The 57,671-nt window shown below is 45.3% G+C and carries 54 protein-coding genes, 16 tRNA genes and 2 rRNA genes (2 of these 72 only partly in view); 5 read left to right on the plus strand and 67 right to left on the minus strand.

The features are described from left to right. The 7 genes from MKY92_RS25320 to MKY92_RS25350 form a co-directional block, all read right to left on the minus strand. Positions 1–574, minus strand: partial view of a type I restriction endonuclease subunit R gene (locus tag MKY92_RS25320; RefSeq protein ID WP_339298081.1) — the 5' portion only. The gene continues 2,519 nt to the left of window position 1, outside the view; the window shows 574 of its 3,093 coding nt (coding positions 1–574); it begins with the start codon at positions 572–574; the stop codon falls past the left edge of the window. Positions 575–617: 43 nt separating this feature from the next. Next, positions 618–1,943 (minus strand): restriction endonuclease subunit S, encoded by a 1,326-nt coding sequence (locus MKY92_RS25325; RefSeq protein ID WP_339298082.1) that lies wholly within the window; start codon positions 1,941–1,943, stop codon positions 618–620. A 5-nt stretch (positions 1,944–1,948) separates the two neighbouring features. Then, entirely contained in the window at positions 1,949–3,478 is a 1,530-nt protein-coding gene (locus MKY92_RS25330) for a type I restriction-modification system subunit M (RefSeq protein ID WP_339298083.1), read from the minus strand. A 111-nt stretch (positions 3,479–3,589) separates the two neighbouring features. Continuing rightward, a complete protein-coding gene (locus MKY92_RS25335; RefSeq protein ID WP_339298084.1) occupies positions 3,590–5,566 on the minus strand; it encodes an N-6 DNA methylase in 1,977 nt (658 codons plus the stop codon). 245 nt (positions 5,567–5,811) lie between these two features. Next, positions 5,812–5,934 (minus strand): hypothetical protein, encoded by a 123-nt coding sequence (locus MKY92_RS25340; protein WP_339298085.1) that lies wholly within the window; start codon positions 5,932–5,934, stop codon positions 5,812–5,814. An 899-nt stretch (positions 5,935–6,833) separates the two neighbouring features. Beyond that, the gene (locus MKY92_RS25345) at positions 6,834–7,187 is read right to left on the minus strand and encodes a hypothetical protein (protein ID WP_339298086.1); all 354 of its coding nucleotides are present in this window, start codon (positions 7,185–7,187) and stop codon (positions 6,834–6,836) included. A 93-nt stretch (positions 7,188–7,280) separates the two neighbouring features. Further along, positions 7,281–7,919 carry a Fic family protein gene (locus MKY92_RS25350; RefSeq protein ID WP_339298087.1) on the minus strand — a complete coding sequence of 213 codons (639 nt, stop codon included), beginning with the start codon at positions 7,917–7,919 and terminating at the stop codon, positions 7,281–7,283. Between the two features lie 234 nt (positions 7,920–8,153). On the opposite strand from MKY92_RS25350, the gene MKY92_RS25355 reads away from it, so the two are divergent. After that, entirely contained in the window at positions 8,154–8,474 is a 321-nt protein-coding gene (locus MKY92_RS25355) for a hypothetical protein (RefSeq protein WP_339298088.1), read from the plus strand. A 639-nt stretch (positions 8,475–9,113) separates the two neighbouring features. On the opposite strand, the gene MKY92_RS25360 is transcribed toward MKY92_RS25355, so the two are convergent. From MKY92_RS25360 to MKY92_RS25390, 7 genes are all read right to left on the minus strand, one after another. Continuing rightward, the gene (locus MKY92_RS25360) at positions 9,114–9,689 is read right to left on the minus strand and encodes an NUDIX domain-containing protein (protein WP_339298089.1); all 576 of its coding nucleotides are present in this window, start codon (positions 9,687–9,689) and stop codon (positions 9,114–9,116) included. A gap of 196 nt (positions 9,690–9,885) precedes the next feature. Continuing rightward, positions 9,886–10,353 (minus strand): abortive infection family protein, encoded by a 468-nt coding sequence (locus MKY92_RS25365; RefSeq protein WP_339298090.1) that lies wholly within the window; start codon positions 10,351–10,353, stop codon positions 9,886–9,888. Positions 10,354–10,400: 47 nt separating this feature from the next. Beyond that, positions 10,401–10,706: a hypothetical protein gene (locus tag MKY92_RS25370; protein WP_339298091.1), complete on the minus strand. Its 306-nt coding sequence runs from the start codon at positions 10,704–10,706 to the stop codon at positions 10,401–10,403. 28 nt (positions 10,707–10,734) lie between these two features. Next, positions 10,735–11,037 carry a GIY-YIG nuclease family protein gene (locus tag MKY92_RS25375; protein WP_339298092.1) on the minus strand — a complete coding sequence of 101 codons (303 nt, stop codon included), beginning with the start codon at positions 11,035–11,037 and terminating at the stop codon, positions 10,735–10,737. 42 nt (positions 11,038–11,079) lie between these two features. After that, on the minus strand, positions 11,080–11,565 hold the full coding sequence (locus MKY92_RS25380) for a hypothetical protein (RefSeq protein ID WP_339298093.1): 486 nt from the start codon (positions 11,563–11,565) through the stop codon (positions 11,080–11,082). A gap of 672 nt (positions 11,566–12,237) precedes the next feature. Continuing rightward, positions 12,238–13,032, minus strand: a complete 795-nt coding sequence (locus MKY92_RS25385; RefSeq protein ID WP_339298094.1) for an RNA methyltransferase — start codon at positions 13,030–13,032, stop codon at positions 12,238–12,240. Positions 13,033–13,058: 26 nt separating this feature from the next. Next, positions 13,059–13,760, minus strand: a complete 702-nt coding sequence (locus MKY92_RS25390; RefSeq protein ID WP_339301908.1) for a TrkA family potassium uptake protein — start codon at positions 13,758–13,760, stop codon at positions 13,059–13,061. A gap of 128 nt (positions 13,761–13,888) precedes the next feature. Here MKY92_RS25390 and sspI point away from each other — a divergent pair, with 128 nt between their 5' ends. Further along, on the plus strand, positions 13,889–14,122 hold the full coding sequence (gene sspI, locus MKY92_RS25395; protein ID WP_036673259.1) for a small acid-soluble spore protein SspI: 234 nt from the start codon (positions 13,889–13,891) through the stop codon (positions 14,120–14,122). 228 nt (positions 14,123–14,350) lie between these two features. Here sspI and MKY92_RS25400 read toward each other — a convergent pair whose 3' ends face one another. The 12 genes from MKY92_RS25400 to MKY92_RS25455 all read right to left on the minus strand — a co-directional run bounded on the left by MKY92_RS25400 (position 14,351) and on the right by MKY92_RS25455 (position 25,053). Further along, complete coding sequence (locus MKY92_RS25400) at positions 14,351–15,934, minus strand: peptide chain release factor 3 (RefSeq protein ID WP_339298095.1); 1,584 nt, start codon at positions 15,932–15,934, stop codon at positions 14,351–14,353. 351 nt (positions 15,935–16,285) lie between these two features. Next, the gene (locus MKY92_RS25405; protein WP_145325283.1) at positions 16,286–16,684 is read right to left on the minus strand and encodes a DoxX family protein; all 399 of its coding nucleotides are present in this window, start codon (positions 16,682–16,684) and stop codon (positions 16,286–16,288) included. Positions 16,685–17,042: 358 nt separating this feature from the next. Further along, positions 17,043–18,593 carry a glucose-6-phosphate dehydrogenase gene (zwf, locus tag MKY92_RS25410; protein WP_339298096.1) on the minus strand — a complete coding sequence of 517 codons (1,551 nt, stop codon included), beginning with the start codon at positions 18,591–18,593 and terminating at the stop codon, positions 17,043–17,045. A gap of 215 nt (positions 18,594–18,808) precedes the next feature. Further along, entirely contained in the window at positions 18,809–19,558 is a 750-nt protein-coding gene (locus MKY92_RS25415) for a YwmB family TATA-box binding protein (protein WP_339298097.1), read from the minus strand. A 450-nt stretch (positions 19,559–20,008) separates the two neighbouring features. After that, positions 20,009–20,677, minus strand: a complete 669-nt coding sequence (locus MKY92_RS25420; protein ID WP_091020933.1) for a response regulator transcription factor — start codon at positions 20,675–20,677, stop codon at positions 20,009–20,011. Then, on the minus strand, positions 20,619–21,734 hold the full coding sequence (locus MKY92_RS25425; protein ID WP_339298098.1) for a sensor histidine kinase: 1,116 nt from the start codon (positions 21,732–21,734) through the stop codon (positions 20,619–20,621). Before MKY92_RS25425 ends, MKY92_RS25420 begins: the two co-directional genes overlap by 59 nt. Positions 21,735–21,765: 31 nt before the next feature. Further along, positions 21,766–22,413, minus strand: a complete 648-nt coding sequence (gene liaF / locus MKY92_RS25430; RefSeq protein ID WP_091020935.1) for a cell wall-active antibiotics response protein LiaF — start codon at positions 22,411–22,413, stop codon at positions 21,766–21,768. 150 nt (positions 22,414–22,563) lie between these two features. Then, complete coding sequence (locus MKY92_RS25435; RefSeq protein ID WP_017692315.1) at positions 22,564–23,271, minus strand: PspA/IM30 family protein; 708 nt, start codon at positions 23,269–23,271, stop codon at positions 22,564–22,566. Between the two features lies 1 nt (position 23,272). Beyond that, complete coding sequence (locus MKY92_RS25440; RefSeq protein ID WP_339298099.1) at positions 23,273–23,782, minus strand: PspC domain-containing protein; 510 nt, start codon at positions 23,780–23,782, stop codon at positions 23,273–23,275. 17 nt (positions 23,783–23,799) lie between these two features. Then, a complete protein-coding gene (locus tag MKY92_RS25445; RefSeq protein ID WP_339298100.1) occupies positions 23,800–24,033 on the minus strand; it encodes a PspC domain-containing protein in 234 nt (77 codons plus the stop codon). A 4-nt stretch (positions 24,034–24,037) separates the two neighbouring features. Beyond that, a complete protein-coding gene (locus tag MKY92_RS25450) occupies positions 24,038–24,709 on the minus strand; it encodes a PspA/IM30 family protein (protein WP_091037978.1) in 672 nt (223 codons plus the stop codon). 35 nt (positions 24,710–24,744) lie between these two features. Continuing rightward, entirely contained in the window at positions 24,745–25,053 is a 309-nt protein-coding gene (locus MKY92_RS25455) for a hypothetical protein (RefSeq protein WP_017692311.1), read from the minus strand. A 556-nt stretch (positions 25,054–25,609) separates the two neighbouring features. Here MKY92_RS25455 and MKY92_RS25460 point away from each other — a divergent pair. Further along, positions 25,610–28,003, plus strand: coding sequence for a helix-turn-helix domain-containing protein (locus tag MKY92_RS25460; RefSeq protein WP_339298101.1), 2,394 nt, complete (start codon positions 25,610–25,612; stop codon positions 28,001–28,003). Between the two features lie 54 nt (positions 28,004–28,057). On the opposite strand, the gene MKY92_RS25465 is transcribed toward MKY92_RS25460, so the two are convergent. The 20 genes from MKY92_RS25465 to MKY92_RS25560 form a co-directional block, all read right to left on the minus strand. Next, positions 28,058–28,133 (minus strand) — tRNA-Asn (locus MKY92_RS25465). Between the two features lie 354 nt (positions 28,134–28,487). Then, complete coding sequence (locus MKY92_RS25470; RefSeq protein ID WP_339298102.1) at positions 28,488–29,414, minus strand: methyltransferase domain-containing protein; 927 nt, start codon at positions 29,412–29,414, stop codon at positions 28,488–28,490. A 183-nt stretch (positions 29,415–29,597) separates the two neighbouring features. Next, positions 29,598–29,676 (minus strand) — tRNA-Leu (locus tag MKY92_RS25475). Positions 29,677–29,682: 6 nt separating this feature from the next. Next, a tRNA-Cys gene (locus MKY92_RS25480) sits at positions 29,683–29,756 on the minus strand. 6 nt (positions 29,757–29,762) lie between these two features. Further along, positions 29,763–29,837, minus strand: a tRNA-Gly gene (locus MKY92_RS25485). A 4-nt stretch (positions 29,838–29,841) separates the two neighbouring features. Continuing rightward, a tRNA-Gln gene (locus MKY92_RS25490) sits at positions 29,842–29,916 on the minus strand. Positions 29,917–29,938: 22 nt separating this feature from the next. Next, a tRNA-His gene (locus MKY92_RS25495) sits at positions 29,939–30,011 on the minus strand. Between the two features lie 29 nt (positions 30,012–30,040). Then, positions 30,041–30,114, minus strand: a tRNA-Trp gene (locus tag MKY92_RS25500). A 6-nt stretch (positions 30,115–30,120) separates the two neighbouring features. After that, positions 30,121–30,206, minus strand: a tRNA-Tyr gene (locus tag MKY92_RS25505). A 9-nt stretch (positions 30,207–30,215) separates the two neighbouring features. Next, positions 30,216–30,291: transfer RNA gene (locus tag MKY92_RS25510), tRNA-Thr, on the minus strand. 19 nt (positions 30,292–30,310) lie between these two features. Beyond that, positions 30,311–30,386: transfer RNA gene (locus tag MKY92_RS25515), tRNA-Phe, on the minus strand. A gap of 95 nt (positions 30,387–30,481) precedes the next feature. Further along, positions 30,482–30,559 (minus strand) — tRNA-Asp (locus MKY92_RS25520). Positions 30,560–30,586: 27 nt separating this feature from the next. Further along, positions 30,587–30,660, minus strand: a tRNA-Met gene (locus MKY92_RS25525). A gap of 17 nt (positions 30,661–30,677) precedes the next feature. Beyond that, a tRNA-Val gene (locus MKY92_RS25530) sits at positions 30,678–30,753 on the minus strand. 66 nt (positions 30,754–30,819) lie between these two features. Continuing rightward, positions 30,820–30,891, minus strand: a tRNA-Glu gene (locus MKY92_RS25535). Between the two features lie 9 nt (positions 30,892–30,900). Then, a tRNA-Ser gene (locus tag MKY92_RS25540) sits at positions 30,901–30,992 on the minus strand. A gap of 3 nt (positions 30,993–30,995) precedes the next feature. Next, positions 30,996–31,071, minus strand: a tRNA-Asn gene (locus tag MKY92_RS25545). Positions 31,072–31,137: 66 nt separating this feature from the next. Further along, positions 31,138–34,065, minus strand: a 23S ribosomal RNA gene (locus MKY92_RS25550). Positions 34,066–34,430: 365 nt separating this feature from the next. Next, positions 34,431–35,983, minus strand: a 16S ribosomal RNA gene (locus MKY92_RS25555). The 16S and 23S rRNA genes sit together here with 15 tRNA genes alongside, the layout of an rRNA operon. Before the next feature lie 444 nt (positions 35,984–36,427). Beyond that, positions 36,428–37,306: a nucleotidyltransferase-like protein gene (locus MKY92_RS25560; protein ID WP_339298103.1), complete on the minus strand. Its 879-nt coding sequence runs from the start codon at positions 37,304–37,306 to the stop codon at positions 36,428–36,430. Between the two features lie 122 nt (positions 37,307–37,428). On the opposite strand from MKY92_RS25560, the gene MKY92_RS25565 reads away from it, so the two are divergent. Then, positions 37,429–37,809 carry a DUF2614 family zinc ribbon-containing protein gene (locus tag MKY92_RS25565; RefSeq protein ID WP_221820841.1) on the plus strand — a complete coding sequence of 127 codons (381 nt, stop codon included), beginning with the start codon at positions 37,429–37,431 and terminating at the stop codon, positions 37,807–37,809. 269 nt (positions 37,810–38,078) lie between these two features. On the opposite strand, the gene MKY92_RS25570 is transcribed toward MKY92_RS25565, so the two are convergent. The 17 genes from MKY92_RS25570 to MKY92_RS25650 form a co-directional block, all read right to left on the minus strand. Next, positions 38,079–39,809, minus strand: a complete 1,731-nt coding sequence (locus MKY92_RS25570) for a glycosyl hydrolase family 18 protein (protein ID WP_339298104.1) — start codon at positions 39,807–39,809, stop codon at positions 38,079–38,081. Positions 39,810–39,948: 139 nt separating this feature from the next. Next, positions 39,949–40,371, minus strand: coding sequence for a peroxide-responsive transcriptional repressor PerR (gene perR, locus MKY92_RS25575; RefSeq protein WP_026081471.1), 423 nt, complete (start codon positions 40,369–40,371; stop codon positions 39,949–39,951). Positions 40,372–40,538: 167 nt separating this feature from the next. Further along, positions 40,539–41,948 carry a DUF4097 family beta strand repeat-containing protein gene (locus MKY92_RS25580; protein ID WP_339298105.1) on the minus strand — a complete coding sequence of 470 codons (1,410 nt, stop codon included), beginning with the start codon at positions 41,946–41,948 and terminating at the stop codon, positions 40,539–40,541. 26 nt (positions 41,949–41,974) lie between these two features. Further along, positions 41,975–42,568, minus strand: coding sequence for a hypothetical protein (locus MKY92_RS25585; RefSeq protein ID WP_339298106.1), 594 nt, complete (start codon positions 42,566–42,568; stop codon positions 41,975–41,977). Between the two features lie 147 nt (positions 42,569–42,715). After that, the gene (locus tag MKY92_RS25590; RefSeq protein ID WP_211084372.1) at positions 42,716–43,426 is read right to left on the minus strand and encodes an MgtC/SapB family protein; all 711 of its coding nucleotides are present in this window, start codon (positions 43,424–43,426) and stop codon (positions 42,716–42,718) included. A gap of 32 nt (positions 43,427–43,458) precedes the next feature. Then, positions 43,459–43,920 carry a GNAT family N-acetyltransferase gene (locus tag MKY92_RS25595; RefSeq protein WP_339298107.1) on the minus strand — a complete coding sequence of 154 codons (462 nt, stop codon included), beginning with the start codon at positions 43,918–43,920 and terminating at the stop codon, positions 43,459–43,461. Positions 43,921–44,015: 95 nt separating this feature from the next. Next, positions 44,016–45,455, minus strand: coding sequence for an Asp-tRNA(Asn)/Glu-tRNA(Gln) amidotransferase subunit GatB (gene gatB / locus MKY92_RS25600; protein ID WP_336764717.1), 1,440 nt, complete (start codon positions 45,453–45,455; stop codon positions 44,016–44,018). 26 nt (positions 45,456–45,481) lie between these two features. Further along, entirely contained in the window at positions 45,482–46,939 is a 1,458-nt protein-coding gene (gene gatA / locus MKY92_RS25605; RefSeq protein WP_036667997.1) for an Asp-tRNA(Asn)/Glu-tRNA(Gln) amidotransferase subunit GatA, read from the minus strand. Positions 46,940–46,966: 27 nt separating this feature from the next. Further along, positions 46,967–47,254 (minus strand): Asp-tRNA(Asn)/Glu-tRNA(Gln) amidotransferase subunit GatC, encoded by a 288-nt coding sequence (gatC, locus tag MKY92_RS25610; protein WP_036607033.1) that lies wholly within the window; start codon positions 47,252–47,254, stop codon positions 46,967–46,969. Between the two features lie 205 nt (positions 47,255–47,459). Continuing rightward, positions 47,460–47,843 carry a hypothetical protein gene (locus MKY92_RS25615; protein WP_017692297.1) on the minus strand — a complete coding sequence of 128 codons (384 nt, stop codon included), beginning with the start codon at positions 47,841–47,843 and terminating at the stop codon, positions 47,460–47,462. A gap of 130 nt (positions 47,844–47,973) precedes the next feature. Next, a complete protein-coding gene (locus tag MKY92_RS25620; protein ID WP_339298108.1) occupies positions 47,974–48,204 on the minus strand; it encodes a sigmaY antisigma factor component in 231 nt (76 codons plus the stop codon). Then, entirely contained in the window at positions 48,197–48,532 is a 336-nt protein-coding gene (locus MKY92_RS25625; protein WP_339298109.1) for a YxlC family protein, read from the minus strand. The genes MKY92_RS25620 and MKY92_RS25625 overlap by 8 nt, the downstream gene beginning before the upstream one ends. A 2-nt stretch (positions 48,533–48,534) precedes the next feature. Next, positions 48,535–49,065 carry an RNA polymerase sigma factor SigY gene (sigY, locus tag MKY92_RS25630; protein WP_339298110.1) on the minus strand — a complete coding sequence of 177 codons (531 nt, stop codon included), beginning with the start codon at positions 49,063–49,065 and terminating at the stop codon, positions 48,535–48,537. Between the two features lie 101 nt (positions 49,066–49,166). Further along, entirely contained in the window at positions 49,167–49,433 is a 267-nt protein-coding gene (locus tag MKY92_RS25635) for a hypothetical protein (protein WP_339298111.1), read from the minus strand. Between the two features lie 586 nt (positions 49,434–50,019). Next, positions 50,020–50,652 (minus strand): MBL fold metallo-hydrolase, encoded by a 633-nt coding sequence (locus MKY92_RS25640; protein ID WP_036607016.1) that lies wholly within the window; start codon positions 50,650–50,652, stop codon positions 50,020–50,022. A gap of 6 nt (positions 50,653–50,658) precedes the next feature. Further along, on the minus strand, positions 50,659–51,228 hold the full coding sequence (locus MKY92_RS25645; RefSeq protein WP_339298112.1) for a thioredoxin family protein: 570 nt from the start codon (positions 51,226–51,228) through the stop codon (positions 50,659–50,661). Between the two features lie 2 nt (positions 51,229–51,230). Next, positions 51,231–51,845, minus strand: a complete 615-nt coding sequence (locus MKY92_RS25650) for a DedA family protein (protein WP_100529811.1) — start codon at positions 51,843–51,845, stop codon at positions 51,231–51,233. Between the two features lie 160 nt (positions 51,846–52,005). Between MKY92_RS25650 and MKY92_RS25655 the strand changes: the two genes are divergently transcribed. Next, the gene (locus MKY92_RS25655) at positions 52,006–52,353 is read left to right on the plus strand and encodes a dehydrogenase (protein ID WP_074096436.1); all 348 of its coding nucleotides are present in this window, start codon (positions 52,006–52,008) and stop codon (positions 52,351–52,353) included. A 59-nt stretch (positions 52,354–52,412) separates the two neighbouring features. On the opposite strand, the gene MKY92_RS25660 is transcribed toward MKY92_RS25655, so the two are convergent. The 4 genes from MKY92_RS25660 to MKY92_RS25675 form a co-directional block, all read right to left on the minus strand. Next, positions 52,413–54,887: an O-antigen ligase family protein gene (locus tag MKY92_RS25660; protein WP_339298113.1), complete on the minus strand. Its 2,475-nt coding sequence runs from the start codon at positions 54,885–54,887 to the stop codon at positions 52,413–52,415. Between the two features lie 187 nt (positions 54,888–55,074). Continuing rightward, complete coding sequence (locus MKY92_RS25665; protein WP_339298114.1) at positions 55,075–56,322, minus strand: SAM-dependent methyltransferase; 1,248 nt, start codon at positions 56,320–56,322, stop codon at positions 55,075–55,077. A 95-nt stretch (positions 56,323–56,417) separates the two neighbouring features. Then, on the minus strand, positions 56,418–57,122 hold the full coding sequence (locus MKY92_RS25670; protein WP_339298115.1) for a DUF6483 family protein: 705 nt from the start codon (positions 57,120–57,122) through the stop codon (positions 56,418–56,420). Positions 57,123–57,393: 271 nt separating this feature from the next. Further along, positions 57,394–57,671 carry the 3' end of an alpha/beta hydrolase gene (locus tag MKY92_RS25675; protein ID WP_339298116.1) on the minus strand. 514 nt of this gene lie beyond the right edge of the window, so only the last 278 of its 792 coding nucleotides appear in the window; the start codon falls outside the window, past its right edge — the gene reads right to left on this strand; it ends in the stop codon at positions 57,394–57,396.

Here is a 57,671-nt window from a genome sequence, read left to right on the forward strand (position 1 = left end):
GAGCATAGTCCTTCCCCTGGTTGCGAATCATTTGACTAATGCCTTGTTCCATCGAGATTGATGCCTTCTTACATTCAATAACAGCAAACGGGATCCCATTCACGAACAACACAACATCGGGACGTATAGTACCACGCCCATCCATACGTTCTACTGTAAATTCTTCAATCACATGAAAAACATTATTCTCGAAGTTATCCCAATCAATGTAATGAATCGTGAATGACTTCTTTGAGCCGTCGGGTAAGAACTCCGTGTAGCTTCGCCCCAACATCAGTGTCTCGAAGATCTTCTCATTCGTTTTCACGAGTCCGTCTGTTAATGGCTCATCAAGATCCCGAATGGCTTGCTGAATATTGGTCTGGCTGAATTTATAGGTAACTCCCTTGTATTCATACGAGTTAAAATCTTTCAATTTTTCTTCCAATACCGTTTTCAACAAAACGTCATAGAGACTACCACGTATTGATTCCGCTTGCTCTGGTGTTAGGATTCTATATTGTAATCCCTTTAGAATATCAAGCGCTGGCTGTTGGCTGATATTACGCTCGTCATTGTTATTTTCTCGTTCCACTTTTACACCTCCGAAAGTAGGGATTAGAAGAAAAGGGCAAAGGTTAGACCTTTACCCGCACTTTTCCTGTTAGTAAGAGTTGCATTAATCCTTTTTTCTGTTTTTTCAAAGAATCTACTTCTCTTTCAAGGCATTGTATTTCCTCTACTGCTAACGATAATACCTCGGCGATTTTTCTTTGCTCATTTTTAGGCGGACAAGCAACTGGGATATCGAAAAAGTCATTAACATCTAAATTTAATAATCCATCGTTTCTAACACCTGTATTTATCACACGAGTCAAATGTCTATTCAATTTTCCTGATATAAAATAATGTTTATAGAACTCAGTGTCACCCTCAATGATTTGAAAACTATAATAAACATTTGGTATGACAGCCTCATCATAGTCTTCCAGCCTAAAAATACAACCACATGGATACGTTTTAGAATTGCCTTTGTTATAGGCAAATTCATTTTTCTTAATCAGAATATATTTTGATAGATTCTCACCCGCAATAACTTTACTAAACCTATCACTTTGATTAAGAAAACCGCTTAATGAAGAAATTGTTAAAACAGGGTACTCCTCTTTCCCCTCATTTTTCCGTAGCATCCTTTTTGATATCTTCTTTAACTTTGCTACCATCCATTCTTCAGGAAGTATTCCTACCTTTGTATCCTTATAACCTACAGGAACCTCTCCTCCCTTAATCATTTCAAGACGTTCTTGTATTTCTCCTTCCGTATACTTTTCCCTGTCATTCCATCTGATTTGCCCCATCAACAATTTCTGCATCAACCCCTTTTTCCGCTCTTTTTTCTGCTCGATTAGCTTTTCTTTTAGTTCAATAGCTTTATCCCAGATAGAGAGGATTGAGGCGATCTTTTGTTGTTCTTCTGGCGGTGGAATTGGAATTTCAAAAGCAAACAGGTCTTCTAAAGTTATGCTTGCTTGGTTCGCATTACCCCTGGCACTGCTTTCTATATGGTAAACGTACCTTCTTGTAGTTAGGTTGTTATATAAAAATAGTTGATCAACATTTGATTTTGCTCTAAGTCTTACAGCATTTTGATTAAGTAGAGATCCCTCTATACTGCGAGGTACTGTTATTACCTTACCAACCATTGAATCGTATAGGGGAGGTCTTGAACCTACTGTTGTAACGATTATATCTCCATCTAACAGTTCATATTCTTTGTATACATCTTTTGTTTCAGAAGATAGGTAGATCGGATCTTCATCTCTAATTGAGTTGTAGGTTGTATCGGAGACTCGGATTACTCTAATTCCCTCACTACGATAATCTATAGACTTAAACGCATATCCTTTTTTATAATCAACTAAATCACCCAGATTCGATAATTCCCAATTCGTGTTCTGCATCATCTCACCTACAATCCAAGTTCTTTAAGGTATTTGTCCATCTGTGCTTCTGCCTCTTGAATCTCCTGCTTAATACTTGTAATATTCACTTTCACTTGCTCCATATTAACTTGATCTTCTTCCTCAAACGTATCCACATACCTTGGAATGTTGAGGTTAAAGTCGTTCTCTTTAATCTCATCAACTGTAGCTACATATGAGTATTTATCAATGGATTCGTACTTTTCATACGTTTCCATGATTATTTGAAGATCTTCTTCTCTTAACTTGTTTTGATTCTTACCTTTTTCATAGTTACCTTCACTTGATCCATCTATGAACAGCACATCTTTACGCTTACGATCTTTCTTGAAAACCATAATACACGCTGGAATATTTGTACCAAAGAATAGTCCTTCTGGAAGTCCTATTACAGCATCTAATAGATTCATTTCAATAATCTGTTGACGGATCTTCCCTTCGCTTCCTCCACGGAATAAAGCCCCATGTGGCAGAATCGTTGCCATGCGACCGTTCTCAGCTAATGAATACAACATGTGTTGTACGAAGGCATAGTCTCCCTTGGATGTTGGTGGTACGCCCCATTCAAATCTTCTATGTTGATCAAGGCTCGCTTCCATTTTGAACTTCTCATCAGTATTTCCTTCACCTGCAAACCCCATCGCCCACTTGTCCAAAGAAAAAGGTGGATTAGCAACGATCGCCTGGAACCGCATCAACTTTCCATCTTCCAAGTGCAATGGATTCGATAACGTGTCGCCCCATTCAATCTTTGCATCATCAATGCCATGCAAGTACATGTTCATGAGAGCCAATGAATGTGTTTGCCCATTCCTTTCTTGCCCATAGATAGCAACCTTCTTACTCGGCACTTGATTAGCTACCTTAATCAGCAAGGAGCCTGAGCCACATGTTGGGTCATATATACGGTCATTTTCTTTTGGCTTCACCAATCGAGCAAGAAGTTCTGATACCATGGAAGGTGTAAAGAACTCTCCGCCCTTCTTACCAGCATCTGAGGCAAATCGTTCAATCATAAATTGATATGCATCGCCAATGACATCTTCACTGCCTACAACAGAAGGCTTCAAAGTCAGCTTATTGAAGTCCTCCAACAATGCACGAAGCATCGCATTTCTTTCCTTCGCTTTACCAAGTGTTGCTTCGCTGTTAAAGTCGATATTACGGAATACACCACGCAGTTTCCCTGTATTCTCGTTCTCCAACCGTTCCAAAGCTTTGTTGATGATTTCACCGATCTCCGTATCCGTACGTTTGCTATATAAATAAGCGAAAGTGGAGAGTTCATCTAAAACGAACCGTTCCCTGGATAATGCACGTTGAATCCGTCGCTCATCCCCATCATAGCGTTTCGTATATTCTTCGACATGCTCTTTATACGCATCACTTAAATACTTGATAAACAGCATCGTCAGGATGTAATCCTTATATGTACTGGAATCAATTTTTCCTCGAAATGTATCCGCCGCTTGCCATAAAACTGCATTTATTTGTTGTGATGTGACTTGCTCAATCATCTTTCTTCCCCCTAAATTCTACTTCCCTATTATTGTTCAAGTAGCCTTTATTACAATAATACATGATAGGAAGGAGAGTGAGTATCTCTCCCTCTTTAACAATTATCGGTATTAATCAATCATCACATAAGAATCAGAGATTCCCATAATATGATAGCTCTCACTATAGTTGTGCTCCTGCCTCTTTCTCGCTTGCTCCATCACTGCTTGATACTCTTCGTCAGATCCAAGTAACAATTGTGCGATATCACGTTGCTTATCAATCGCAAGCTTTGGCAACTTAATCGACGCAACATCCTTATGACTCAATACAGTGACGGTTGTTCCACGCTGATAGGCTTGTAGGTAATATTGTCCAATGGGACTCTCCAGAAACGCCTTAATAAAATTCGGGTCGTATTGCATTGGGTCCAATACACGAATTCGAAGAAAATTCTGAGAAAATACCAACGGCTTCTCTTTGACATCTTCTTGAGTCACCACAGTCATTTTAAGCGTAGTACCACGACTGGACAGTAATAAGTCACCTGGCTCCAACTCATACTCTCGTGCTCTTTTTGGACTCAATGTAATCCCCTTCAGTCCATCTGGTATGATCTTTCCTTCTTGCACATCAACAAGATTCACCAAGTAATGGGTTGGCTCTGCATCATCGGAATCATCCTTTGTAGGATTAAGCCCCCTATCGACCTCTGCAATTTCACCCAGTGCTATTTTCGGGAGATCAGACTGCTCATAGTGCTTACGGTTAATGTTTGCTCGCCCGATCTTAGTGTCTACCTCTGCCTTTTCGAAGTACCTCAAAGGGAGCAGACTCCAATCATTAGATGAGATCTCGCTGACTGGCACGCTTCTGCTGTACCCATCGATTTGAGAGTAATTACGATATGCCATAACAATGTCTTCAATGTCAGACTCACGCAGTTCATTCTGATTTCGCATCGCCTTCTTGAAGCCATCTTCGGCATTGATGAACAATATTCGGTCACTCATCGTAGTAGGTTTGTTCTTATTAATAATCAGTACAGCCACAGGTATTCCAGTACCGATGAATAGGTTGGATGGCAAGCCAATGACGGCTTCAATCAACCCTTCCTGGATCAAGTTTGCACGAATTTTCGCTTCGGAAGCACCCCTTTGAAGTACACCATGAGGAACCACAATAACCGCCTTACCGTCTTTCTTGAGGGAAGCAATACTGTGAAGGACAAAAGCCATATCCCCATAAGCCCGACTCGGAAGACCGTATCTGAAACGTCCGTATACATCTTTCTCAGCTTCATCATAGCCCCAATTACTCACTGCGAACGGTGGCGAATTAAGGATCCCATCAAACTTCATTAAGTGTCCATCTTCATCCTTCAACTGAGGTGAGGTGATGGTATTACCCAGCTTAACATCAGTTATTTCGGGATATAACCCATGTATGATTAGATTCATTATCCCTAAAGCACGAGTCTGAGGATTGATCTCTTGACCAAATAGCTTAACCTCCTCATGGTTCAACTGTGCGTACTTATAAGCCTCGATTAAAAAACCATTTAATCCTGAAGCATGGTCACATATCATTCCACTTGTCTTATCGAGAAGGCGTGGAAGAAGTGTGCTAATGCTTTTTGGACTATTTCCCTCCCCGCCCTGAGTACCTTCCCTTGAAATGAAAGCCTCCAGTAAATTGTCTAAGTATCGTGTAACTGTTCCAGTTAATGGATTTGAATCCTCGTATAAGTCACGATTGTAAGAATGGCGATTTAAAATATTTTCGACAACCTTATATAGACTCAGATCATTATGATATCGGCTGTAATCATTTAAAGTAAAGACATCCTTTAAGGAATGATTCAATCTCTCCAGCTCTCGAAAAGCTATGGATAGCCTTTTTCCTAAATCTAATCCATTCGATGTAACCACCTCCCAGGACTGGTTATTCGGGATATTGAATCCATGATCGGTGTTTTCACATAAGAGCTTATAAGTCAGCATCGGTTGCAAAGTAAGCCTCATCTCGCTGTTTTGCATCTCGCTTCTCCAATTATCCCCAATAACCCATGCATCTTTCTCAGCCTCATTAAGAACTGCGTTTCTCATTCTAAACAACCTCCTCGTTTTTGCGATTACATTAAATATGTATTGACAATACACATTAAAACCAGTTGTGTACGTGCTGTATTTCCTTGTTTTCTATAATAACTAATCCACGCCATTTTGTAAAGAGTATTGTTAATATTCTTTTTTAGTATTAGTCTGTTACTTTTATTGGTTTGACGACACATTTAATCTACATGTACTCTCACTATAAAAAAAACGCAAATAAATGCGGTTCATCGACTTGCTCAATACAATTTGGGTACCATTGCCACGAGCATCTCATCAAGAATGTAAGCCAGCTTTCTTATCGTACCGTCCAGGTCATCTTCTGGTTTAAAACTAACTCCTATCTTCCGATTCTTCGCCATAAATGCAGGGTGAACTGTTCAAAGTTCAGTAACTTTCTCTTGAATCAAGGTGTATAGTATTTCCTGACATGACTCTAAGTGTAGATATATCGAGGCGAGTCAATATTTATTTCGAGTACTCACTCTAAAGTTAACGCCACTTCGACCTCCGCCAATCGAGATCTGACAATCATAACTGTTATGCTTCTTAGCTTTCTACACATTGGTTAAATAGGGTACGTAATCTCTTAGCTTTACAAGTATATATTGCTTAACGTCTTCAACTCGCTCATAATTATAATCTGTGACAGCAATTGCTCGTCCAGTATGAGTTGACGGAACTTGTAAATAAACGTCAAATAGCTCCAGCGGCGGACACACGGAATCCCCTATTCATTGTAACTGTCCCATACATCAAGCTTGTACAATTATTTAAGCTCCTCTACCTTAACGACGGCTTCTTCATCTACACTCAAGGCATAAAAATCGATGTACTTATTTTTTGGCTTCTCATGTATGTTTTTAATTGTTCAAGATGACCCTCATGGAATCCTGAAACAATCCAAATAATAGTTCCTTTCGATATTGCATTTAATATTTCAAGCACTTTCTCTAAGTAGTGTTTATCAGATTGATTGATCTGTGTTTTAACAAAAATTGGTAATCTCCGAGACGAATTAATCGCATACATATCCACTTTCCTAAATGAAAAAAGCCGAGGTAAACCAGATAAATGCCTGATTTCTTGGCTTCTTGCAACTCAGAATGCTATGGAGTGTTATAGTAAGACTATATTCTTGAATTATAAATGTTAATTACTCATTCCCAAATCAACTGCCACTTTAATTATTAAACAATTTTATCGTTCTCAAGGTTTATCGCTAAATACGTTCTTCTCAGATATAACTTTCAATCCTTACTCACTTTTTATAATACATCGAAAATACATCCAAAATCTGCTCCAGTCCATCCAGCGCCTCTTGAGCCAGCACAGTTCTTTCTGTTTGAGCGGGTGGTGATGGAAACAAATTGGGCTTGGGTGTTACTTTCAAGAGATCATTCTCCGCGAAATTAAATCTCCGATTGATTTGCAATATATAAGCGTTATATGTCGATGTATCAATATTTCCCCCACCTTGCAGTAATAATTGATCAATCGACGGTCTGGGTATATTCGTTAATTTTGCAAACGTTGATCTTGAATACCCTTTTTGCCGCATGAATCCAATTATGGACTCTTTAACGGTTTGCTGATGATTATAATAGTTAACCATAGATTCCGCTCCTCCCCCATTTTCAATGTCCTAATTTGTCCTACCACAATGGCTATAAATTCTTTACACGCCTGCTCGTGCCATCTCCCTTGATTACTCCTTAGGAAGTGAATTCAGAAATGCTTTATATCGCTGTTTCTCTTTCTCTATGGTTGAAACAGCATAAACCGCAAATCCTTCTGCATTTTGCTCTTCAAGAAATTGAAAATATTCGAGCTTATTTTTCTTTTGAATTACAAGAGGCACAACTTGATTTTGTAACAACAGAAACATCATAAGCAATCGACCTGTTCGTCCATTACCATCGGAATACGGATGGATTCGCTCGAACGCAATGTGACTGGAGCAGATTGAAAGAATGATATCATCAGATGACTTCGCTTTTTGAATACGATTGTTCAGATTTAGAAGCCACTGATCCATAAGTGAAGGCGTTTCTTTGGGAGAAGCTGTAGAGAATGTCGCTCCTACAATTACATTCTCGTGAGACTTGAAATGCCCCTTCTCATGATCAAGTCTATCCATCAGAAGAGAATGAACATCATGAATGAAAGATATCGTAAGTTCCTGATCGATATTCTCAATAATATAGTTGAAAGCTAACTGATGATTTTCTAATTCGTAGAATTCGCGTACAGATACTTTGCCTGGAATCATTCGATAAAGTAGGATGGAAACAGCTTCGCTAAGCGTGATCGTGTTATTCTCAATGGCACAAGAATGATGTGTCATACGCACTAAGAGGTCGTCGAAATAATCTTTCGGAAGATGCATCATTTATCACCTATCCTTAAATCTTGAAGATTTGCTTGATATGAAGATACACAAGCATATTGATTCCGTCAATAAAAACTGGATGGTGTTACAATTGTAACCACATTGAAAATAAATCCAACCTCCATCTTGTTTTTTGGTCAAAATAGGATTATACATAATCTAACCGATCAGACAGGGGGATTGAAACAGTTGGATAAGTTGACCGATCTTGAAAGCTTAACAAAGGAATTTATATTTGCCATAAAGTTAGTGAAAAATACAGACAAGTCAGGAGAGCCGAGTTCGAAGGAGATTCAGAGGGCAACGATTATTTTTATCGACGATACCATGCTATATGTTACTGAACATCTCAAAAAGGGTTATTGGTATGATTGGGTTTCCAAAGATGGGAAGTCGCTGTTTCATCACGATCCTGAAAGTACAGCTCAAAACTTCTATCATCGGGATTTGTATTCGATAGTAAGGGGAATTGTTACGTTTCACCTCTTGATAGGTGAAAACCATGAGTAGTGATTCAAATCAGTCTTGGTTACCTTTGGTCAATTGTGCTGGTAGCCACTCATTGAAGAGTGTATAAAAGTCTTTTCGCAAACGCTTTTTATTGAACCCTATACGCTGGAATCAGCGTTTCTTTAGGTTCTAATTGCAGAATACTTATCAGATGAACGCCTTGAACAACCCTATAGTTGCTTGCAATGTAACCATAGCGTAGGCTCTTTTCAAAATTAGAATGAGTTCACCATACCAATATAGATGGTCGCAATCTTATAATGAATAAGCCACTTTCTTCCGAAGATAGCATGCGTAAGACCGATAGATGGACTTTTTATTCCTATATATAGGACTATGTATTCCGAAAGTTGTTTTGCCTCATATATGATAACTTTCACCTCGTCTTTTAAAATCCCAACGATATCGATATTCGTCTGAAATACCATTTCAAAAATAAGCTAACCAAATAAAAAGAAGCCTTGGGATTACCCTCAACCTCTTCGGTATTACTTATTCTCTTTTAATATATTGACCTCTTCAATTGGAAGCCCAGTGATCTCAGCAATTTTATCTGGAGCAAGGTCATTCAGCATTTTTTTGGCAAACTCATAAGCCTGTTCTTTTTAGGCTTGCTCTTTTTCCTCTTGGCAGATCTTCTCAAACTTTGTCATTTTCATCCGCTCCCTTACATTCTTCAAATATCCCTCTCCCATATAGGTTCGCTAATACTTCAACGGCTTTTTCAAGAATAGCCTTTTCCCGTACAATCATAAATTGGGTTGAATAATCATCGCAAATTATTTCCGAGCTGTTCATTGCTTCTATTGCTTTTTTAAATGTCATCCATTCAACTATCATTCCAAGCTCTGCTTCACTTTCAGTAAGCATCGCGTTACTTACGCGGTTTTGCGCTTTTGCTACAAAACAGTAGGAATGTTGCATAAAATTATTTTTGTTCTTATGCTCCTCGATGTAACCCAATTCATGTATAATCTCAGCTTCATAGCCCGTCTCTTCCTTTATTTCACGTAGAAACGCATCTCTGATCTCTTCACCTTCATCAATTCCCCCGCCAGGCAACTTGTAAAGGTTAATTTTTGACATGTACATCATAGCAACGTTAAGCCTATCATCAACTAATAAACCTCTTGAGGCATAACGTGTTGTTGTTTCCATGAACTCAGGAGCACCACCAATAAAATCACTGTCAGTTATTCTTCTTAACAATTGCATGAACTCACTCCTGTCACTTGCTCCGTAATCCTAAGACTTTTGAATAAATTAAACTTTAAAGGCTATTTGCCGAAATTGAAGGTGTATCACTCCATCCAGCAATTCAACGATAGAGATAGGGAAACTGCCTTTACTGGCTGTTAGGTTTATTGAATAATTAAACAACCCACCTGTGACATAGTATGTTTGACTAATATTAAGTCGCTACCTTCTGGTCTACGTATTGAAGAATGCTACGAAATAAGTTAATTACAAATTTGGCTTCAGGTTCATTTATAATTTCTTCATTCGGATGAGAAAAAGACCTGTTGTTTCGGATTTCATTTAAATTCTCAAGCATTTTGGCTATTGCATTAACAATCTGATTAATTGGTAAATGACTCTGGCTGTGTTCAATTAGAAATAAAGGATGTTCTTGTTTTAGTTTACTCCAATAATCTTGTATTTTGGGATTACTCAAATTAATTTGTAGGTCTGCTTTTTTGCATGTTTCCTTCAAGTAACCATGTAACGCAGTATGTGCTCGATCAATAGCGCTCCTACAATTATGTTGGGATATAAGTGTTTGACACTGATCAAGCGTCTCTTGAACAAACTCAAAATTATAAACCAACTCATTGATTTCAACTAAACCTTGTCCATTTATTTGATGAATCCAACTCATTATGCTATCTAAAACTCGTTTTTTGTTCTCATACTCGGATATGTTTATCATTTCATTTTCCAAATGATTTCAAAATAAGTTAATGGATATTTATCCACTATCCCTTGTAATATCTTCGCTTGAGATAATGGAATTGCTTCGCTAAGGATCTTCATAAATTTTTGTCTCGTTGTTCCCTCGTACTTATACGGATCAATATCCAATCCACAAAACATTGGATAAAATTGTGAATGACTGGCATATGTAAAATCACCTAAACGGCCACTTGCCCCACCTATGTATGAAAGTACAGTATTGATTTCCTTGCCAGAGAGCTTGAACATATATCCTCCTATTTTTCCAAAAGTTTTCACTTTTCTGAATTAATACATCACAACATAGTCAATTCCCATTCAAACCAAATGCCCGTGACCCCAGCTTTTGCTTGTATTTCTGTTCGAAACCGACAACCTCAGTTTGAGTTAATGATTTAGGAAGTGTTCGCAAAATCGAGTATTGAAAATTCTTGTAACGCTCTGGCTCTACCTGTAATAATGCCATCAATCTGATATTTCCTCCGTGTCGCGTTTCAGCATAGCTTCTCCAGCGCCCCATAATACCGAGTTTCCCTGATGCTGATCCTACATACTGACTTCCATTGGTCATATCAGTTATTAAATACACACCAGCAACAGAGGAAAGCATGGTGTGCCATATTCTATTTGGATCAGGACTATTAACAATCGTTTAAAGCTCATCAAAAGTTAAGATTACATCTTCAAAACCAGGGAATTCCTTAACATATCCAGCAGGAAGTATTTCAACCACTCGCTTCGGATTGTCTTTTTTTAGCCACTGAAAACAAGCCCTCGTCGATGATCCCCAATCAATAACAAGCCGATCAACCAGATCATTTAGTAGATCAGTCTTCTCGATTTCATAATGAAATAATGGTTGCTCAAATACCTCCATATATGGGTAATCAGGAGGAACATTCGCCAATGATTTATTGAAAGTTGACTTTCCAATTACTTTGTATGCCCCAATGTAGATTGCTTTTGACTGCTCATACCCCAAAAACGAAATGAGATACTCACAATTCCCAAACACATCCTTACTTTGAATGCTTTGATAAAAATCAAGCATGCCACGCTTATAAAGATATTTGGTATCATAATTCGGATCTTGATGCCGAACCAACTTTATCGATTTAGAAATATCCAGATCTCTCATTGAAAGCAATTCACTTAGAAGCACCAATCTCACCTTACCTTGTCTTTAGCATCGTTTGATTATCAATCTAACTACCGCTTGCGATTTCCACTTTTTCAGATAAACGAGGTTCACAAAAGTTTTTCCAATGATACATAGGGCAAGTCAGCATCCCTTCACTCCTGCCACCATAAAACCTGTTACTTTGTAGAAAAATAAAAATAACTGTCCCCAAAACACCAGCCCTCAATCCCTTACCCCACAAGGCTTTACCGCCATTTCCGAGATAAAAATTCGTGTCCCCAAAACGCTGAGAAAAAAGACCTGAAAACTGGAAAGAAACTGGTTCAATTGTGAACGAATACGACTAATAATTCGTGTCCTGAAAGGAAAGAGAAGTACCTGAAAAAAGTGGGAATCGGCATTTAAAACGCCTGGGTAAGAGCCTGGGAAATGCCTGAGTAAAATCTTGAATCAACTGCTTTCAATCCCCAAAAGCCTTGAGTAGCCTGGGTTTCTGCTTGATTACCTATTCGGGATTTGGATGGGAATTCCCTGCTGGGATGCTTTAATGGACGAGAAAAAGACTGGAGAAATGGTTGGGGCAATCGTCAACCAGGCTCCAGTCTTTGGTGGTTTGGGGACAGTTAATTTTAGTTAGGGACGTTAAAAATACAATTAGACAGGAATTTTTTAGTTATTAAACATCCGCTGTCTCATCGCCTCAAACAGCAAAATCGTTGCCGCCATTGCCGCGTTGAGCGACTCTGCCTGTCCCTGCATCGGAATTGTAATCGAATCATCCACCAAACGTGCCGTAGCATCCGAGATGCCTTTGCCTTCGTTACCAATGACAAGCCATACCGACTGCGTAAAATCATAACTATAACATGAATGCTCTGCCTGCAAAGAAGTACTAACCAGCTTCACGCCCGCAGCCTTCGCTTCGGGAAGCAAGGATTCCAACTGGCCCTCCACAATGGGCAGATGGAACAGCGAGCCCATCGTCGAACGAATCGTCTTCGGATTATATACATCAGCACAACCAGCGCCAAGTACGACTCCAGCGGCTCCAGCTGCATCCGCACTACGGATGATTGTCCCTACATTACCTGGGTCTTGCACTCCGTCCAGCACAACAACAAGCCCGCGCGCTCCGGTAATTAGGCTTTCCAGTGGCTCACTGCCTTTACGCACAATCGCGAATACAGGCTGTGGTGTCATTGTATCCGTACATTTGGCGATAACCGCTGGAGATACACTAACCCACTCCACACGCTGTAGCGGATTCTCAAGCCCGGCGAGTTCGCTAGGTACGCCTTGCTCTCCATCGTACACGATGCACTCCAGATCTGCTCTGGCACGCAGTGCTTCCTGTACCAGGTGAATGCCCTCAATGATATATTTATGTTGACGGGTACGATGCTTTTTCTCCAGCAACTGCGCCCATTCTTTTACGCGTGTATTCTGCGGTGATACAATATCCATCTTTCCATCCTTCCCATCTGCATCCATCACTTCGGATACGCAAGCTCCATTTTCGTCAAATGATCCTTGTGACCCACAATGATCAGCACATCTCCAGCCTCGATCCGGTCCTCCGCGTACGGGGAGATGTTCATCGAATTCCCACTGCGAATCGCCATCACGTTACAACCGAAACGTGCACGGATATTTAATTCCATTAGGTTCTTACCGATCATCTGCTCGGAGGCTCTCATCTCCAGAATGCTGTAATCCTCAGATAACTCGATGTAATCCAGTATATTAGGCGAGGTCAGATGATGGGCTACGCGCAGTCCCATATCCCGCTCAGGATAGATGACTTTATCTGCGCCAATCTTTTGCAGCACCTTACCATGAAGTTCATTTTGAGCTTTTACGATCAGAACGGGTACACCCATATCTTTCAATATCAGGGTTGTCAGAATGCTCGCCTGAATATCTTCACCAATCGCCACAACGACAACGTCGAAATTCCGTATGCCCAGCGCACGTAGCGCTTCTTCATCTGTTGAATCTGCCGATACCGCATGGGTCACCACATTGGACATTTCCTGAGTCCGCTGCTCGTCCGCATCAATTGCTAGCACGTCGAATCCCATGCCACTCAGTGCATTGGCAACACTTGATCCGAACCGTCCCATCCCAATTACGGCATACTGTTTCTTGGCCATTAGGGTCTTAACCTCCCGCTGCACTTCAGCATGATGCATCATTACGGATACCCATGCTAACGTAAATAATCCTTCGTAGTATACCACAAAGCCTGATAAACTTGAATGCGCTCGCGCTTCCCAGGGAACAGTATTAGAGCAGCCGAATATACGAGGAGGGAATTGCGATGCCCATTACATTAAGCTTGCGTGAAGCGATTGTTCATAAAGTTCATGACAAGAGTGATGATCAGCTCCGGGAGATGATTGAAGGTTCAGTAGATGGACCAGAAGCTGCATTACCTGGACTTGGCGCCATTTTCGAGATGATCTGGAAGAACACAGAACCTGCCAAGCAGGAAGAACTCATTCAAATCGCGCAGGAGCATCTGCACACCATTCCCGTTCAACCGCTTCGTTAATCGAAGCATTGGAGGGTAAGGTAACCATCATTACGTTTGTTCTGTCTGCAAAAGAAAGCTTTCCCTTATTCGGCTGGATCATACCCGCCTCCAGGTAAGGTGTATAGCAATAGATCCCTCCGCCGATTGGCGGAGGGATCTTATTTTTAACAAGCTCTATCTCATCACATGAACTTGTCACGTTTAACTAACCCTCTAACAATTCCCACAAAATACTTCTGTCTTCACTTAAGGCGCAGTCTCCAGGAATTGAGCTGTAGGATTTTTATCCATAGCCGTTCTCATTGCATACTCATTTTCGAAGAGCACCACATAATTACCTTTTTTATCTTTTACAAGCGCAGAGTTAATCCGGAATTTGCTTGGGTCCAGATTCTCGTCCACGATCCAGCGAGCGAACTGATAAGGCATGCGCTGCAATTGCACATCTACCCCATACTCGCCTTTCATCCGGTATTCAAATACCTCGAACTGAAGTTGACCAATTACGCCGAGGATTGTCTCGTCGAAACTTGCCGTCTGGAATACCTGAATGGTTCCTTCCTCCGTCAACTGATCAATTCCTTTTTGATACTGTTTATGTTTCAACGCATTTTTCACGGTAACTTTGGCGAAAATCTCTGGTGAGAACGTTGGCAACTCCTCAAAGACAACCTCGCTGCCTTGACTCAGTGAATCGCCTATCCGGAAGATACCCGGATCGAACAAACCGATAATATCGCCAGCATACGCTTCTTCCACAATATCCCGGTCTTGTGCCAGGAATTGCTGTGGCTGTGACAGCTTGATCTCTTTGCCCACACGAGTATGCTTCACACTCATTCCACGTTGGAACTTGCCTGATACAATACGCAGGAACGCAATACGATCCCGGTGTGCCGGGTTCATATTCGCTTGAATCTTGAACACATAACCGCTGAACTTCTCGTTCGTTGGCTGAATCTCTCCTGCCGTACTGCGACGTGGTTCAGGCTTCGGCGCCAGTTCCAGGAAATTCTCCAAGAAGGTCTGTACGCCGAAATTGTTGATCGCACTACCGAAGAAAATAGGAGTCAGTTCGCCACGTTGAACTTTCTCCATATCGAATTGGTCGCCCGCAATATCCAGCAACTCCAGATCCTGACACAATTGATCATGCAGATATTCCCCTGCCATCTCACGGATAATCGGATCTTTGTAGCTATCTACCTTTTGTACTTTGATCGTCGAGTGATCGTCCCCTTGGAACAATTCCACCTGATTTTTCATCCGGTCGTAGACACCACACAGCTCGCGACCTGTACCAATAGGCCAGTTCATCGGAACCGAACGAATACCCAGTACATTCTCAAGCTCTTCCATCAGGTCAAATGGGCTTTTACCCTCACGGTCGAGTTTGTTGATAAACGTAAAGATTGGAATGCCACGCTTCGCACATACCTGAAACAACTTGATCGTTTGTGCCTCGACACCTTTTGCCACGTCAATCAACATTACCGCGCTATCGGCAGCCGTCAGTGTACGATACGTATCTTCACTGAAGTCCTGGTGACCCGGTGTATCCAAAATGTTAACGCGATGATCCAGATAATCAAATTGCATTACGGAAGAGGTAACCGAGATCCCCCGTTGTTTCTCAATTTCCATCCAGTCACTTGTTGCGTGTTTGCTGGCTTTCCGAGCTTTTACCGTTCCCGCAAGGCGAATCGCGCCCCCGAACAGCAACAGTTTCTCGGTCAATGTAGTTTTACCCGCATCCGGGTGAGAGATAATGGCAAACGTCCGGCGTTTGTCCACTTCCTGTTGAAGAATTTCATTTGCAGCTTTGCTCATAGGTTTAATCCCTTTCGTCCGTTCATTCACGTTAATCCGGCATGGCCGGTCCATCATTCAATCTTTATGCAATCCGGCGAGGCCGGTTGATTGTACACGAGTTTTTACGTACTAGGTATTTACACACTAGATTAATTTTACACATTTACAATGGAGTTCATCCTCCTCAAATCTGTGCTTTCATGTATACCGTGAACTGCTTCTTAACCCAACTCTCCTATTGTACCATAATCTGTACCGAAAATAACCGATTACTACCGCAGATTCTTCTCTTTTCACTTGCAAAAAAAAGCACCCTTCAGCCATTTCCATGGCATCCAGGCACTCCTCATTCATTTTTATTTATCGGGTTTAGAAAATCAATGCATCCAGTGCGTATTGTCCGCCACCTGTCAGGGCCAGCGCTACACCAACCACCAGAATCGCGAGATTATATTCGAATCCGTTCTGTGTGGACCAGTATCCGTTCGCACCATGGACTTTCACAATCGCAATGACCATCGTCAATGCAATCAGAATGCCACCTACCGGTGTGAGCAGACCCAGAGCCAGCAGCAATCCGCCACCAAATTCCGCGAGTCCAGCCAGTAACGCCACCAATGCACCAGGCTTCATGCCCATCGACTCAAACCAGCCGCCTGTACCCTTGATCCCGTAACCTCCGAACCAACCAAACAGCTTTTGAGCCCCATGCGCCATGAACGACAATCCAATCACCAAACGAATCAACAACAACCCTAGATCCAACATCATTTTCTTTTCCTCCATTCAATATATACAAAATAGTATTCTTAGATTAAAGATATTATGCCAAATTTTTTTCTTCATGATTCTCTGTGTCGCAAACCCCTTCAACTGGTTTACATTTTATCTCATGAATGATAACTTATCCGAAACGTTTGCCCGAATGAAGTTTGTCATTTGCGTAACTCTTTAACTCATGTGTTGAGTATAAGTTACGTACTTACTTTTTGTCAACAACTTAATTTAAATTACTTATTTCCTTATGATGGATACCTACCTTTTCCCGCTAAAAAGCCTGGGGACACCGCAAAATTTGCGATTTCCCCAGGCTCATCATATTGTGTATGTTCTTAATGCCCTTACCCTAACCATTCACTTGCCAGATCACGCTGTCCTCGTCCTGACCATTTACCGGCCACCAGTGGAATCCGTCCTGCTCCAGCAGCTTATCTGTCGCTTCTGGCCCCCATGTTCCAGCAGGGTACGTATGAAGCTCTCCCTGATTCTGTCCCCAGGCTGCTGCGATTCGATCCACAAAAGACCATGCTGTTGCCACTTCATCCCAACGGGTAAAGTACGTAGAATCCCCCTCTGCCGCATCGTGCAGCAGACGTTCATACGCTTCAGGCGAGTTAATTCCAATCATGCAGCTCTGACAGAAATCCATCGCGAGTGGCTGAATCTCGGAATCCGAGCCTGGTTTCTTGGCATTGATTTTGATATATATGCCTTCCATCGGATTCACCCGAATGACCAGCAAGTTCGGTTCGAGCTTATATTTTTTCCCAAGGTACACGTTGTTTGGCATCGACTTGAACTCAACTACGATCTCGGTCGTTTTCACCGGAAGACGCTTGCCTGTCCGAATGTAGAATGGAACTCCCGCCCAGCGGAAATTATCCACGAATACACGTGCTGCAAAATAAGTTTCCGTATTCGACTGCGGATCAACCTTGTCTTCCTGGCGATACCCCGGAAGCTGCTTGCCACGGTACTCCCCTTCGGCATATTGCCCCCGCACAACGTTGTTGCTCACTTCCTCATCCGAGGTGAAAGCCCGTAGAGAGCGTAATACCTTCACCTTTTCATCCCGAATGTCTTCCGGGAATAGGCGACTCGGCGGTTCCATCGCAATCATCGTCAGCATCTGAAGCATATGATTCTGCCCCATGTCACGTAGTGCACCGGAGTGATCATAATAACCACCACGTTCTTCCACGCCTACCGTCTCACCCAGCGTAATCTGAACGTTGGCAATATGTTTGTTATTCCAGAGTGGTTCAAAAAAGGCATTTCCGAAGCGGATCACTTCGATATTTTGCACCATCTCCTTGCCCAGATAATGATCAATCCGATAGATTTCCTCTTCACGGAATACCTCACGAATCTGCTCATTCAGATGTTCAGCCGATTGCAGATCATAACCAAATGGTTTTTCGATCACCAAACGGTTCCACCCCTGACTTTCCAGCATACCGCCGTCCCGCAAACTGTACGAGACACTGCCAAACAGCTCAGGTGCCAGTGCCAGATAGAACAGCCGATTCCCCGGCGTGTTAAACTTTGATTCCAGATGCTCCGTCTGCGCACGCAGCTCTTTAAATCCGTCCACATTATTGATGTCCAGTGCTTTGTATTCAAAATGATCGACAAAAGCGTTCCACTCATCAGGTTCCCCCGCTGGATAACGGCAGAATTCCTTAATGGATTCATAGATGTCTTCCCGGAATTCTTGTGGGGACCTCGGACGACGTGCTACGCCAATAACCGCAAAGTCTTCGGCAAGCTTGCCTTCACGGTAAAGACTGTAGATAGCCGGAAACAACTTCCGGCGGGCCAAATCACCCGTTGCTCCAAAAATGAAAAATACTGCGCCTGGTGTCTGTACTTCATCTTGCAATTGTTTTTCAACCATGGGCTCCTCTTTCTTCCGGGAAGATAACCTTCACGCTCTCCCCGAGCTATGTAATGGTGTTATATATGCACGACATACAACTGTCAATTACCAGCAAGTTCCTTCTTGGATGTGATGCCATTTTAGCATATCAACTGAATGGATGCACTATTTCAAACTCATTTTTCTGATAAAGATTCTCAATATTGGGTCCCAATTCATGAAAAATTCATCCCTTAATATTCAATCGTAATCACCGGAAACCCCACTGTAATTCGATTGTCGAGCTCATCACCAACCTGGTGAACTGCGAGTTGCATATTCAACATGTGCGAGCCACTCTTGATCGATAGGGGCAGCTCAGCCGCCTTATAAGAGACACTTGCAGTGCCTGCATCTGTATAACGTTCGACGGAGGCGATATCCACCTTTGTGGACAGCTGTTCTTCGATCAGTGCCAATTGCTGACTCGCATCATGTTCAGTAGCAGTAACTGCTGTACCTTGCACAGACATATTCCAGGTTGCCTTCATGCCTGAATCTACAAGCAGTTGGCCGATCTGTTCATGTACTGTCATTAATGCCTTCCGATCCGTGTGTGCATCCCCTGAAATTTGTACGATGGCGTAGTAGCCGTTATCTCCTGTCTCGATGACATTGACCAACATGCCTACACCACCATTAGCTGTACCTACAACCAGCTCACTGCGGTAGACATTGTGGCCCGTCTGACGTACCCGTACTGGTTGTTCAAGTTCCAATTGACTGGCCAGTAATACGGCCTGCGCTTGTGCATCTCCCTTGCCTTCTCCTTGCCATTTAATAACCAGACGATCCACATTATCAATTACACTGTCAGCAGTATAGATTAGCTGTTCCAGTTCGGCAGCTTTGGATTCGTTCTTCTCTGCGTATACCTGTGTCACACCAATAAGAATTATGATTGCTATTGCCAATATACCTGCTGTCATCCATCGATTTAACATTTGAATCCCCCGCTTCTTTCTTGCATTCTATGAATCTATCAACAGCATGCCCCTTTCGCATATTTGCTATACTTCTTCTGCACACAACAAAAAAGCCCCACCCGCCACATGCATGGCAGATCGGAGCTTTCCATTCATACGTATAGAGGTTGTTCAAAAAGTCCGCTTTTGATTACGAAGGGTGCCTAGCGGCATCATCAACATCGAATATGGAATTCAGCCGAAATAAGTAGAGGCTTACGAAGAATGTTTCCTTTAGAAACATTGCGGTTGCTCACGTAACTCGATCTACGCTCCGCTACTCCATTTCTAACTTCATCCCCTCTTCTTGGTACTGAAAACCGACCTTTTTGAACACGCACTTATATATAATCATCTCTTATCTATAACTTCCGCACATTAATGCACGGTTCTTTGGCTTAATGATGTTATTGCATATAGTTCTTGTTATTACTCTGCAAGTCCGTTTTTATAAGCATAGATCGCGGCCTGTGTACGGTCGTCTACGCCCAATTTTGCCAGTAAATTCGTGACATGGAATTTGACTGTCTTAATGCCGATGATCAGATCATCAGCGATGTCCTGATTCGATTTGCCTTTGGCGAGCAACCGGAGCACATCCATTTCTCGGTCTGTCAATTCATCATGCAAAGGAGCTGCTGCCTGTGGCTGCCGGAAGCGATTCATCATTTTGGAAGCCACCTGTGACTCCAGAACGGATTGCCCACGAGCTGCTGCGCGAATCGCATCTGCAACTTCATTGGCTCTTGATGTTTTCAACAGATAACTGAATGCGCCTGCTTCAATAACAGGATACATTTTTTCATCATCCAGGTAACTGGTCAATACGATGACTTTGCACTCCGGATACATTTTAAGTACCTGACGAGTAGCCTCAATGCCATCCATGCCTTCCATAACCAGGTCCATTAGAACAACATCAGGCTTATATTCCTGTGCGAGCCGAATGCCTTCCTCTCCACTACCTGCTTCACCAACAACTTCAATTCCATCTTCGGTATCCAGTACCGCTGCAAGACCAATACGTACCATCTCATGATCATCCACGAGCAATACTTTGATCGACGTTTCCGTCTCCGTTTCGACTTCCGGTTCCATTGACATGTTCTTCCTCGCTTTCATCGTTCATCAAAGGTATCGTAATCTCAATCCGCGTTCCCTTACCAGGCGCTGTTACAAATTGTATGGCCCCACCAATCTCCGTAACACGTTCACGCATGTTAGCCAGACCGTAAGAAGCTTGTTTATTCTCATCCAGATCGAAGCCTTGCCCATCATCACGAATCAATACCCGGATCGCATCACTACGGCGCTGGATCCGTATCTCCATTTTTTCCGCTTTTGCATGCCGTAACGTATTGGACATAGCCTCCTGGACGATTCGAAACAGATGATTCTCGATGCCTTTGATCAGATCAATGTCTTCGTCCATTTCGAACACAATGTCCATGGGTACTTTGGTTTTCAGTTCCATCACCAGATCACGCAGACCTTGTTCTAGATGTTTACCCTCCAGATAGACTGGCCGCAGATGTAACAGTAGCGCACGCATCTCGGACTGAGCTACCGAAGCCATCTCCTCAATCAAAGCCACCTGCCGCTGAGCACGTTCAAAATCCTTCTCCATCTTCCGTCCAACGGCCGTTGCTGTCATGGATATCGCGAACAATTGCTGCGATACCGCATCATGCAGTTCCCGTGCCAAACGCTGCCGCTCTTCCACAATAGCCGTAATTCTGGCTTGTTCAGCAAGCTGTGCATTATGAGTAGACAATCGCTGGAGCGAAGATACCTGATCTTCCCACTTTTTGCCGATTCGTCCGAGTTGGTCACTCAAACGGCCCACATCATCATCGCCCAGATCAGGTACAGTGCGTGATAGAGAGCCCTTCTCCCACAATAGAAGTGTTTCCCGTAGCAGTTCAAGCCGGCGTTTAACCCGATAACTCTGATAGAACCCAAAAACCGCACCAATCCCAATTAGAAGCAGCAATAGAGCCAGGCCCGATTGAATCAGATGGCGCCAGCCTGCAAACGGAGCAAGATAACCATATGTATACAATACATACAAAATAACAGCGAGCACAATGAAAACCAGGAGGATCCCTTCACCCATACTTCGGGTTACCATGTCGGTATGTCGTTTTGTCTTCATCGGGGTCTCCTCCTTCTCTTCATCTATTTTACTACGGATTACTGATGCTTAGGTCGCCAACTATATAAGAAATGACAAATTTTGCTTTATGTTCACTGGATTCATATCCAGGTGTTCTCCATACTAATTTGTTCATCATACCGCTATCTTGTTCTCCAAGAAGATTAATCCGGCCAAAAAGAACCGATGCTTCAATCTCCACACCATAATCTTCCGGTAGTGTGAGGCGAACATTACCCATAACTCCTTGCAGCAGCACAATTGTTTGTTTCTCCTCCGGAATCGAAAGAGATAGATCGGCGTTAACCTCACCTATGGCATGCCACAGACTCATACTACGTAACGTCCAGGATGATTGATCCCAGTAGTACCGAGCCATGAAATTCTGTTTCTTCATAACGCCTTCGTCCAGATGAATCTTTTTGTTTTTTGAATAAAAGTAAGCTAACGATGCCAGTACAATCAAAAATACAATCATTAAATTATCCAGCAATAACAGTGCCGCACCAATGCCAAGATACCGATGACCTTTGCGGGTATCCCCATTGCGGACTTGAAGCATTCCAACCGTTAACAGAATCAGTGCGGCAGCGGTCAGGAAATTAATATTGTCATTCAATAACATCATTGTGCCAATAATCATAATGACAACTGCAAGCCATTTACTCTTTTGATTCATCCCCGCCGCACCTCCTCTGTAAGTTAATCTCTCTTTATTCAACGGAAAAGCCATACCAGGCAATGAAGTCCTGTATGGCTTAACTTTTGTTCTACCAACCGTACATTATACACGATTTATAGAATATCATATTGTCCACTAAGCGAACAGTTATTCTTTTGAAGTTCCGTTCGCTTCATTCTTGGAACCATTGCCCATTTTGTTCTTGAGGGCTTGTAATTGCTGGTCCACTTTGAATTGTTTTTCCACATCTACAGGATTTGTGTACGTAGATGATGTGTTGCGATAAGGTGCACGAGCTACGTCAGCTTCAGCTTCCAGCTGCATGATTTTCTCTTCCATGCGGTGGAATCCAAGTGATGCGCCGCCACTTTCGATCGAATGCAAGCTGTTGATAGAAGACATTTGTTTTTTAGCTTTTGCCATTTGTGCACGGGATACAAGTTCATTACGTTTGTTACGCATTTTGTAGAACTCATCTTTCATATCATGCAACTGTTGCAACAGATCTTTTGCTTGTGCTTCGGACTGTGCATGCAGTTCGCTGTACTCCGTAATTTTTTGATCAAAGTAGATTTTCTCTTCCAACAATTTGCGTGCCACTTCTTCCTGACCGTTAGATAGAGCAGCTTCTGCTTGGGACTCACGTTGTACCGAAGTACGCTCCGCTTCATCCAAACGTTGTTTCATGCGGCGCTCATTTGCCATTTGTTTGGCAACAGTTACCTCTGCCTCATGAATCTCAGCCTCCATATCACGCAAGTACTGGTTCAACATTACAATCGGGTCCTCTACTTTATCCAACATATCATTTACCGATGCTTTCGTCATATCCTTAATCCGTTTAAATACTCCCATTTTACTTTTCTCCCTTCTCGTAACGAGATAATTTTTGGCGAAGCTCTTCAACTTCTTTTTTCAGTGCTTTTTTCTCGATATCTTTCATCATGGAATCAAGTTCACTTTCTTGCGGTGCTCCTGCTCCGTAGGCGTTGTTATCATAAGAACGGGGACCAGATTGAGGTCTGCCGTTGTATCCAGGGCCGGGACCGAAGTTACCAGGACCTTGTTGGTTGTGATTATTTTGAAAAGGACCTCTTGGTGGCTGGTGATCATAGTTGTTATATCCTCTGCCAGGACCAGGGCCTGGGCCCGGACCGTAGCCATATGGATCATAAGGCGGATACGGTTCTTTTGGTACCACCAGTGCTGCAATAAAGTATATTAACAACGACGTGCCGCCAGTTACGAAAATACTGATAACAAAGATGATACGCAGCAGGGTGGAATCCATTCCGATGGTTTCGGAAATTCCGCCGCACAAGCCGGTTAACATCCGGTCACGCGTTGAGCGGTATAATTTGCTCATGTGTTTGCTCCTTTCGTTTACTTGTATCCTCTTACGTTGGAATCATAAGCATATGGATCAACGTGATTGGATTCCTTTGGTACCACCAACGCAGCGATGAAGTAGATCAACAATGATGTACCTCCCGTAGCGAAAATACTGATGAAGAAAATGATACGTAGCAGCGTGGTATTCAATCCAAGATTTTCAGAAATGCCGCCGATCAAACCTGTTAGCATTCGATTACGCGCCGAGCGGTATAATTTACTCATGTGACTACTCCTTTCTGTCATTGTTCAATTTCTGTCTTAAGCGTTCCAGTTCCTTATCCAGCGTAGAGGATGACATGCTGCCAGTCACTCCGGAACCGTCTTGGCTCATCCGCCGGATATCGCGGAGACTTTGTGCTTCATATTCGAGATCAGAGACTTGATCATCCAGTCGGTTAAACATACGGGGTACATTCTGACCGTTGTGGTTCCCTCTCTGGTTCATACGTTGTTGTAACTGAATCGTCTGCATACGAGCGTAGTAGTATTGGCGTTTGCTGTATACATTCTGATATTCAACCTTCAGCTGGTCGATCTGTTCATCCAGCTCCTGTAATGCCGCATAACTTTGTGCATACAATTCATTGTACTGTTCCATTTTTTCCTCGTGGAGGATTTTCTCCTGCAAGGCCAGCTTAGCGAGATGTTCTTCCCCTGCTTTTAGAGCCATGGAAGCCTGTTCTTCCCGTTTGTTCACCATACCTGCTGCCTGATCGGCTTGTTGTTTCATTTGTCTGGTATGGCTTGCATATTGATGACGAAGTTTCTCGGCTTCACCGATGTCTTGGCGGGTCGAGACCAGAAACTGATCAATCAGTTTGACTGGATCCTGACTTTGCTCCAAATGTTCGTTCAGATTGGCTACGGTAATATCCCGCATTCGACGAAATACACTCATTATGTTCTGTCCCTCCTTTTCATAATCGTGAAAGCTTAGTACCGACCACGACGACTGCGGTTATTGCTTAGCATTGAGATACCAAAGATGATTAACCCGATCGCGATGATCGGTCCGATCAACCATGCCAGTTTACCCATCAGTGAGATGATACCGATGATGAGAACAATCCAGCCAAGCATCACATTCCCTCGTTTAACTCCGTAATATCCCAGTGCAATCATCAGGACCGGAATCAGATAACCCATTAAGTGTCCAAGAAGTGGGGTTAACTTTCCGAAGAGGAGTAGTGCTCCCAGCGCAATCAATACAATCGCCCAGCCATTTCCCTTATTCAATCTCATAATTGTTGTTCACCGCCCTTCCATTCGTTCGTTTTAATGTGTTGAGTCATTTGTTCGTTTGTTTCTTGTTTTTTGCTTCTGTGTTTCTTGTTTAACCTTATGTCCTTATTCTAGGGGATTCCGCGACTTTTCAAAACAGACCGTGGACGGTTTTTCATCCTAGACTCAGGTCGGGGATCTAGTTGGACCTTTGACTGTCCCTATATAAGACCAACGTTCCACCTAAGCTGAATAGCACTCCAGATACCTTCTATTCCCCGTATTCAGGCTCTACTTCACCCCATATCACCAGGTAGCAAGAATGATGTCCACGTCTCTATTTACGTTTACCCTTCACTTTCGTTTCCCCTTATTCCGTATTCGACAATCCATCGAAGTTGTATCCCAGGTTTTCATTACAAAAGGAGTACACATCAATAATCCAATGCCAATCTCTTTTGCCTCAAATAGAATTACTTATTTATCCAAATAAACAAAATTTAGATTGTTCTATATGTAAGCGTTTACTAAAATAGAAAGTGTTACTATTTCTAATGTCAGGGGTGGAACTGAAACTGTGCGACCAATCAGCTATCTCCATAAAATGATCATCTTCGGAATCCTGTTAAGCACCCTGCCCATTTTGTTAACGGGAATTGCCGCATTTATCTATTCATCCAACCAAACTGAGTTGCATCGTACACAGGCCAACAGACAGTTGCTGGAACAAATGCAATCCAACGTAGAGCACAAACTCGCTACAGTCAGTTATATGCTTGATCAGGCGGTTCGCTCTCCAGTAACCCTCCGTTCCCTGTCTGCTTCTTCTTCTTCACTAGAAGGGAACGGACCTTTGCTTGCCGACAAGTTACAGAGCGAATTTCTGAATATGAAGTCATGGGAACCTTTGCTGGATATTACCCTAGTGAACCAATCTCAGAACTGGCTTATTGATCATGCCGGATTATATCGCAATACGGATTTTCCACTGGCTCTTCCCATGAAGGAATTGATTTCGGATACGTTAACTTCTGGATGGCAGCTCTCCCCTTCATCGGTGTTCAGTAATGATGAGCGGTCACCCGGTACAGGCTGTATCTATCATATTGCCCTTGCGAGGTCTATTCCGAATCTGAATACGTCTTCCGATGCTGCCCTGATTGCGGGAATTCCTGCATGCTCTTTGCAAAATACACTAGGCGAAGCCTCCTTAGGCAATGCTGCCTCAGGACTGATCATTTTGAATCGGGAACAACGTATCTTGGTCCATCCCGATCCTGTATACATTGGACAACCGTTGGCTGCCATTGGATTACAGGATCGGGATACGGAAGCTAACATAAACAAACTATCACCCATCACATTTTCAACAGGCTTTGAAAACCAAGAAGTTAAGATCGGCGATACACATTACTCCCTGACGTATAGCCCTTCTACCTTAAAAGGATGGACTTACGCTCTAATCTCACCTACCAATATTCTGACACAAGAATATATCAATATCGGATTACACACCTTGTATATCAGTATCTTCTTACTTTTACTTTCATTACTACTCGCCTGGCTCGGTTCCAAGCGAATGCATATCCCGATTCGTAAACTTTTAACTCAACTTGGTGACAACCACCTGTCCAAAGAAGGAAACACAGTAGCTCAACAATCACCACCATTTTCTGATGAGTTCGAACAGATTAGAGCAGGGGTCTCACAATTATCTGCCTCTCGCTCCCAATTAGAGAACACACTTAATATGCATCTGCTGCAGATTCGCAATCATTTTATGATGAATCTGTTCCAGGATAAGATCCCTGTTCATACTCTTCATGACACCCTGAATGAATATGGCTACACACATCAGGTTCGGGAATGGCAACAAATTGCTGTTATTACACTACAGGCCGATCTCATTAATCATACAAAATATAGTGCTAGTGATCGTGACCTCTTATTATTTGCTATTCAAAATATATTGGAGGAAACGGTTGTGTATAACCAACAATTGCTTCCCACTGTGCTGGAGCATACGGTAGTCACGGTGATTGGCACCGTGGAACAGGATCATTTTATTTTTTCACAGCAGCTATATGTATTAACAGACCAGTTAAAACAACAGATTGATAAGATTCTGGCTCTACAAGTCAGTATAGGATTCAGCCAGCCGCACAACTCTCTAGATCACATCCCTCAGGCTTACACAGAAGCCATGGAAGCATTGAGGCATCGGATGAAGCTGGGAACAGGCATTATTTTTCAATATGAGAACATAGATCATCACGCTCTCACTTGGTCCATGACCTACCCGGAATCATTGGAATATTCGTTAATCCAAGCTATTCAAAGTGCGGACGAAGTCCAGGCCTCTGCTCTTCTGCAACAACTGCTTGAAGTGATCTTTGGTATGGAGGTTACACCCGAGGAGTATGAGGTGGCTCTTACGAGGCTACTCACGCATATTTTGCAAATGACTCAGGAATCCGGCATACGACTCGGACAGATCTCCCAAGGTCGTGGCTCGATGTTTCATGAACTTCATGGTTTGCAGTACGCCGCTGAAGTGGAGAATTGGTTTAAACATCAAGTCATCTTGCCCATCATCCAGGTTTTTAAAGCAAGACAGTATGCCCAGTACCAGCATATATCTGAGAAAATGATTGCCATGATTCATCAAGATTATGATAAGGATCTGACGCTTGAGGAATGTGCCTTGAAGCTTCACTACAATGCCAACTACTTAAGTAGTGTCTTCCGCAAAGAGACAGGCTGTGCATTTAGTGAATATCTGACCAAGTACCGATTTAATATCGCTAAAAAATGGCTGGACGAAAGTGATCTAACCGTTAAAGATATCGCAGCACGACTTCGGTACAACAATCCTCAAAACTTTATCCGATCATTCCGTAAATGGGAAGGAATCACCCCCGGTCAGTATCGGGAGCGTAAGCAAAAAGCAGATTTGTCGAATAGAAATTAGAAAAGGAGCACGATTGTAAGTCGTACTCCTTCGGCCAGCTCGGCCAGCTCCATGTGGCTCCCCGAACAGGGCTCGGACCTGTGACAACTCGATTAACCGTCGAGTGCCCTACCAACTGAAATATCATGGAATATGCTTCAGTGATCATTCTCTGAAAACTAGGTCTGTGTTTTGCTTTTCATTGTCTCGATGTATGAATTAAGTTGGCTTTAGCCCATGTGCAGTCTCATGAAGCAGCTTAACATCTTCAAGTAACCGAGGATTTTGTTTAGTATAGTCAACTAATTATTCGCTTCAAAAAAAGAGGGAGCACATATCTGCTCCCTTCACTTACAAATTTCACTTCTATAATCTTAACTTCATATGTTTCACAAGTGCATCTTCTTGTGGTGGTGGTGCAATGCTTTCTAGCGTTATCTCAGACGTAAGACTAAGTCGCCCGTCCCGATTCCTAGCTCCTGTATACGTAACAAGCCTATACGATTTATCGCTTATCCATAGTGCGAACTGTTTTCATATTTGGCTGCTCAAGTTGAATTAGAATTTTACCAAACCTTGCTCCGCGTGAGAAGGTCACTGTACTATCCTTGTATGTATCTCGGATATACTTCTCAGCCAATCTGAGGGAATCTTCATCCGATGGTAACTCATACGTATTAAGCCATTCTGGCAGCTTCTCTACAACATCTTCCACCGATACTTCAAATGAGTTAACTTCTCTCGTAATGATCATGGTGTATGAATACCCCTTCAAATACAACAATTGTTGAATATAACCCATATCACCAGCCTTATATGAAGAAGTTACCCCCAGTATATCCTTAAGTTCATCCATTAGTGTGTGTTCCTTCTGTCCTGCCATAGTACTTATATACACATACTTCCGGGCACAATTGATCGCCTGCTCGATCGTTTGCCAATCCGACATCGCCGGACACATGGATGCAAATGCAAAGTCATATTTCTTCTCCCAACCCTTATCCTTGATAGAGATTTCTTCATATCGTTCATTTACGATTTCGATATTGGATTCAAGAGCTGGAGGTATCGTCTCTTTCATAAGGGAGATAAGCAACTCAGAAGGCTCAACTGCGGTCACACTTGCACCCTTCTCCGCAAAAGGGATGGTAAATATGCCTGAGGCCGCTCCAATGTCTAGAATGGACAAGCCGGCAAACTCTACTCCCTGGTTTTCAATCCAGCCCATAATGCGCTCAGAACGCCGCTTTCCTTCTTCAGTGAACGACTGTGCATGATAATCCCTGGCCCACCGCTCAAAAACTTCTTCTGTATTAACGGGGACGCTTTTCTTCTTATATTTTGAACTTCTCGGACGATTCTTCCATGCCTCTTCCCATACAGAAAGATCAAATAACAGATCGGTACCCGATACATTTTTTCCATTAGTCACTCTACTTCACTCCTCTATATTAACGACTTTACTTATCTACAATATACCGAATATAATCATACGTCAATCTTTATTAACGTCCATCTTCTCTTACTCTAGATTTTCTTACTGCACATAAATCGTTTCATATAAAATAAAAATAGCCCTACACATTGCATAAGCAACATGTAGGGCTATTCAATATACCGGCGAGAGGACTCGAACCTCCACGGTTTCCCACTCGATTTTGAGTCGAGCGCGTCTGCCATTCCGCCACGCCGGCATATGCTGGAGGCGCCACCCAGATTCGAACTGGGGATAAAGCTTTTGCAGAGCTGTGCCTTACCACTTGGCTATGGCGCCATATTTTGGAGCGGACGACGGGAATCGAACCCGCGACCCTCGCCTTGGCAAGGCGATGCTCTACCGCTGAGCCACGTCCGCATAATGGCTGGGGATATAGGATTTGAACCTATGCATGACGGAGTCAAAGTCCGTTGCCTTACCGCTTGGCTAATCCCCAATAAAAAATGAAAAAACAAAGGGGCGATCGAGGGGAATTGAACCCCCGAATGCCGGATCCACAAACCGGTGCGTTAACCACTTCGCCACGATCGCCACAAAAGGTTATTTTCTAAAAAGTTAATTGGCAGGGGCAGCAGGAATTGAACCCACACCAACGGTTTTGGAGACCGTTGTTCTACCTTTAAACTATGCCCCTAAAAACTGGTGGAGGATGATGGATTCGAACCACCGAACCCGTACGGGAGCAGATTTACAGTCTGATGCGTTTGGCCACTTCGCTAATCCTCCAGGATTACATGGTGCCGGCGAGAGGACTTGAACCCCCAACCTACTGATTACAAGTCAGTTGCTCTACCAGTTGAGCTACACCGGCATATTAAATTGTTTTAAAATGGTGGCTCGGGACGGAATCGAACCGCCGACACGAGGATTTTCAGTCCTCTGCTCTACCGACTGAGCTACCGAGCCATAATAAAGTCTAATCTTAATTCCTTACACTTTATATAGGGCATCAGTGCCATACAGCAGATGTAGTGAACAGTTTGCCTCATGTAAAGATTAAATGGCGGAACCGACGGGATTCGAACCCGCGATCTCCTGCGTGACAGGCAGGCATGTTAGGCCAACTACACCACGGTTCCAGATCACTTTCTCAAAGGAAAGTATAATTGCGGGGGCAGGATTTGAACCTGCGGCCTTCGGGTTATGAGCCCGACGAGCTACCGGGCTGCTCCACCCCGCGTCGTTATAAAGTTTATATGGTGGAGGCTGAGGGGATCGAACCCCCGACCCTCTGCTTGTAAGGCAGATGCTCTCCCAGCTGAGCTAAGCCTCCGAACAACACATTTATGATCATATCATAATCTTGTTGTAAAAATCAACTTCTTTTTTGAAGTTATTATGACCCGTAGGGGATTCGAACCCCTGTTACCTCCGTGAAAGGGAGGTGTCTTAACCCCTTGACCAACGGGCCTTAATATTATGGCGGAGAGAGAGGGATTCGAACCCTCGAGACGCTTGTGACGCCTACACGATTTCCAATCGTGCTCCTTCGGCCAGCTCGGACACCTCTCCATATGGCTCCCCGAACAGGGCTCGAACCTGTGACAACTCGATTAACAGTCGAGTGCTCTACCAACTGAGCTATCAGGGAATATGCTTCAGAGATCGTTCTCTGAAAACTAGATTCGAAACGAAACACGCGAATTATCACTTGCTATTGGATAAGCCCTCGACCGATTAGTACTGGTCAGCTCCATGCATTGCTGCACTTCCACCCCCAGCCTATCTACCTCGTCGTCTTCAAGGGGTCTTACATACTGGGAAATCTCATCTTGAGGGGGGCTTCACGCTTAGATGCTTTCAGCGTTTATCCCGTCCGTACATAGCTACCCAGCGGTGCTCCTGGCGGAACAACTGGTACACCAGCGGTACGTCCATCCCGGTCCTCTCGTACTAAGGACAGCTCCTCTCAAATTTCCTACGCCCACGACAGATAGGGACCGAACTGTCTCACGACGTTCTGAACCCAGCTCGCGTACCGCTTTAATGGGCGAACAGCCCAACCCTTGGGACCTACTTCAGCCCCAGGATGCGATGAGCCGACATCGAGGTGCCAAACCTCCCCGTCGATGTGGACTCTTGGGGGAGATAAGCCTGTTATCCCCAGGGTAGCTTTTATCCGTTGAGCGATGGCCCTTCCATGCGGTACCACCGGATCACTAAGCCCGACTTTCGTCCCTGCTCGACTTGTAGGTCTCGCAGTCAAGCTCCCTTATGCCTTTGCACTCTTCGAATGATTTCCAACCATTCTGAGGGAACCTTTGGGCGCCTCCGTTACTCTTTAGGAGGCGACCGCCCCAGTCAAACTGCCCACCTGACACTGTCCCCGCACCGGATTACGGTACCAGGTTAGAACCTAGATACGATCAGGGTGGTATCCCAACGTTGCCTCCACACAAGCTGGCGCTCATGCTTCAAAGGCTCCCACCTATCCTGTACAGATCGTACCCAAATTCAATATCAAGCTGCAGTAAAGCTCCATGGGGTCTTTCCGTCTTGTCGCGGGTAACCTGCATCTTCACAGGTATTAAAATTTCACCGGATCTCTCGTTGAGACAGCGCCCAAGTCGTTACGCCATTCGTGCGGGTCAGAATTTACCTGACAAGGAATTTCGCTACCTTAGGACCGTTATAGTTACGGCCGCCGTTTACTGGGGCTTCGGTTCACAGCTTCGGGATTACTCCCTAACCACTCCCCTTAACCTTCCAGCACCGGGCAGGCGTCAGCCCGTATACTTCGCCTTACGGCTTCGCACAGACCTGTGTTTTTGCTAAACAGTCGCTTGGGCCTTTTCACTGCGGCCCCCTCGTGCTATTCACACTACCGGGGCACCCCTTCTCCCGAAGTTACGGGGTCATTTTGCCGAGTTCCTTAACGAGAGTTCTTCCGCGCGCCTTAGAATACTCTTCTCGCCTACCTGTGTCGGTTTGCGGTACGGGCACCATCACCTGGCTAGAGGCTTTTCTTGGCAGTGTGAGATCATGACCTTCGCTACTGTAATTTTCGCTCCCCATCACAGCTCAGCCTTACAATGTGCGGATTTGCCTACACATCAGCCTTACTGCTTAGACGGACATCCATCAGTCCGCGTCACTACCCTACTGCGTCCCCCCATTGCTCATAACGGCTTACGGTGGTACAGGAATTTCGACCTGTTGTCCTTCGACTACGCCTTTCGGCCTCGCCTTAGGTCCCGACTTACCCTGAGCGGACGAGCCTTCCTCAGGAACCCTTAGGCTTTCGGCGGATCAGATTCTCACTGATCTTTTCGTTACTCATACCGGCATTCTCACTTGTATAATGTCCAGCGCTCCTTACGGTACACCTTCAACCCTTATACAACGCTCCCCTACCCCTGATGCAAAGCATCAAGCCATAGCTTCGGTGGTGTGTTTAGCCCCGTTACATTTTCGGCGCAGAGTCACTCGACCAGTGAGCTATTACGCACTCTTTCAATGGTGGCTGCTTCTAAGCCAACATCCTGGTTGTCTGTGCAACTCCACATCCTTTCCCACTTAACACACACTTGGGGACCTTAGCTGATGGTCTGGGCTGTTTCCCTTTTGACAATGGATCTTAGCACTCACTGTCTGACTCCCGGAAGTAAGTCTATGGCATTCGGAGTTTGACTGAGCTTGGTAACCCTTGCGGGCCCCGCACCCAATCAGTGCTCTACCTCCACGACTCTGTTTTCCGAGGCTAGCCCTAAAGCTATTTCGGGGAGAACCAGCTATCTCCGAGTTCGATTGGAATTTCTCCGCTACCCCCACCTCATCCCCGCATTTTTCAACATGCGTGGGTTCGGGCCTCCAGTGCGTGTTACCGCACCTTCACCCTGGACAGGGGTAGATCACCCGGTTTCGGGTCTACGTCCACGTACTATATCGCCCTATTCAGACTCGCTTTCGCTGCGGCTCCGGCTCTTCACCTTAACCTTGCACGGGAACGTAACTCGCCGGTTCATTCTACAAAAGGCACGCCATCACCCCTAAAACGGGCTCTGACTTTTTGTAAGCACACGGTTTCAGGTTCTATTTCACTCCCCTTCCGGGGTGCTTTTCACCTTTCCCTCACGGTACTGCTTCACTATCGGTCGCTAGGAAGTATTTAGCCTTGGCAGATGGTCCTGCCGGATTCATACGGGGTTTCACGTGCCCCGCACTACTCGGGATCCGTCTCGGAGGGAACAGACTTTCAACTACAGGGCTTTTACCTTCTTTGGCGGGCCTTTCCAGACCTCTTCGCTTAACCGGTTCCTTTGTAACTCCATGTGAGACGTCCCACAACCCCAAAGAGCAAGCTCTCTGGTTTGGGCTTCTCCGCGTTCGCTCGCCGCTACTGACGGAATCACTATTGTTTTCTCTTCCTCAGGGTACTTAGATGTTTCAGTTCCCCTGGTATGCCTCTACATAACCTATGTATTCAGTTATGAGTAACTGGAAATTACCCCAGCTGGGTTTCCCCATTCGGACACCCCCGGATCAAAGCTTGCTTACAGCTCCCCGAGGCAGTTTCGTTGTTCGCCACGTCCTTCATCGGCTCCTAGCGCCTAGGCATCCTCCGTGTGCTCTTAGTAGCTTAACCATTGCGCTCGTGTTCGAGCTGTCGCTCCGCTTGGTTTGGACTACGTCCAAATCCAAAAGTCGCTCCATTTCGATCACTCGCTCCAGCAATCTACCGTTTTTATTGAAACTTGTTTAACACAAGTTCAGCTAAAAAGGAATGTTCTAATTCGCGTTTGTTTCGTTTCGATATCTAGTTTTCAAAGAACAAGCTCCATGCAAAAGCAAGCTGTTTGAGAGTTTGAGCTCTCAAAACTGAGCAACGAGTGAGTGTTTGTGCTCTTCATTTCATCCACACCGAAGTGACGGACCGAAATGAATCGCTGTTGCAGGTTCTAAGAACCTGCGTATTTGAATGTTTCCGTTGCAGGAAACGATTCTCCATAGAAAGGAGGTGATCCAGCCGCACCTTCCGATACGGCTACCTTGTTACGACTTCACCCCAATCATCTATCCCACCTTCGGCGGCTGGCTCCTTGCGGTTACCCCACCGACTTCGGGTGTTATAAACTCTCGTGGTGTGACGGGCGGTGTGTACAAGACCCGGGAACGTATTCACCGCGGCATGCTGATCCGCGATTACTAGCAATTCCGACTTCATGCAGGCGAGTTGCAGCCTGCAATCCGAACTGAGACCGGCTTTGTTGGGATTGGCTCCATCTCGCGATTTCGCAGCCCGTTGTACCGGCCATTGTAGTACGTGTGTAGCCCAGGTCATAAGGGGCATGATGATTTGACGTCATCCCCACCTTCCTCCGGTTTGTCACCGGCAGTCTATCTAGAGTGCCCACCCGAAGTGCTGGCAACTAAATATAAGGGTTGCGCTCGTTGCGGGACTTAACCCAACATCTCACGACACGAGCTGACGACAACCATGCACCACCTGTCTCCTCTGTCCCGAAGGAAAGGTACATCTCTGTACCGGTCAGAGGGATGTCAAGACCTGGTAAGGTTCTTCGCGTTGCTTCGAATTAAACCACATACTCCACTGCTTGTGCGGGTCCCCGTCAATTCCTTTGAGTTTCAGTCTTGCGACCGTACTCCCCAGGCGGAGTGCTTAATGTGTTAACTTCGGCACCAAGGGTATCGAAACCCCTAACACCTAGCACTCATCGTTTACGGCGTGGACTACCAGGGTATCTAATCCTGTTTGCTCCCCACGCTTTCGCGCCTCAGCGTCAGTTACAGCCCAGAGAGTCGCCTTCGCCACTGGTGTTCCTCCACATATCTACGCATTTCACCGCTACACGTGGAATTCCACTCTCCTCTTCTGCACTCAAGTCACCCAGTTTCCAGTGCGATCCGGGGTTGAGCCCCGGGATTAAACACCAGACTTAAATGACCGCCTGCGCGCGCTTTACGCCCAATAATTCCGGACAACGCTTGCCCCCTACGTATTACCGCGGCTGCTGGCACGTAGTTAGCCGGGGCTTTCTTCTCAGGTACCGTCACCTTGAGAGCAGTTACTCTCCCAAGCGTTCTTCCCTGGCAACAGAGCTTTACGATCCGAAAACCTTCATCACTCACGCGGCATTGCTCCGTCAGGCTTTCGCCCATTGCGGAAGATTCCCTACTGCTGCCTCCCGTAGGAGTCTGGGCCGTGTCTCAGTCCCAGTGTGGCCGATCACCCTCTCAGGTCGGCTACGCATCGTCGCCTTGGTGAGCCGTTACCCCACCAACTAGCTAATGCGCCGCAGGCCCATCCCCAAGTGACAGATTGCTCCGTCTTTCCAGTTTCCTTCAGGCGAAGAAAACAACTATTCGGTATTAGCTACCGTTTCCGGTAGTTGTCCCAAACTTGAGGGCAGGTTGCCTACGTGTTACTCACCCGTCCGCCGCTAAGTATCAAGGAAGCAAGCTTCCTATCAACTCCGCTCGACTTGCATGTATTAGGCATGCCGCCAGCGTTCGTCCTGAGCCAGGATCAAACTCTCCAATAAAGTATTGAAAAGAGCGATAAGCTCATTTTGAATCTGACGAGATTAAAAATCTCATTTGTGCTCTAGTCGATCCAAGCCAAGGCTTGTCTCAACTTTTGCGTTCATTCTGCAAGCAGAATGTTCACTCACTCGTTGTTCAGTTTTCAAAGATCAAACACGATTTGTTTTACTTATTTTTCGTCTCAACCAAGTTTCGGCGGCGACTTAAATAATGTAACACATTTCGTTTGTTTTCGTCAAGAACTTTTTTTAAAGCTTTAGTTCTTCACTTTTTCTCTGTAGAAATTATCATTTGTTGGCGATAATCTCGTTTGGGGAACGAAATATAATGTATCATATATCGTGAATGAGAGTCAACATCTTTTTATAAATTATTAAACAAACAAAAAAGGAAGGTTTCCCCTCCCTTATGTGATCAATATAGCGTCAGGCTTCGGGAGGAGGTTATGCCTCTATCCAATACCGAATCTCCCGGCCCTCTCCTCCGATCGATGGCCATCCTGCCGATTCTTTTACAATAGAACGAAAGACCAGCTTACGTATCACCAAAGGCAGATCTTCTCGAATAAATCTTAACTGCGGATGATGAACAAGCTCATTCATGCTCCACGGCTCCTTGCGACTTCTTAACACACGCAGCAGCAGTTCTGAGCATTCACTCATTTTGGACATTACGGAAAACTCACAGGCAAGCAGGACAAGCTCTACTCGCTGCTCCAGCGTCTCCGAGCTTACGGTAAGCTCTTGATATAGTTTCCATAAAGCGCGATCCAGATTCTGCACATGTGTCCAGACGGCATGATCCGGGTATATCCCCTGTTCAATCAATACAATTCTTGCCCAGTTCCCCAGAGCCTCTAATACATTGTAGTAGGCGTCTACAACATGACCTTCCTGAATATGACGTTTGGCCTCCACATACATTCTCAAGAAACTGGTGAATTCATGAAGCAGCTTCTGCTCACGCAATTCTGCCCCAAAGGTAGACAGTTCTTCTCGCAAATCACTTAAGGCGCTATCCGCTTCCCAAATAATCTCACCTTCAATCAGACACTGGGTGAGATTATTATGATTCCCGGTTACTACACTACTCTTTAATTCATGACGGCTCGCATAGATCATCTGATAACGAAGATCACCATATCTGTAATGTCCCACCGCCGACTTCAATTGATCATCATTATGAACAACAAGTACTAATAATTCGAAATCTTGAATTAGGGAGCCGTGGAATCGCTCTCCCGGGTGGGAATAAGCGATAGCCCCAACTGCCCCTGTCTCTTCCGACTGTTCGGACAAAAAAGCAAGGTTCTTTAATTCCACGATTCCCTCCATACATTTCATGGCAGATAAGCGCCAAGTCAGTTATAATGTAATTCTACATCCAGACTGAAGTTTCCTTCTTTTCCAGGTCCAATACTACTCATACGATAGGAGCATTTTTCATGATTTTTAAATCAGCAAAAATTAATGCTTTTCGCACTTGGGGATTACTACTGACCATGCTAGGTATGGGCCTAATGATACTGGGAACAGCCGGGATTGTTTTCTGGGGACATGCAGGCAAGGTCTTCGCAGCTGTAGGGCTCGTCATCGGACTGATTGCCATGATGGCCAGTCTAGCCATTTATTTCTGGGCGGGTATGCTCTCCACCAGTGCAGTACAAGTCGACTGTCCGGAATGCGGGAAGTTAACCAAAATGCTTGGCAAAACAGATCGTTGTATGTTCTGTCATACCATCCTCACCCTGGACCCTAATAAAGCCAATATGACCAGTCAACAACTGAAAGCACCTTCTACACAAGTTCCCCCCACCGATGGTTAGCATGAAATGATCTCCAACCGCTAAATTTCTTTTCCCTTAATTCCATTGAAGAACAAAAAAAGGCCCGGTATGTTTACCGGACCTTTTTGGACTTGGCTTGTAAGTAGGCCTTGTTGCTGTTATCAAGGCTAAGATATGAAGCTAAGTTATAATTTCTAAGGCTAATAAAATGATAGATTACATGTAAGATGGTATCAGACGGGAGCAACTTCTGACTTTTGCAAAGCAAAACAAGAGAAGCGATCCGTCGAACACGAAGCATGAGTAAATTATTTCTGGTAACCGGCCTGCTTCAATACCTCCCATGCAGAGGCATTAGCAAAACTCCGATTCCACGCAGCCACTCCGCCCAGCTTCAGCGAAGCAATCAAGTCCACACGCGCCTGAAGGGACACGGCATCTTCGATCCATATTTTCTTGGTGGCTCCGTCTTCCTTATATTCCACATAGTTCTGTCCACTTGCCTGATCCAGTTCAGGTTTGAGTTTCTTCTCTTGGATCAGCTCCACAATGGTATTCATGCCCACTGCTTTGGAAGATACTTTAACCTCACCCTGATCATTCTTCTCTTCCGTCCATATCCGGGTATAGAGCGGAACCGCCATGATCAACTTGTTAGAAGGGACTTCATCCTCCTCAAGTATGCGTCTCATGGAAGCCTCGGTCCAAGGCAGAGATGCTACCGAACCTGCCTTGGGACTGGCCGCCCAATGTTCATCATAAGCCATCACAATAACATAGTCTGCAAAAGAACCTAATGCACGGCGATCCAGAAAGGCAGACCACATCTCACTGTTCGATTTTGGTGTTACATCGATTGATAACATCAATCCATGTATACGAGCCATCGCCTTGATCTCGCGCACAAACTGCGTAATATTCGGCCCGTCATCGGTATACACGTTCTCAAAGTCGATGTTGATACCATCCAATTGATACGTCTGTGCATACTCTAACATCTGCTCAATAATATGAGTGCGTGTCTCGTAAGAAGCTACAGCTTCTTTTGTAACGTCCGGATCAAAGCTGTTATCCATGAGTCCCCATACTTCCATACCCGAACGGTGAGCCCAGTTCACGTAAGCTTGGTTTCCCTTGCTTTTCACAGTGCCTTGTCCATCCGTAATATGAAACCATGTAGGGCTGACCACATTCACACCAGACATTTTACCGATAGAGCCCACATCAGGCTGACGATTGTACACGGCCTCCCAAACCAGATTTACCGGTTTATTCTGCCACTTCTTCTCTGCTGCAGTCAGCGTATATTTGGGCAAGTCCACCTTCTTTTTCTCGGTGAGGACGATATAATCATTATCTACATATCCGGCATATCCATTATCGAGTTGAACAAAACTCTGTTTATCACCCGTCTGCCATACACGTACCCGTGCATCCTTTTCCATATCGGCAATGATTGGTGAGGATTCTCCCCCACGTTTATATAACGGCACCGTTTTGTCGGCTTTGGATGATAACGTATCAATCTCTGCATACTGTATCATGTCTCCACCACGCATCAGCAGCACAGCACCTGTTACTGAATCTTCCTGTACGGTTATGCCATATACTTCTTTCAAAGGTTTGAGCGGAATATAGGCTTCTCCGTCCTTAACCTCAGGCTTAACTGTCATAGGATAATTTTTGTGATTAAGTTCTGCTTGTGTGCTTCCATCTTTCATATGAAGGACTCGCTGAGGAGAGGCAATGATGATATCTCCCGATTCTGATTCATAACGTATGCCTGCATCAATCGCTTCTTGCAGCACATCTACAGGCAACTTGAGTTGATCTCCTGTACCCAGAGCGTCTCCATCCATCAGTTGGCCATCTACAAAAATAGGCTGGCTTCTTCCTACCCAGTCGGGGTCTTCATGGGTCTGATTCAACCATACATTTGTTATAAGCCAGTAAGCCCCCCCGGCGATCAGACAAGCCCCTAGAAAACCGGGCCAAAATGAACGTCGCTTCTGACGTGTATATCTGCTTTTTCTACCCAAACGTCTACCTCCGTTAATTATGCTGATCATAAGGATGTGCGCATAAGTTGTTATAAAATGAGCATTTTGCATAAATGCTAAAAAAAAACGTGAAGAATCCATACTGAATTCTGCACGTTAATATTGTAATTCAACTCTCTTAATCCCTGCAACTTTTACAAACTCCATATACTTCCAATCGGTGACCGTGTACTTCGAATCCTGTACTAGACTCCGCCTGAAGCTCTACACTTTTGAGTGAAGGATAGCTGAAGTCTTCAATCTTGCCGCATTGATCACAGATAACATGATAATGATCCGTCACATTGGCATCGAAGCGACTTGAATTATCTCCGTATGTCAATTCCCGGACCATGCCAGCTTCCAGAAACATCTTCAAATTATTATATACCGTTGCCACGCTCATACTGGGAAATTGGGGTTCAAGGGCTCGGTAAATTTCATCGGCTGTCGGATGCCCCATGGATTCCATCAGATAGTTCAATATGGCATGACGCTGGGGTGTAATACGGACACCGGTCGTTTTCAGATGCTCCAACGCATGTTGGACACGTGTTGCCATAAAACCCACCGCCTTACCTTTCATTCTCTGGTGAAGAGTAAGTTACTGTCTCCTCGCTCAGAGTTGATTCCCGGCCATTAAGAACGACAATCCATCTTTCATGCCGTGTAATCTTGCCAGTGTACATTTATTGTACGGCGATTACAAGTTTATTGTCAACGCGGCAGTCAAGGAACCTCTGTAGAATCCTCCTGGGAATTTGCTCCGTCTTCGGTTGTCTGTTCCAGATTCTCAGCCGTATCTTCAGAATCAGGTGTAACTGTTTCAGGCGTAGATACAGCCGGGTTACTCTGAATGGTGAGATCGCTGTTGCCTTCGATTTTCACCCTGTACTCGCCCTCACCGAGCTGGCCTTCTATGGTTTTATTCTGTACTTTGAACGGCAGATCCGTACTCAGATCTCCATAACTGCTGGAACCCACAAGACTGTAGTCTCCACGATCAGGAAGTAATACGTTAATGGCTCCCACCGCACTGTACACATCCCAGTCCCCTCCGACTTTGGTAGATACGATGTTAATACTGCCATTAAGTGATTGGGCTTTGATTCCCAGATTGGCTCCATCCAGCGTAATATTGCCGTTGCGTGTCTCTGCGATGAATTCACCAACGGAGTCCGCAATACTGATACTTCCCACTTGTGTAGCAAGATCTACATCGCCGGAAATACCGCGAGCCTTCATGTCTCCACGGTTACTGTCCAGATCGACATTACCTATGGCGTTGGCTACAATGACATCTCCGTTCAACGTTTTCCCGGAGATATCTCCAACAGCATTGGTAATCCGGATACGTCCGTTACCCGTTTCGGCCAATATGGTACTAATGGCCTCCGGACGATTTAATAATATGGCTCCATTGGAAGTTCGAATATCCAGATTAAAACGACGATCATCCGGGATCGTTATGGTAAGATTCATACGCGGCTGTGTTTTTTCATTGACTCCATACGTCTTGCCTGTAGCTTTGATATAAATCACTTTTGTACCATCGGCCTCTACAAAAGAGGCTGCTGCAACGGCCTTTGCCTGTACTTCCGTCGTCTGATCTACCCAGATCACCGTCCGTACTTCAATCTCATCCGTATCTCCGCGTTGTACCGAGATATCTCCGTTGACACCTTCAACCACCAGGTCTGACGTATCCATGCGAACAGGTACACGAATCGTGCCCTTATCCTCCATATATCCTGCCGCTTGACTATAGTCCATGGATGCCGCTCCGAGATTTAGACTCACTCTATTCCATAAGTGCATGTAATGATCCTGCTCGGTGACGATAAATACGGAAGCTGCCAAAATCAGTGAGGTTAGAATGCCTTTGGCATCGGGTCTGAAACGTACTTTGATTTGCTCATCAGGATTGCTCGGGTTATCCGATTGCACCTTGTTTCTTCTGCGTGTCCACAGGAACAGCACAATATATTCAACACCTAAAACAACGAGCAAAAATGGCCACCAGTCCACCATCTCATATACAAAGTCAGTTCCCCACCGTTTATCCAAAATCAACAGCACACCGACCGCTATGATTAAGGCGGCAGCCGTATAGCGGCCAACCCGGACTTTACGGTTCATCACGTTCCCTCCTCGTATCATTTCCACTACATTTTTTTCTTGTTCAACATCACCCAGAACTCACGACCAAACAATAGCAAACCGCCTACGATCATGAGAACCGCAAATGAATATCCACCGTACATGGCGAGAATCTCTTGAAACCAACGTGGTTTGCGGAAAAACAGCACCATCAAAGACCCTCCCACAATCAGAAGTAATCCAAACGATATGCCTCTCTCCCAGACCATCATTGCATCTCTTGTAGAACGTTCATTGGTTATCGGCTTGTCCGGAGTTGCCTGGGTCACTGCTCTACGTCTGCGCATCATGACCCAATCTGCAGATTGCAACACATCATATACATTGTAAAAGTAAATAACCGGGATACACAAAGCCAGCAAGATGAGCAATGGCACATTGATCTGTATTCCAATGGATGAGAAGTACAATACTGCTGACAGATCAAGCAAAACAAGCAGCATAAAGGTCAAACCTCTCATGTACAATCTCAGATAAATATGACCCAGCCCAGGGATAATGGCACTCAGTAATCCCGCAATAAACTTGTGAGCCCGATTTCTCACCGGTTTGGTCTGAACTGCATGGGTCTTTTTGTTCAATTGACGTCTCCGTTTCATAACATACTCCTCTCTTCTGATCTGACCTTCCGCTCTTCATGCATTTGGTTAGATAGTACCCTAAAGAGCAAGGAGAGTAACTGGAAGAAATATGGATATGACCAAAAACCCTCCGGCACTACTGGCCTGTGGAGGGTTGTAATTCATTTATTCGATCGACACCTTGGTAACGTGTTCCCATTGTCTTAACTTGGATACCAAACCTACCGTTTGGAAATCATGCGGTACCTGGACATGTAATACAATCTCAATTTTACGTTCAACCGACACCATCTCTGCATAAGCCAGGTCTTGTTCATTCACGGTAATTTTACGGATCTTGATCTTCTCCTGCTCCATACATGAAGACAGTTGTTCGAGAAAACCAGGTTCAGACAACGTATGAAGTGTAACGACATGCATCTTGTTCCCTCGTAAATACCTCAGCTCCAGTTTGTTAAATACCCAGAGATTAAGCAATACCAGGACGGTAGATACGATCGATGCAAAAAAGAATCCCGCACCTGCTGCGAGCCCAATGGCTGCAACAACCCAGATTGAAGCAGCTGTAGTCAGTCCGGTAATGGATTTTCCCGTAAAGAGAATTGTCCCTGCTCCCAGGAATCCGACACCAGTAATTACAGCAGTAGCCAGACGCGCTGGATCGATCCTTACATTTAATTCATTAGCAAAATCTTTAAAGCCATAAACAGACAACATCATAATCAGTGCAGAGCCAAGACATACCAGGATATGGGTACGCAAACCGGCAGCATGATTGGACCGTTCCCGCTCCAGGCCTACGAGCCCTCCAAGCAGCATAGCCAGCAATAATCGTAATAAAATGTGCCACTCATCAATGAACCAGGGATCGCCCAAAGTCGGTATTCCTCCTCAAGTTGTTAATATTATTAAAGTTTATTCTTGTGAAAAGTCGTTAATTCCACTCCAGGTGCAATCTGTGTGACTTCCACGGGGTTAAAACCAAATTTGGTGTACAGATTCACTGCGGGTTGATTCAGCGTTCCTGTGGAGACGATATAACGCGGAAGATCCGCATGCTGTTCCAACACATACGTCATTAAAGATGCCGCAATTCCCTTGCGAAAGTGATCCGGGTGCACCATCATTCGTGTAATGGTCAGTGTGTTCTCCTCTTCCTCCGCTACAGCGACAGCCCCGATAAGTTCTCCGTCATCATGGACACCATAAAAGTGCTCTCCGCAATCCCGAAGTGTCTCCATCGTATCCATCAAAGGAGGAATCTCCTGAAATCCGATGATTTCAGCTTCCAATCGATAGGCCACATGTTGAAGTCTCCATAACTGTCCCAACGTCTCCAGATCACTTAGTGACAATGATTGAATATTCATATCCGTTCCCCCGTCCGAATTTCTTTTATATCTTTCATAACAAAAAGAGGCTGTCACAGGGACGAGCCTCTTTCTGTCCGGCCTCACCGGAAGGATTAGCGGTTCAGTACATCTGCAAGCAGTTGGTTGGCTAGAGCGGGATTCGCCTTGCCTTTACTTTCTTTCATAACCTGACCAACAAGGAAGCCAATGGCTTTTTGTTTACCAGCCTTATAATCTTCCACAGATTGAGGATTGTTCGCCACAACCTGCTCCACGATGGCTAGAATGGCACCTTCATCACTAATCTGCACAAGACCCTTCTCTTCAACGATCTGCTGTGGAAGCTTGCCGCTCTCCAGCATTTCCTTGAATACGGTTTTCGCGATTTTACTGTTAATGGTGCCCTTCTCAAGCAAGCCAATCATCTCACCCAAACCTTGGCCTGTTAGTGGAACCTGAGTCACCTCGAGGTTGCTCGTATTCAGGTAACCCAGTAAGTCGCCCATAATCCAGTTGGATACGGATTTTGCATCCTGAGTGAATTTCAGGCTATCTTCAAAAAGATCAGCAATAGCTTTCGATGAAGTAATAACCTCTGCATCATAACTAGGCAATCCGTAATCAGCCGTGTAACGAGCCTTACGTTCGTCCGGAAGCTCAGGTATGGTAGCCTTGATCCGCTCTTTCCAGTCTGCATCAATATGCAGCTTCACGAGATCCGGGTCCGGGAAATAACGATAGTCATGCGCCTGTTCCTTGCCACGCATCGACAGTGTTTTTCCTTGAGCTTCGTCCCAACGACGCGTCTCCTGAACCACTTCACCGCCATCATCCAGAATTTCAGCCTGCCGATACTGTTCATATTCCAGACCACGCTGCACACCACGGAAGGAGTTCATGTTTTTCAGCTCGGCTCTTGTCCCCAGCTTCTCCTGACCATGTGGACGCAAACTGATGTTGGCGTCACAACGCAGTGAACCTTCTTCCATCTTCACATCCGACACATCACAGTACTGCATGATTGCACGCAATTTTTCAAGATACGCACGCGCTTCTTCCGGAGAAGAAATCTCAGGTTCGGATACAATCTCCACCAGCGGGGTACCGACACGGTTGAAGTCCACCAAAGACGCGTATCCGCCATCGATATGTGTAAGCTTCCCTGCATCTTCTTCCAAGTGAAGACGTGTGATGCCAATTCGTTTCGTTTCACCATTCACTTCGATATCAATCCAGCCGTTCTCACCGATCGGTTGATCGAATTGCGAGATCTGATAGGCTTTGGGTGAATCGGGATAAAAGTAGTTTTTACGGTCAAACTTGCTGACATCAGCAATCGTACAATTCAGGGCCATCGCTGCCTTCATAGCGTAGTCTACCGCCTGACGATTCAGTACAGGCAGTACGCCCGGATGTCCGAGACAGACCGGGCAGGTATGTGTATTCGGCGGAGCTCCAAAAGCTGTGGAGCAGCCGCAGAAAATTTTGGAGTTTGTATGCAACTCCACGTGGACTTCAAGTCCAACGACCGTTTCATATTTAGATGCGGACATTTCTATATTCCTCCGTTCCGGGCAGTCTACAGCTGCGGACGCTGCTTGTGGAATTCTGTATTTTGTTCAAACGCATGCGCTACACGCAATACGGTTGTTTCATCAAAGGCTTTACCGATAATTTGCAGGCCAACAGGCAATCCATCCGAGAATCCACATGGAATGCTAACGGCAGGGACACCAGCCAGGTTGACTGGAATCGTCAAAATATCGTTCAGATACATCGTAAGTGGATCATCCACCTGTGAACCCAGTTTGAACGCCGTAGTTGGCGCAGTTGGTCCGATAATCACATCATATTTGGCAAATACATTGTCGAAATCCTGTTTGATCAATGTACGAACTTTCTGTGCTTTCAGATAATAGGCATCATAGTAACCCGAGCTGAGTGCATACGTTCCAAGCATGATACGTCGTTTCACTTCGGGACCAAAGCCTTGACTGCGGGATTGATGATACAGATCCAACAAGTTGTCCGGATTGTCTGCACGTACGCCATAACGTACACCATCAAATCGAGCCAGGTTCGAAGAAGCCTCTGAAGAAGCCAGCAGGTAATACGTAGCCACCGCATATTCGGTATGCGGAAGGGATACTTCTTCCCATGTTGCCCCCAGTCCTTCAAGAACTTTCAATGCAGACAGAACTGTCTCTTTCACTTGTGGATCGACGCCTTCACCGATGTATTCTTTCGGAACAGCAATACGAAGTCCTTTGACATCACCTGTCAGTCCGCTCAAATAATCGGGGATTTCTACTTTTGCGGATGTCGAATCTTTGGCGTCATAACCAGCAATGGCTTGCAATACATAAGCAGAATCTTCAACATTTTTCGTCAAAGGACCAATCTGATCCAGGGATGATGCAAATGCAACCAATCCAAAGCGGGAAACAAGTCCGTACGTTGGCTTCAATCCAACAACACCACAATACGAAGCAGGCTGTCTGATGGAGCCACCTGTATCTGATCCAAGCGTGAAGTATGCTTCTCCCGCAGCCACAGCTGCTGCAGAACCACCGCTGGAACCTCCTGGAACACGATCCAGTGCCCATGGATTACGTACAGGGGAGAAACTTGAATTCTCATTGGAGCCGCCCATGGCGAATTCGTCCATATTAAGTTTACCAATAGTTACGGTGTCCGCAGCTTTCAATTTCTCGACAACTGTCGCGTCATACACCGGGTCGAAATTACGAAGGAATTGGCTGCCACACGTCGTGCGCAGTCCATTCGTAACGATGTTATCCTTAATACCTACAGGCAGACCAAAAAGCAAACCTTTCTCCTCGCCGCTAACCAGACGGTCATCCAGTTGACGTGCACGAGCGCGCGCTTGTTCTTCATCCAGTGCCAAATATGCCTTAACTTTATCATCATGCGCGCCAATGTTCTGATACGCCTGATCCACCAGATCGCTGACCGACAGCTCTTTGGCATGTAGCTTGTTATGTAACTCAGGCAACGATTGTTCAAATAAACTCACTGTTTTTGTCCTCCTTCCGGTTATCCGTTATTCCATTACAGCAGGCACTTTAAACTGCCCGTCTTCTTCTTCCGGTGCATTGCGCATCACCTGTTCAATCGACAGGCTTTCTTTGGTCTCATCTTCACGCATAACATTGCTTACGTGCAGAACGTGAGTGGTGGGTTCGATGTCTTCCGTATCCAGCTCATTCAGCTTTTCTGCATATTTTAAAATCGCGTTCAGCTGACCTGTCAGGGTCTGTTCTTCTTCAGCAGTCAAGTTGAGCCGGGCCAGCTTGGCCACATGCTGAACGTCATTATTCGAAATACTCATTAGCGGATGCCTCCTTCATTCGTTCTGATTCCCGAAACGACCTGAAACGAATCGCTCGTTTAACGGGCTAAAGTCTCAAGATAACTTTTTTCATTATAGGTGAGATAGTTCGACAATTCAATGCAAATGACCTCACAGGCTTCCGGGAAGCTAAAAACGAAATTATAAAATAAAAAAGAGCCGGCATCAGCCGACTCTTAAAATGCTAAATCCATGCACGCAGATTAACCTGCTTTATAAAATCCGCCTGTGACATAACATCGTTCGCGGGTTCTTCTTCCTCTTCCACAACTTGAAAATCTCCATTCATCAGATGATGAAACAGTTTCTCATTGTGTGTCGCAAGGGCGTAATCTATCAACGCTTCTCGCTCGACCCGCTCAGCTTCCTGCTTCAGCAGAACCTCTTCCAGATCGATGTCGCCGGATGGAACAAAAAAGTTCCGGTTCACCTGCGGCACTCGAAGCACGTAATCGAACGCATTGTCCGGATTCCGGTCATAAGCGATGACGAAACCATATTCCCCTACAGGAAGATTCTGCTCAAACGAATCCGCGACGATGACAACCTTCTCTCCTAATCGCAGCATCGTCTAACCTCCTGGTAGTCTATCTTTTTATTATTTGTATAGTCTACTAGAAAAGAATAACGATGTCTAGGAATACTAGAATTAAACAACATATTTGTGCAAAATCTTTTTTTCCATTTTTAAAATAATGTTATTTCAGATTTCGTCCATCTGGCTTGCGCTGTGATCGAATCACGACGAACCAGTATATGATGAGCGGCGTAGGAAATCCGGTGATCCCCCATAATCCCCATAACCAGGGGAATCGTCCACGTCTGCGTGCGTCCTGAAAGATCCATGTGCCCTGAACCAAGAGAAAAATGCCAAGTAATGTAAGCCAGAGTGGAGAAATCTCATCCAATGAATAATGCATTTTATTCATGATGAACCTCCTTCCGGCGTCGTCCGGCCCAGATCACAGCCAAAATCACCGCAACAGCTGTACCAAGAGCCTGGATTCCCAGATATAGAGCTGGAGCAGATACGAAAAATAATGCCCCGAAGGTAATGGCAAACAATCCAACCAACCAGAAACATATCATCTCGATCCAATTGGCTCGACGTCTAATCTGTCTCCGTTCCCTGACTTGGGCTTCAAGTACACCCAAAGAAGGAATACTTGTCGGCTCAAATGCATCATCCAGCACTTTCATGTGTTGCTGCAATCGTTCTACAACTTCTTGTTCCTGTGCATCATCTGATCTGCTCATCCTTATTCCAGCTCCTTTCTTAACTGACGGAGACCATAAGCTGTGCGTGACTTCACCGTTCCCGCAGGAATACTCAGCATTTCCCCGATCTCGTCATACCCGTATCCATAATAATGCTTCAGTAGCACTGCAACACGATGTTCGGGTGTCAGTCTTGTCATCGCATCCATGACATCTGTCCATTCTTCATTTCGAGTCTCAAGTTGCCAGCGGAATCGACGTACAGCCTGATCCCGGATGAGAGCAAGCCAGTTCTGTTCTCTCTTCTTACGTCTTGTCTTATCGATATAGATGCGAGTCGCAATGGTGATCATCCATGATGAAAAGGCAGACGTGCCATCATATCGATGGATATTTTCCATACAACGAATCATCGTATCCTGCACCGTCTCTTCTGCGAGGTTAGCGTCCATTGTCACTTTGACAAGATACTTATACACAAACGTGTAGTGACGTTGCAACAACGCTGCGAGTGCACTATCGTCTCCCGATACTGCTTTGCGTACCTCTTCCAGCTCAGCTGCCTTTATCATGAAATCACCTGCTTTCCGTTCAATCTGGAGTTAATACGACAGGCTCCACAAAAACGTTCAATGAAATCAAAAAAAATTAAACCCGACAATTTCCCGGGCAATCAGACTTGATTCCGGTAATCCTGCAGCTTGTCGAACCACGGTTGGTTGCGGGCTCCGTTTCTTAAAACACGGCTTGTCCATATGTTCTGCTGAGACTTCATCACTTCATTGGTCACGCCAGGGTTATGTATTAAAGTTTGCTCAGTACCCGTTTCTCTTTTCCCACTTTCCAATAAACGACGGTTTTCTTCAATGATCGGATACTCGACACGCTGATTCAACGGAATAACTCTTGGTTTCTCCACTTTGATATTCCCCACTCTCATGATCTATATAAGTTGAACTAAAGATTATTTACACTGACACTACGCTGACAGAATAACCTTCCAATCGCTGTTATCCCCAGATTTTTTGATTCCCTTTTCTTAAAGGGAAAATCCGGTGATAGCGTATGCTTCCGATGCAGCTTTCTTTCAGAAAGCTTTTGGGCGAAGTGTATGCTTTCGAAGTAGCTTTCTTGCAGAAAGCTTGTAGCTTCGCTTTTTCAGTTTTTTCTGTCCTCTCCATTATCATGTAAATGATTAGTTCAACTTATATACTATTTTTAAAATTTATTTTTTCTAAATCAATCTGTACTTGCTGCTATCTTGCTATTGGTCTCAAACTGGCTTGTGATGAAGCGCATCTTGCATCTCTATGTAGCGTAAAAAAAGGCTGATTCTGCGATAAAAAGGGGCTGAAAACAAAAAAAGAACGCAAACCGGGTATAGACCACAGTCTGCGTGCTTCGCGAGGTTGGGTGTTTCTTGGTGATGCTTCAGTTAGATGATGCCTTAACGCTTGTAACAACTAATTGCTATTCTAATGAAAAAGTTGTCACTTGTCCAGACTTTCTTCACATATCATGTCGGATTATCTTGCGGACACGTAAGGATTGTTCTGTTTCTCATAACCAATGGTCGTTTTGGGACCATGACCTGGATATACTTTCACTTCATCAGCAAAGGTGTAAAGCTTGTTCTGGATTGAATCAATCAGATCCCGCTCACGCCCTCCTGTCAGGTCCGTTCTGCCCACACCCATGCGGAACAGCACATCACCGGCAAACAGGTCGTTATCACAAAGCAAACTTACACTGCCTGGTGAATGTCCAGGTGTATGGAACACTTTAAACGTATGACCAATCAGATTCAGCTTCTGCCCTTCGTCCATGGCATATTCAGCAGGGTCTGTCGAAAGGGGTGGTGTCGCCTGCGGCCAGTTCAAAGATCCATTTAATTTTGGGGTGGTGAGCCAGTCGCTCTCCAAGTCATGAAGATACACGGGACATCCCTTCAATTTACGGATCTCATCTACCCCGCCCATATGATCAAAGTGAGCATGAGTGAGGAGAATGGCTTCAATCTCCAAGTCTTGAATCGCCTTAAGCAGCGGCCCTGGATTCATGCCTGGATCGATAATGACGGCTTTGCCCGGATCATCTCCTTGTAGGAGATACGCATTGGTCTGAAGCGGGCCTAGTGTAAACGTACGAATGTTAAGCATATCGGCTTAGTAACCCGAAATCAGTTCACGCAGCTCACGGATAATGGCCGCATGTGACTCCGTTCCTTTCCCATAACGTTTACCAATCTCTTGACGCGCTACAGCCAAATTTTCTTGATAATCTGCTGCTTCACGATCCGGATTAAGGCGTTTGAATTCAATCATGACTTCCTGTACATGCTGCGGACGAGGTCCCCACTGACCTAACACATGACCACCTGTATCTGCAAAAATAACGACTGGCACGGAACGGCCACCCATCGTCAGGAACTCATCCATCACTTCCGGATGGTTCTCCATAATCAGAACTTCTGTTGGGATTCCTGAAATTTCAAGCGCCTGGAACACAACCGGAATATTACGGACAACATCCCCGCACCAGTCAGCAGCCAGAATTAACACACGCAGATCATCGCGATGGTTCAGACTCTCAAAAAACTCACGATCCTCTTCGTTCGACCAAGTAAAGCTATCATAATTGGCCTGGAATTCACTTTGGTTCTTGGTCATACTCTCGATAAAATCTTTGGGTGGCAGACCTTTACCGAATTTGTGAGACAAGTTGGGTTTACCCATGACTAGACACTTCCTTTCTTTTTACGAACATTCATCCATTTAATAAGTACATAAACGATCATAAGGGCGAGAGCGACAAGCAAAATAGGCATAACATATGGTGCCGCTTTCTCATCAATATGCTCCCATTGATCTCCAAGAATCATCCCTAAATATATAAACAATGCAGTCCAAGGTATAACAGCGAGTGTAGTAAGCAAGATGAATTTGCCTGTGTGCATTTTCGTGATGCCAGCCGGGATGGAGATCGCATGTCTTACTACCGGAACAAAACGCGCTGTGAAAATGACACCTGTACCATACTTGCGAAACCACTCCTCGGAATGGTCGATGTGTTTTTTCTGGATGAGTATGTATTTACCGTAGCGTTCAAGTACAGGTCTGCCGCCATAACGGCCAATCCAGTAAATAAATAACTGGGCAATCACACCGCCCACCGTACCAAAAATCATAGCACCGAAGAAGTTGATATTACCTTGTGAAACGAGAAAACCTCCATACGCCAGCACAATTTCGCTTGGGATAACTTCCAACATTAATCCAAGCATGATTCCAAAGTACCCAAGACTTTGAATCCAATCGAACAATTGGCCAACAAGGTTATGAATAAAGTCCATCTCAACCCTCTTTCTCCATCCTGATTGGCGGTGCCCCTCCGCACCATGGATGTTCGTCCCTATTTTATCACAGGGCTGTGGACGTTGCTACTTCACGAGGTTGGGATAGTGTCCCGTTCGCAGCAGTCCGCATATGGTATGGGGAGAGGAGCGTGAGAAGATGTCACACAAGTCAATACCCGGTTCTCCGCCGGTCAAACATACGCAATCCGGTCAAAACCTTCCTTCTGCTAGAGGAATTCGCAGAGCATGCAGCAAGGAATTGTACCGGACAGCCAAAAGGCTAAAAGTATATGTCTCTCCCGAACGGATGAAGCAGGCGGAAGAATATTATTACGGTAAGGTGATCACAAATCTGCTCTGGATTGGGGAGAATCGCGACAACCGCAAGAAATTATGTGAGTGGTGGAACACGGATGTCAGTGCAGAGATCGCCGCGATGTGGGAAGTAGATGTTGAACCATTAAAAGATGCGTTTCAGCATGCATTTGGCGGGTATCGTCTGTAGGAATGCAGCAATGAGTCAGGTAGCTGTGTCTTCAAATCACGTCAAGATCCAGCAGTGATTCAAGGACTCCGCTTGGTCAACTCTGGAGTAAAGAGAGGAGAAGAAGCCGAAGCAAGCCTGCGCAGGTTCTCTCCATAGCCTGGAGCATGTTTTTCCATTACAAAACGACGATCATTACGAACGTCTCCTCCTTCCACTTCCTCAGCCAGCAGTTGATACCGTTCATACATCCGGACACCAGCGGCGGCAGTCTGTCGGGCTCGATCTCTATATCCTGCCTTCCATTCCCGCCTCGCTGCCTGCTCCATCCAATACAAAGCCGTGGATTGGCTAATGCCATCATACCGATTCAATGCGATCGCTTGTTCAAAATATTCTCCAGCCTGCTGTCCTTCGCCGAATTGGGCTGCCAATCGCCCCAGTTCGATGTAAATCTGAGGTTGCATCGGGAAATGGGACAGGCTGCTCATAAGGAGTGACTCTGCTTCTTGTCCCAGTAGAGATCGTGCAAAGGATATCACGATATCCGGTCGATTCGGATTCGATTGAAAAGCAGCCATAAGATGCACCTTCTGTGCTGGAGTGCCATCCGGTTCAGACATCGCCTGACGGTACTGCACTTCTGCTACAGCATATCGGGTGGTCAACCATACTGTTCCACCAATCCAGAAAAGGATGATCATCACTGTGGATACCCTTATTAGTCGAGCAGTTACTCGCTGAAGAATATGAAAGAAGGAACGCATCGGGACAGCTGATGGGTGAGATTGGGTTGGTAAATATCGCAAGAAAAGAGATCTGAATTTAGATCTCGATTTGGATCTCAATTTGGATCTGGAGGGAGTGTATTCCACAGTTACGCCGGATCGCTGGACCCCTTCTGTTTCCGTCTTCATTGCAGTTGCCCAAGCACCAAGCCAGATGAAAAGCATCCAAAATAATGTAAAGCTCCAGTCAAAATCCATCGCCCCATGCAGGCCAAAAACAAGCACGGATGGCATGAGCTGTGGTGCAAAATGAAAGATGCTTCGCAGGGTGAGGAGAAACCACCCTGCGACAAGCAGGATGCCGATCATGCCCGTGTCCAGGGCGAGATCGAGCAGGCCGTTGTGGACCTCGCCTCCGACATAAGGCGAGGATTGAATGGCGCGAAACATGTTGCGCCATGTATCTCCCCCGTGGCCAAGCCATGCGGCCTCGGCCCACAGCTGGAGGGCGTCCCGCCACATCTGTAGGCGGGACACCCCAGTGCCGACACCCGCCGCGAGGCGATCGGCGGTGGAGGCCACGGCCATCAGTGCGGCGGCGGCTCCCGCCAGCACGATGGCCGTCAAAGCAGCGGCGCGCGGAGCCTTGGCGGCGGCGCTGTGCCATAGACGGCACAGCAGCAGCGTGCCGAGCAGCGCAGCTGCCCATGCCCCGGCCAGTGCCAGCAGGCCGGGCACGGGTGCAGGCGCCAGCTGGGCAGCAGCCAGCTGGCGGTACAGCCAGGCCGCGCACGCCAGTGGCGCGGCCGTGGCCAGCAGCAGCGGCAAGCGGGCACCGCGCCGCTGCAAAGCAAAGGCGGCGACCGCAGCGCAGCCGGTCGCCAGCCAAGCGCCGCGCGACTCGCTCAGCAGGAGCGCGGCTTGCGCGGGCATGAGCGGCAGCACTGCCGCGATGAGTCGCCCGGCCGGCACAGGCCGGGCTATGACTCGCGCGGCGGCTGTCAGCCGCTCCAATGCGTACATGCCAACAACGGCACCGTACGCATTCGGGTACTGCAATAATCCGCCGAGCCTTGCTCCGGCGGAGCTGATCTCGGGGTCAGCAGTCCGCATCACCCCGAAGGGCAGCGGCAATATCCCGCACACGGCAAGGATGCCGCTTAGCACAAGCAAGCCGCCTGCCATCTGCCAACCGCAGGCTAACCAACGCGCACCATCCGTGCGCGCAGCCAGTATTGCAGTGAGCAGCGTAAACATCGCAAGCAGGCTCCACCGCAGCATTTCATTCATGCTGCCCTGTTTACTCACCGAGCCTGCCCATGCATGTAGCCCAAACCAGGTCATCATCCCCAGCGGCCACAATACCCGCCACATTCCCGGAAATCGAAATATTGTTTCAACGATTCGTTCACTCGCCTTCTGTGGACGAATACCTACAAGGAAAAGAAAAAACATGATCAATATGCTTCCTGCTGCGATCAAAAGGATAGGGTACAGATCCGCTGAATAATACAATCCCCGACTCAGACATCCTCCAAGCAGCAAGACAATGGAGAGCATGCCCAACCCAACAGTCCACCCAGATCCTGAATAACGTTTACACCTCAAACTTTGAGAAAAACTCCCTGACGCAGCGGTCTGGATAGCTCCATTTGGATCATTTTTATCATCTTTTTTATACGTATCATCTTTGTTGTATGTATCTTCCCTATTATATGTACTGTCCCTACTGTCTTTACTTCCTCTATTGTCCCCATTACATAAGTCCCTGTTATCTACATATTCTGTATTCCTTACAACTCCCTTATCCATTGTCCTATTCTTCATCTCCACCCTCCTTCCTTCCACCGCTCCATATGCATAACAAAAAGACAGAAGATCCCGATAACGGGTCCTTCTGCCTGATATACATCTGACAGTTATGATGTTGCTTGCTACGAAGTATGTGCATTGAATATCATTTTAAATTCAGAGACCCTAGTTGCAGTATGTCCCTGGATTGTCATTGGCACACTCAGCAAAGGTCGCAATTTGCGGAATCTTGAACGGTTTCTTTGCTCGATTTTGATTTCCCGTCGGCCTGCTTGCTATCGCCAGGAAGCAAATCCGCACAAGCCCGCTCCAAATATGGATCGGCATGAATGAAATCACGAAAAGCCGTATATTCATTCCACATCTCCGTCACTTCGCCGGCCTGACCGCGAACAGCACGAATCAATATGTTTTTAGGCGTATTCTCCATATCGATGAATTCAAGCAATTGTGTCTTGTATCCCATCAGATCAAGCAACTTGGCACGAATCCCATCCGTAGCCAGTGCGGAAAAACGTTCCTTGAGGATGCCATGGGACAACAATGGATTCATCACGGAGGCCTCTACTTGATCAAACAGTTCATGCTGACAGCAAGGAACAGACAGAATAACAGAAGCCCCCCAACGAACTGCCTTCTCCAAAGCAGCATCGGTAGCTGTATCACAGGCATGCAACGTGACAACCATATCCACTTCATTCAATTCATCGTAGTCCGCGATGTCTCCAACCAGAAACTTCAGATCGCCATAATGCAATCGATTAGCCAGATCATTACAGTGTTCAATGACATCTGCCTTCAAGTCCAACCCAATAATCTTGAGTGAACGACGTTGTTGTACAGACAGATAATGATATAACGCAAATGTCAGATAAGACTTGCCACAACCAAAGTCAACGATGGTCAGTGGACGTCCTTCCGGTAGATGCGGAATGACATCCTGCACCATCTCGAGGAAACGGTTGATCTGTCTGAACTTGTCATACTTGCGGGCCAGCACTCGACCTTCTTCGTTCATAATGCCAAGTTCAACGAGGAACGATACGGGTACTCCCTCTTCCAATACATATTGCTTCTTGCGATTATGCGACAGATCCACCGCAGTTTTGGAAGCAGATTTGGTCAGAATGGATACTTTATATTTTTTGCTGATCAAAATTTGATAGTCTGCCTCGGTCGTACAGAGCAGGCCTTGACGAAACGTCTCTTCGCATAACAAAGTCATGCGCTCAGCCGCTTCAGCCGGAGTCAAATTCTCGTGCAGCACTTTGTTGTTATAATGGAATGCAAACTGATAATGCAGCTGATTCTTCAGTGTCACCGGCTTGACTTGCACTTTGGTATACGAGACATTGTCCCGTCTGCGCAGCTGGCTCCAGGTCGCTGTAATCAGCGAATTCTGTTCAAAGATGTCTTGTATAAGCTTTCGCAATGAATCCACGGGGTACATCTCACTTTCGGTTTGGTTTGGTCAACCGTTACCATACCACAATTACGTTCCCTCTCCAAGTAAAGGCATGTAACAGGCCTTGATCCTATCCATATTTAGAAGTTCATCTCTTGACGACTTAGTTCAGCTAACCCCTCTTCAACTTCGGTACGCGGCAAACCACCATGCTCCAGCTGTTCATCTGTGAGTTGGCTCAACCTTTCATAGAATGCCTGTACATCATCTCGGTAGCTCACCGGGAATTCATCACCAAGCTGGAGCAATCTGTACCAACTGTTCTCTGCTTGGTCGTAACGTCCTTGTTGTTCACGATAGAGGGCAAGCTGTCTTTCAGTCCGGGCAGGAAGTACATATTCTTTCGTGAGCCCCAATACACCCTCAACCCGTTCCGGTGCATTCAATAACTGGGGATTGGCGCCATGATTCAATGCATACAGGTAAAAATGAAGTGATCTCATCAATCGAATGACAGCCTCATCCTCTGTGTCCATTCTCTCCTGATCATCTATGCCTTCCACTCTGGCCTTCTCTTGATAAATGTAGGCTTCTTCTTCAATCAGCCTGGCGGCTTGCTGCAGATTATCCACTTCGATAACTCCGCGAAAACGGAACATTTCAATAACATCCTCTGCTGGCAACGAGTTCAGTAGCGATAAGTTCAACCCAAACTGCCTACGCATCAGCTCATCCAGCTCAGACAATGCCTCGGTATGCTTACGCTGCTGTTTGAGCGTGAACACTTTGCCAATTGCTTCAGTCATTTCCTCCATCATGCGGAGCAGATAATCTTTTCTGAACATGCTGTATGCCCCCTCATCTTTCGACCCTATACATCCAATCGTTCTCATATCGTTCCTTTATATTTATTTTAATTCATGCCATGACAAAAAGCCAAAAACAAGACACGTACGTCTTTGCTCTGGCTGTAAACACACTAAACCCCTGCCTATCCCAAAGGGACATGGCAGGGGCACGGTTGGAATGGAACTGGTTACTCCTCCTCCACAAGAGGTAGAATCATCCAGAAACCAAACTATATTTTAATAAAATCAACATAAATCACTTCATCAATTATTTTGATAATCCAGCCATGAATTGTTTAAAGACCTGAATTAATTCTTCAGGAGCTTCATACATGCTCATATGACCTGCACCCGCAATCACGGCTTGCACGATATGTGGCTTGTCACTTGTAAATGTACGTTCTGGCGGGATAACAGCATCCTTCTCTCCCGCAACCAGCAATACAGGTAAAGGTGTAGCCGATAACACATCGCGGCGATCCGGGCGTTCTCGCATAGCAAGTGCAGCACCAACAGCACCTTGAGGAGCAGTCTGGTATCCAATTT

The organism is Paenibacillus sp. FSL R5-0623, from assembly GCF_037974265.1.
GTDB lineage: Bacteria > Bacillota > Bacilli > Paenibacillales > Paenibacillaceae > Paenibacillus.

Excerpts from the sequence above, each read along its gene's own strand:
- MKY92_RS25615 (WP_017692297.1), bottom strand. The coding sequence starts at position 47,843 with ATGCTGCGATTAGGAGAGAAGGTTGTCATCGTCGCGGATTCGTTTGAG.
- MKY92_RS25340 (WP_339298085.1), bottom strand. The coding sequence starts at position 5,934 with ATGGCGAAGAATCGGAAGATAGGAGTTAGTTTTAAACCAGAAGATGAC.
- MKY92_RS25565 (WP_221820841.1), top strand. The coding sequence starts at position 37,429 with ATGATTTTTAAATCAGCAAAAATTAATGCTTTTCGCACTTGGGGATTA.
- liaF (WP_091020935.1), bottom strand. The coding sequence starts at position 22,413 with ATGAATCAAAAGAGTAAATGGCTTGCAGTTGTCATTATGATTATTGGC.
- MKY92_RS25380 (WP_339298093.1), bottom strand. The coding sequence starts at position 11,565 with ATGAGAGATCTGGATATTTCTAAATCGATAAAGTTGGTTCGGCATCAA.
- MKY92_RS25445 (WP_339298100.1), bottom strand. The coding sequence starts at position 24,033 with ATGAGTAAATTATACCGCTCGGCGCGTAATCGAATGCTAACAGGTTTG.
- MKY92_RS25325 (WP_339298082.1), bottom strand. The coding sequence starts at position 1,943 with ATGATGCAGAACACGAATTGGGAATTATCGAATCTGGGTGATTTAGTT.
- MKY92_RS25345 (WP_339298086.1), bottom strand. The coding sequence starts at position 7,187 with ATGGTTAACTATTATAATCATCAGCAAACCGTTAAAGAGTCCATAATT.
- MKY92_RS25350 (WP_339298087.1), bottom strand. The coding sequence starts at position 7,919 with ATGACACATCATTCTTGTGCCATTGAGAATAACACGATCACGCTTAGC.
- MKY92_RS25425 (WP_339298098.1), bottom strand. The coding sequence starts at position 21,734 with ATGAAGACAAAACGACATACCGACATGGTAACCCGAAGTATGGGTGAA.
- MKY92_RS25450 (WP_091037978.1), bottom strand. The coding sequence starts at position 24,709 with ATGAGTGTATTTCGTCGAATGCGGGATATTACCGTAGCCAATCTGAAC.
- MKY92_RS25625 (WP_339298109.1), bottom strand. The coding sequence starts at position 48,532 with ATGAGCAGATCAGATGATGCACAGGAACAAGAAGTTGTAGAACGATTG.
- MKY92_RS25400 (WP_339298095.1), bottom strand. The coding sequence starts at position 15,934 with ATGAGCAAAGCTGCAAATGAAATTCTTCAACAGGAAGTGGACAAACGC.
- MKY92_RS25580 (WP_339298105.1), bottom strand. The coding sequence starts at position 41,948 with ATGAACCGTAAAGTCCGGGTTGGCCGCTATACGGCTGCCGCCTTAATC.
- MKY92_RS25650 (WP_100529811.1), bottom strand. The coding sequence starts at position 51,845 with ATGGACTTTATTCATAACCTTGTTGGCCAATTGTTCGATTGGATTCAA.
- MKY92_RS25655 (WP_074096436.1), top strand. The coding sequence starts at position 52,006 with ATGTCACACAAGTCAATACCCGGTTCTCCGCCGGTCAAACATACGCAA.
- MKY92_RS25335 (WP_339298084.1), bottom strand. The coding sequence starts at position 5,566 with ATGAGAAACGCAGTTCTTAATGAGGCTGAGAAAGATGCATGGGTTATT.
- MKY92_RS25670 (WP_339298115.1), bottom strand. The coding sequence starts at position 57,122 with ATGTTCAGAAAAGATTATCTGCTCCGCATGATGGAGGAAATGACTGAA.
- MKY92_RS25665 (WP_339298114.1), bottom strand. The coding sequence starts at position 56,322 with ATGTACCCCGTGGATTCATTGCGAAAGCTTATACAAGACATCTTTGAA.
- MKY92_RS25365 (WP_339298090.1), bottom strand. The coding sequence starts at position 10,353 with ATGAGTTGGATTCATCAAATAAATGGACAAGGTTTAGTTGAAATCAAT.
- MKY92_RS25635 (WP_339298111.1), bottom strand. The coding sequence starts at position 49,433 with ATGAGAGTGGGGAATATCAAAGTGGAGAAACCAAGAGTTATTCCGTTG.
- MKY92_RS25375 (WP_339298092.1), bottom strand. The coding sequence starts at position 11,037 with ATGCTTTCCTCTGTTGCTGGTGTGTATTTAATAACTGATATGACCAAT.
- MKY92_RS25435 (WP_017692315.1), bottom strand. The coding sequence starts at position 23,271 with ATGGGAGTATTTAAACGGATTAAGGATATGACGAAAGCATCGGTAAAT.
- MKY92_RS25645 (WP_339298112.1), bottom strand. The coding sequence starts at position 51,228 with ATGGGTAAACCCAACTTGTCTCACAAATTCGGTAAAGGTCTGCCACCC.
- MKY92_RS25585 (WP_339298106.1), bottom strand. The coding sequence starts at position 42,568 with ATGAAACGGAGACGTCAATTGAACAAAAAGACCCATGCAGTTCAGACC.
- MKY92_RS25660 (WP_339298113.1), bottom strand. The coding sequence starts at position 54,887 with ATGAAGAATAGGACAATGGATAAGGGAGTTGTAAGGAATACAGAATAT.
- MKY92_RS25330 (WP_339298083.1), bottom strand. The coding sequence starts at position 3,478 with ATGATTGAGCAAGTCACATCACAACAAATAAATGCAGTTTTATGGCAA.
- MKY92_RS25640 (WP_036607016.1), bottom strand. The coding sequence starts at position 50,652 with ATGCTTAACATTCGTACGTTTACACTAGGCCCGCTTCAGACCAATGCG.
- MKY92_RS25455 (WP_017692311.1), bottom strand. The coding sequence starts at position 25,053 with ATGAGATTGAATAAGGGAAATGGCTGGGCGATTGTATTGATTGCGCTG.
- MKY92_RS25595 (WP_339298107.1), bottom strand. The coding sequence starts at position 43,920 with ATGAATATTCAATCATTGTCACTAAGTGATCTGGAGACGTTGGGACAG.
- MKY92_RS25360 (WP_339298089.1), bottom strand. The coding sequence starts at position 9,689 with ATGCAATTGTTAAGAAGAATAACTGACAGTGATTTTATTGGTGGTGCT.
- MKY92_RS25440 (WP_339298099.1), bottom strand. The coding sequence starts at position 23,782 with ATGAGCAAATTATACCGCTCAACGCGTGACCGGATGTTAACCGGCTTG.
- MKY92_RS25620 (WP_339298108.1), bottom strand. The coding sequence starts at position 48,204 with ATGAATAAAATGCATTATTCATTGGATGAGATTTCTCCACTCTGGCTT.
- gatB (WP_336764717.1), bottom strand. The coding sequence starts at position 45,455 with ATGTCCGCATCTAAATATGAAACGGTCGTTGGACTTGAAGTCCACGTG.
- MKY92_RS25420 (WP_091020933.1), bottom strand. The coding sequence starts at position 20,677 with ATGGAACCGGAAGTCGAAACGGAGACGGAAACGTCGATCAAAGTATTG.
- MKY92_RS25405 (WP_145325283.1), bottom strand. The coding sequence starts at position 16,684 with ATGTTGGATCTAGGGTTGTTGTTGATTCGTTTGGTGATTGGATTGTCG.
- sigY (WP_339298110.1), bottom strand. The coding sequence starts at position 49,065 with ATGATAAAGGCAGCTGAGCTGGAAGAGGTACGCAAAGCAGTATCGGGA.
- MKY92_RS25385 (WP_339298094.1), bottom strand. The coding sequence starts at position 13,032 with ATGGATATTGTATCACCGCAGAATACACGCGTAAAAGAATGGGCGCAG.
- zwf (WP_339298096.1), bottom strand. The coding sequence starts at position 18,593 with ATGGTTGAAAAACAATTGCAAGATGAAGTACAGACACCAGGCGCAGTA.
- perR (WP_026081471.1), bottom strand. The coding sequence starts at position 40,371 with ATGGCAACACGTGTCCAACATGCGTTGGAGCATCTGAAAACGACCGGT.
- sspI (WP_036673259.1), top strand. The coding sequence starts at position 13,889 with ATGCCCATTACATTAAGCTTGCGTGAAGCGATTGTTCATAAAGTTCAT.
- MKY92_RS25415 (WP_339298097.1), bottom strand. The coding sequence starts at position 19,558 with ATGTTAAATCGATGGATGACAGCAGGTATATTGGCAATAGCAATCATA.
- MKY92_RS25390 (WP_339301908.1), bottom strand. The coding sequence starts at position 13,760 with ATGCATCATGCTGAAGTGCAGCGGGAGGTTAAGACCCTAATGGCCAAG.
- gatC (WP_036607033.1), bottom strand. The coding sequence starts at position 47,254 with ATGAGTATTTCGAATAATGACGTTCAGCATGTGGCCAAGCTGGCCCGG.